55 protein-coding genes (1 of these 55 running past the window's edge) are annotated in these 55,730 nt (G+C 65.8%); 34 read left to right on the top strand and 21 right to left on the bottom strand.

All coding sequences use genetic code 11. From position 1 onward, the window contains the following. Both B2Y21_RS00275 and B2Y21_RS00270 read right to left on the bottom strand, forming a co-directional pair. A protein-coding gene (locus tag B2Y21_RS00275; RefSeq protein ID WP_292055820.1) for a DUF4139 domain-containing protein crosses the window boundary here: on the bottom strand, nt 1-1,498 show its 5' portion. It extends 38 nt beyond the left edge of the window; the window shows 1,498 of its 1,536 coding nt (coding positions 1-1,498); its start codon is at nt 1,496-1,498; the stop codon falls past the left edge of the window. Between the two features lie 76 nt (nt 1,499-1,574). Further along, nucleotides 1,575-2,984 carry a DUF4139 domain-containing protein gene (locus tag B2Y21_RS00270; protein ID WP_292055817.1) on the bottom strand — a complete coding sequence of 470 codons (1,410 nt, stop codon included), beginning with the start codon at nt 2,982-2,984 and terminating at the stop codon, nt 1,575-1,577. Between the two features lie 128 nt (nt 2,985-3,112). Between B2Y21_RS00270 and B2Y21_RS00265 the strand changes: the two genes are divergently transcribed. The 5 genes from B2Y21_RS00265 (at nt 3,113) to B2Y21_RS00245 (ending at nt 8,226) form a co-directional block, all read left to right on the top strand. Further along, entirely contained in the window at nt 3,113-3,499 is a 387-nt protein-coding gene (locus B2Y21_RS00265; protein ID WP_292055815.1) for a DUF2946 family protein, read from the top strand. Nucleotides 3,500-3,572: 73 nt separating this feature from the next. Further along, nucleotides 3,573-5,642, top strand: coding sequence for a TonB-dependent receptor family protein (locus B2Y21_RS00260; RefSeq protein ID WP_292055813.1), 2,070 nt, complete (start codon nt 3,573-3,575; stop codon nt 5,640-5,642). Further along, entirely contained in the window at nt 5,642-7,033 is a 1,392-nt protein-coding gene (locus tag B2Y21_RS00255; protein WP_292055810.1) for a PepSY-associated TM helix domain-containing protein, read from the top strand. The genes B2Y21_RS00260 and B2Y21_RS00255 overlap by 1 nt, the downstream gene beginning before the upstream one ends. A 14-nt stretch (nt 7,034-7,047) precedes the next feature. Next, nucleotides 7,048-7,542, top strand: coding sequence for a copper chaperone PCu(A)C (locus tag B2Y21_RS00250; protein WP_292055808.1), 495 nt, complete (start codon nt 7,048-7,050; stop codon nt 7,540-7,542). 180 nt (nt 7,543-7,722) lie between these two features. After that, on the top strand, nt 7,723-8,226 hold the full coding sequence (locus tag B2Y21_RS00245; protein WP_200168615.1) for a hypothetical protein: 504 nt from the start codon (nt 7,723-7,725) through the stop codon (nt 8,224-8,226). On the opposite strand, the gene B2Y21_RS00240 is transcribed toward B2Y21_RS00245, so the two are convergent. Continuing rightward, on the bottom strand, nt 8,223-9,857 hold the full coding sequence (locus B2Y21_RS00240; RefSeq protein ID WP_292055806.1) for an IS1595 family transposase: 1,635 nt from the start codon (nt 9,855-9,857) through the stop codon (nt 8,223-8,225). The genes B2Y21_RS00245 and B2Y21_RS00240 overlap by 4 nt on opposite strands. 222 nt (nt 9,858-10,079) lie before the next feature. Here B2Y21_RS00240 and B2Y21_RS00235 point away from each other — a divergent pair, with 222 nt between their 5' ends. Continuing rightward, nucleotides 10,080-10,391: a DUF6471 domain-containing protein gene (locus B2Y21_RS00235; protein WP_200168613.1), complete on the top strand. Its 312-nt coding sequence runs from the start codon at nt 10,080-10,082 to the stop codon at nt 10,389-10,391. 75 nt (nt 10,392-10,466) lie between these two features. On the opposite strand, the gene B2Y21_RS00230 is transcribed toward B2Y21_RS00235, so the two are convergent. Beyond that, nucleotides 10,467-10,802, bottom strand: coding sequence for a MerR family DNA-binding protein (locus B2Y21_RS00230; RefSeq protein ID WP_200168612.1), 336 nt, complete (start codon nt 10,800-10,802; stop codon nt 10,467-10,469). Nucleotides 10,803-10,828: 26 nt separating this feature from the next. Between B2Y21_RS00230 and B2Y21_RS00225 the strand changes: the two genes are divergently transcribed. Then, nucleotides 10,829-12,538: a restriction endonuclease gene (locus tag B2Y21_RS00225; protein ID WP_200168611.1), complete on the top strand. Its 1,710-nt coding sequence runs from the start codon at nt 10,829-10,831 to the stop codon at nt 12,536-12,538. Between the two features lie 144 nt (nt 12,539-12,682). Here the strand turns inward: B2Y21_RS00225 and B2Y21_RS00220 are convergent, their stop codons facing one another. The 3 genes from B2Y21_RS00220 to B2Y21_RS00210 form a co-directional block, all read right to left on the bottom strand. Then, complete coding sequence (locus B2Y21_RS00220; RefSeq protein ID WP_200168610.1) at nt 12,683-13,558, bottom strand: dihydrodipicolinate synthase family protein; 876 nt, start codon at nt 13,556-13,558, stop codon at nt 12,683-12,685. 88 nt (nt 13,559-13,646) lie between these two features. Beyond that, nucleotides 13,647-14,327, bottom strand: a complete 681-nt coding sequence (locus tag B2Y21_RS00215) for a B3/B4 domain-containing protein (protein ID WP_200168609.1) — start codon at nt 14,325-14,327, stop codon at nt 13,647-13,649. A 26-nt stretch (nt 14,328-14,353) separates the two neighbouring features. Beyond that, nucleotides 14,354-14,977, bottom strand: a complete 624-nt coding sequence (locus tag B2Y21_RS00210; protein WP_200168608.1) for a LysE/ArgO family amino acid transporter — start codon at nt 14,975-14,977, stop codon at nt 14,354-14,356. 68 nt (nt 14,978-15,045) lie between these two features. Here B2Y21_RS00210 and B2Y21_RS00205 point away from each other — a divergent pair, with 68 nt between their 5' ends. Further along, entirely contained in the window at nt 15,046-15,945 is a 900-nt protein-coding gene (locus B2Y21_RS00205) for a LysR family transcriptional regulator ArgP (protein WP_200168607.1), read from the top strand. Between the two features lie 36 nt (nt 15,946-15,981). Here the strand turns inward: B2Y21_RS00205 and B2Y21_RS00200 are convergent, their stop codons facing one another. Then, nucleotides 15,982-16,893: a LysR family transcriptional regulator gene (locus tag B2Y21_RS00200; RefSeq protein ID WP_292055797.1), complete on the bottom strand. Its 912-nt coding sequence runs from the start codon at nt 16,891-16,893 to the stop codon at nt 15,982-15,984. Between the two features lie 104 nt (nt 16,894-16,997). On the opposite strand from B2Y21_RS00200, the gene B2Y21_RS00195 reads away from it, so the two are divergent. The 14 genes from B2Y21_RS00195 to B2Y21_RS00130 all read left to right on the top strand — a co-directional run bounded on the left by B2Y21_RS00195 (nt 16,998) and on the right by B2Y21_RS00130 (nt 28,015). Continuing rightward, nucleotides 16,998-18,188, top strand: coding sequence for an MFS transporter (locus B2Y21_RS00195; RefSeq protein WP_292055795.1), 1,191 nt, complete (start codon nt 16,998-17,000; stop codon nt 18,186-18,188). A gap of 23 nt (nt 18,189-18,211) precedes the next feature. Then, entirely contained in the window at nt 18,212-19,315 is a 1,104-nt protein-coding gene (locus tag B2Y21_RS00190) for an alpha/beta hydrolase (protein WP_292055791.1), read from the top strand. Nucleotides 19,316-19,355: 40 nt separating this feature from the next. Continuing rightward, nucleotides 19,356-20,414 (top strand): NAD(P)-dependent alcohol dehydrogenase, encoded by a 1,059-nt coding sequence (locus B2Y21_RS00185; RefSeq protein WP_292055788.1) that lies wholly within the window; start codon nt 19,356-19,358, stop codon nt 20,412-20,414. A gap of 343 nt (nt 20,415-20,757) precedes the next feature. Next, nucleotides 20,758-21,060, top strand: coding sequence for a hypothetical protein (locus B2Y21_RS00180; RefSeq protein ID WP_292055785.1), 303 nt, complete (start codon nt 20,758-20,760; stop codon nt 21,058-21,060). 311 nt (nt 21,061-21,371) lie between these two features. Beyond that, nucleotides 21,372-21,731, top strand: a complete 360-nt coding sequence (locus tag B2Y21_RS00175) for a hypothetical protein (protein WP_292055782.1) — start codon at nt 21,372-21,374, stop codon at nt 21,729-21,731. A gap of 10 nt (nt 21,732-21,741) precedes the next feature. Next, nucleotides 21,742-22,098, top strand: a complete 357-nt coding sequence (locus B2Y21_RS00170; RefSeq protein ID WP_292055780.1) for a helix-turn-helix transcriptional regulator — start codon at nt 21,742-21,744, stop codon at nt 22,096-22,098. Then, nucleotides 22,091-23,110, top strand: coding sequence for an ImmA/IrrE family metallo-endopeptidase (locus B2Y21_RS00165; protein ID WP_292055778.1), 1,020 nt, complete (start codon nt 22,091-22,093; stop codon nt 23,108-23,110). Before B2Y21_RS00170 ends, B2Y21_RS00165 begins: the two co-directional genes overlap by 8 nt. Continuing rightward, entirely contained in the window at nt 23,107-23,736 is a 630-nt protein-coding gene (locus tag B2Y21_RS00160; protein ID WP_312203797.1) for a C1 family peptidase, read from the top strand. The genes B2Y21_RS00165 and B2Y21_RS00160 overlap by 4 nt, the downstream gene beginning before the upstream one ends. A gap of 10 nt (nt 23,737-23,746) precedes the next feature. Next, a complete protein-coding gene (locus B2Y21_RS00155; protein ID WP_292055776.1) occupies nt 23,747-24,574 on the top strand; it encodes a hypothetical protein in 828 nt (275 codons plus the stop codon). A gap of 13 nt (nt 24,575-24,587) precedes the next feature. Continuing rightward, nucleotides 24,588-25,181 carry a hypothetical protein gene (locus tag B2Y21_RS00150; RefSeq protein ID WP_292055774.1) on the top strand — a complete coding sequence of 198 codons (594 nt, stop codon included), beginning with the start codon at nt 24,588-24,590 and terminating at the stop codon, nt 25,179-25,181. Further along, a complete protein-coding gene (locus B2Y21_RS00145) occupies nt 25,182-26,006 on the top strand; it encodes a dCTP deaminase domain-containing protein (RefSeq protein WP_292055772.1) in 825 nt (274 codons plus the stop codon). It abuts the gene before it with no gap. Between the two features lie 149 nt (nt 26,007-26,155). Further along, a complete protein-coding gene (locus tag B2Y21_RS00140; protein WP_292055769.1) occupies nt 26,156-27,139 on the top strand; it encodes a nucleotide kinase domain-containing protein in 984 nt (327 codons plus the stop codon). Then, entirely contained in the window at nt 27,139-27,495 is a 357-nt protein-coding gene (locus B2Y21_RS00135) for a hypothetical protein (protein WP_292055767.1), read from the top strand. The genes B2Y21_RS00140 and B2Y21_RS00135 overlap by 1 nt, the downstream gene beginning before the upstream one ends. 4 nt (nt 27,496-27,499) lie before the next feature. Continuing rightward, nucleotides 27,500-28,015, top strand: coding sequence for a holo-ACP synthase (locus tag B2Y21_RS00130; protein ID WP_292055765.1), 516 nt, complete (start codon nt 27,500-27,502; stop codon nt 28,013-28,015). A 13-nt stretch (nt 28,016-28,028) separates the two neighbouring features. On the opposite strand, the gene B2Y21_RS00125 is transcribed toward B2Y21_RS00130, so the two are convergent. Continuing rightward, nucleotides 28,029-28,241, bottom strand: coding sequence for a helix-turn-helix domain-containing protein (locus B2Y21_RS00125; protein ID WP_200168602.1), 213 nt, complete (start codon nt 28,239-28,241; stop codon nt 28,029-28,031). A gap of 187 nt (nt 28,242-28,428) precedes the next feature. On the opposite strand from B2Y21_RS00125, the gene B2Y21_RS00120 reads away from it, so the two are divergent. Further along, entirely contained in the window at nt 28,429-29,259 is an 831-nt protein-coding gene (locus B2Y21_RS00120) for a hypothetical protein (RefSeq protein WP_200168601.1), read from the top strand. A gap of 18 nt (nt 29,260-29,277) precedes the next feature. Here the strand turns inward: B2Y21_RS00120 and B2Y21_RS00115 are convergent, their stop codons facing one another. Then, entirely contained in the window at nt 29,278-29,448 is a 171-nt protein-coding gene (locus B2Y21_RS00115) for a hypothetical protein (RefSeq protein ID WP_200168600.1), read from the bottom strand. Then, nucleotides 29,445-29,909, bottom strand: coding sequence for a hypothetical protein (locus B2Y21_RS00110; RefSeq protein ID WP_292055757.1), 465 nt, complete (start codon nt 29,907-29,909; stop codon nt 29,445-29,447). The genes B2Y21_RS00115 and B2Y21_RS00110 overlap by 4 nt, the downstream gene beginning before the upstream one ends. Before the next feature lie 411 nt (nt 29,910-30,320). On the opposite strand from B2Y21_RS00110, the gene ychF reads away from it, so the two are divergent. From ychF to B2Y21_RS00085, 5 genes are all read left to right on the top strand, one after another. Beyond that, the gene (gene ychF, locus B2Y21_RS00105; protein ID WP_292055756.1) at nt 30,321-31,418 is read left to right on the top strand and encodes a redox-regulated ATPase YchF; all 1,098 of its coding nucleotides are present in this window, start codon (nt 30,321-30,323) and stop codon (nt 31,416-31,418) included. Between the two features lie 130 nt (nt 31,419-31,548). Further along, nucleotides 31,549-32,835: an O-acetylhomoserine aminocarboxypropyltransferase/cysteine synthase family protein gene (locus tag B2Y21_RS00100; RefSeq protein WP_292055752.1), complete on the top strand. Its 1,287-nt coding sequence runs from the start codon at nt 31,549-31,551 to the stop codon at nt 32,833-32,835. Between the two features lie 109 nt (nt 32,836-32,944). Next, nucleotides 32,945-34,609 carry a M28 family metallopeptidase gene (locus tag B2Y21_RS00095; RefSeq protein ID WP_292055751.1) on the top strand — a complete coding sequence of 555 codons (1,665 nt, stop codon included), beginning with the start codon at nt 32,945-32,947 and terminating at the stop codon, nt 34,607-34,609. A 105-nt stretch (nt 34,610-34,714) separates the two neighbouring features. Further along, nucleotides 34,715-36,319, top strand: coding sequence for a M28 family peptidase (locus B2Y21_RS00090; protein ID WP_292055748.1), 1,605 nt, complete (start codon nt 34,715-34,717; stop codon nt 36,317-36,319). Nucleotides 36,320-36,533: 214 nt separating this feature from the next. Then, nucleotides 36,534-36,851: a hypothetical protein gene (locus B2Y21_RS00085; protein ID WP_292055745.1), complete on the top strand. Its 318-nt coding sequence runs from the start codon at nt 36,534-36,536 to the stop codon at nt 36,849-36,851. Nucleotides 36,852-36,927: 76 nt separating this feature from the next. Here the strand turns inward: B2Y21_RS00085 and B2Y21_RS00080 are convergent, their stop codons facing one another. The 3 genes from B2Y21_RS00080 to petA are packed head-to-tail and all read right to left on the bottom strand — an operon-like array spanning nt 36,928 to nt 39,679. Further along, nucleotides 36,928-37,803, bottom strand: a complete 876-nt coding sequence (locus B2Y21_RS00080; RefSeq protein WP_292055742.1) for a cytochrome c1 — start codon at nt 37,801-37,803, stop codon at nt 36,928-36,930. A 5-nt stretch (nt 37,804-37,808) separates the two neighbouring features. Beyond that, complete coding sequence (locus tag B2Y21_RS00075) at nt 37,809-39,107, bottom strand: cytochrome b (RefSeq protein ID WP_087140205.1); 1,299 nt, start codon at nt 39,105-39,107, stop codon at nt 37,809-37,811. Nucleotides 39,108-39,124: 17 nt separating this feature from the next. Continuing rightward, nucleotides 39,125-39,679 carry a ubiquinol-cytochrome c reductase iron-sulfur subunit gene (gene petA / locus B2Y21_RS00070; RefSeq protein ID WP_125899690.1) on the bottom strand — a complete coding sequence of 185 codons (555 nt, stop codon included), beginning with the start codon at nt 39,677-39,679 and terminating at the stop codon, nt 39,125-39,127. 196 nt (nt 39,680-39,875) lie between these two features. Between petA and B2Y21_RS00065 the strand changes: the two genes are divergently transcribed. Further along, nucleotides 39,876-40,331 (top strand): tRNA (cytidine(34)-2'-O)-methyltransferase, encoded by a 456-nt coding sequence (locus B2Y21_RS00065; RefSeq protein WP_292055737.1) that lies wholly within the window; start codon nt 39,876-39,878, stop codon nt 40,329-40,331. 160 nt (nt 40,332-40,491) lie between these two features. Here the strand turns inward: B2Y21_RS00065 and B2Y21_RS00060 are convergent, their stop codons facing one another. Next, nucleotides 40,492-41,769 (bottom strand): dipeptidase, encoded by a 1,278-nt coding sequence (locus tag B2Y21_RS00060; RefSeq protein WP_292055735.1) that lies wholly within the window; start codon nt 41,767-41,769, stop codon nt 40,492-40,494. A 248-nt stretch (nt 41,770-42,017) separates the two neighbouring features. Here B2Y21_RS00060 and hemF point away from each other — a divergent pair, with 248 nt between their 5' ends. Next, nucleotides 42,018-42,872, top strand: coding sequence for an oxygen-dependent coproporphyrinogen oxidase (gene hemF, locus B2Y21_RS00055; RefSeq protein ID WP_409410758.1), 855 nt, complete (start codon nt 42,018-42,020; stop codon nt 42,870-42,872). A 10-nt stretch (nt 42,873-42,882) separates the two neighbouring features. Here hemF and B2Y21_RS00050 read toward each other — a convergent pair whose 3' ends face one another. Both B2Y21_RS00050 and B2Y21_RS00045 read right to left on the bottom strand, forming a co-directional pair. Then, nucleotides 42,883-45,402, bottom strand: a complete 2,520-nt coding sequence (locus tag B2Y21_RS00050) for a hybrid sensor histidine kinase/response regulator (protein WP_292055855.1) — start codon at nt 45,400-45,402, stop codon at nt 42,883-42,885. A gap of 77 nt (nt 45,403-45,479) precedes the next feature. Then, nucleotides 45,480-46,178 carry a type 1 glutamine amidotransferase gene (locus B2Y21_RS00045; protein WP_292055731.1) on the bottom strand — a complete coding sequence of 233 codons (699 nt, stop codon included), beginning with the start codon at nt 46,176-46,178 and terminating at the stop codon, nt 45,480-45,482. A gap of 87 nt (nt 46,179-46,265) precedes the next feature. On the opposite strand from B2Y21_RS00045, the gene B2Y21_RS00040 reads away from it, so the two are divergent. Beyond that, the gene (locus tag B2Y21_RS00040; RefSeq protein WP_292055729.1) at nt 46,266-46,601 is read left to right on the top strand and encodes an antibiotic biosynthesis monooxygenase family protein; all 336 of its coding nucleotides are present in this window, start codon (nt 46,266-46,268) and stop codon (nt 46,599-46,601) included. On the opposite strand, the gene rlmJ is transcribed toward B2Y21_RS00040, so the two are convergent. Further along, nucleotides 46,598-47,431: a 23S rRNA (adenine(2030)-N(6))-methyltransferase RlmJ gene (rlmJ, locus tag B2Y21_RS00035; RefSeq protein WP_292055726.1), complete on the bottom strand. Its 834-nt coding sequence runs from the start codon at nt 47,429-47,431 to the stop codon at nt 46,598-46,600. The genes B2Y21_RS00040 and rlmJ overlap by 4 nt on opposite strands. Before the next feature lie 75 nt (nt 47,432-47,506). Between rlmJ and B2Y21_RS00030 the strand changes: the two genes are divergently transcribed. Further along, nucleotides 47,507-47,854, top strand: coding sequence for a hypothetical protein (locus B2Y21_RS00030; protein ID WP_292055724.1), 348 nt, complete (start codon nt 47,507-47,509; stop codon nt 47,852-47,854). A gap of 7 nt (nt 47,855-47,861) precedes the next feature. Here B2Y21_RS00030 and tdh read toward each other — a convergent pair whose 3' ends face one another. The 3 genes from tdh to B2Y21_RS00015 form a co-directional block, all read right to left on the bottom strand. Next, nucleotides 47,862-48,896 (bottom strand): L-threonine 3-dehydrogenase, encoded by a 1,035-nt coding sequence (tdh, locus tag B2Y21_RS00025; protein WP_200165808.1) that lies wholly within the window; start codon nt 48,894-48,896, stop codon nt 47,862-47,864. 82 nt (nt 48,897-48,978) lie between these two features. After that, nucleotides 48,979-50,184 (bottom strand): glycine C-acetyltransferase, encoded by a 1,206-nt coding sequence (locus B2Y21_RS00020; protein ID WP_292055720.1) that lies wholly within the window; start codon nt 50,182-50,184, stop codon nt 48,979-48,981. Between the two features lie 39 nt (nt 50,185-50,223). After that, the gene (locus B2Y21_RS00015; protein ID WP_292055718.1) at nt 50,224-51,102 is read right to left on the bottom strand and encodes a DUF4232 domain-containing protein; all 879 of its coding nucleotides are present in this window, start codon (nt 51,100-51,102) and stop codon (nt 50,224-50,226) included. Nucleotides 51,103-51,245: 143 nt separating this feature from the next. Between B2Y21_RS00015 and B2Y21_RS00010 the strand changes: the two genes are divergently transcribed. Next, nucleotides 51,246-53,372: a TonB-dependent receptor domain-containing protein gene (locus B2Y21_RS00010; protein WP_292055717.1), complete on the top strand. Its 2,127-nt coding sequence runs from the start codon at nt 51,246-51,248 to the stop codon at nt 53,370-53,372. Between the two features lie 236 nt (nt 53,373-53,608). Further along, nucleotides 53,609-55,730, top strand: a 2,122-nt coding sequence (locus tag B2Y21_RS00005; RefSeq protein ID WP_292055715.1) for a TonB-dependent receptor, incomplete at its 3' end; no start/stop codon positions are given.

The raw sequence follows: 55,730 nt of genomic DNA, 5'->3' as shown, positions 1-55,730 counted from the left end.
CACCGTTCGCCGGCACGCTCATCGTCCAGACCGGATAGCCGGTGTCGTCCACCCGACTGCGCACCGACTGGCTGCGGATACGGAAACCGCGCTGTCCGGCCGCATCGGCGACCAGTTCAACCGTCACCGGCTCGGAGCGGGCGTTGGTGACTGTGGTCTCGACCTCGGTGCGCTCTGTCGTGACGGCGCCGCGCGTCGAGCTGCCGGACTTCACCAGCCGCGTCTGCACCCGCACGTCCGGCGATTCGCCGAAGGTCAGCCGCAGCGGCAGGCCTACGCCCTTGTCCTCGAACCGATCCTGACCGGCCAGCAGCACGCCGCCCGCTCCGTCCGGCTGCATCACCGCCACTGAGCCGCCCGGCAGGGCCACGCCCAGCCCGGCGCCCTCCTCGTTGCGCAGCTTCATGACGATGGCCGTGGGCTGCGTCTCCTCGTCCGGGTTCAGCACCCCGGCGCGATAGACCCGCTCATAGGCCACGGCCTCGCGCTCCAGAAAGCGCACCTGCTTGGTCTGCCGCGCCGCCACCGTGGTCGGCTCAGGCAAGGTGTAGATCTTGTAGTCGCCCAGTTCGCCCTGTTCAGCCAGCTTCGGAGCGCGCGCCATGCGGCTGCCGGTGATGACGACATCCGCCACCTCCATCGCCATTGGCCTCGGCGGTGCGGGCGGCGGCGGAGGAGGCGGCGCGCCGCCATAGCCCGCGAATTGCCCTGAACCGAACGTCGTCGTTCCCTGCGGCCAGCACTGGTTCTGCTGATAGCGGACCAACGGCTCGACCGGCACGGTGCCTGCGTCCTTCCTCAGCGTGCCCGCCACCACCTGCACCGGGGCGTCAGGGAATCCCGTGCCGCCGAAGTTGGCCAGCGTCACCCAGCCGGTCAGGCCCAGCGTCCCGTCCGTCGGGTTAAGCCGCGCCACATAGTCGGCCGACCACTGCAGCCCCGTGGTCAGATAGGCCAACGTCACCGTGTGCCGTCCCGCCCGCTCGGCCCGCGTGCGCACCGACAGCGTCGGCTGGTCGCCCAGCCCCTCTGGCACGCGATCGAACACGACCCGCTCGGTCTGGCCCGAACAGTCCAGCGCCTCGAACCGGCCGTCGATCTCCAGCACCGTGCCCTGGGCGCCCGCGCGTATCACGGCGGCCTTCTCGACCTGTTCGCCGGTTGCGGGATTGGTGCGGACGACGCGCACCACCTCGCCGACGGATTTCTCCAACAGGCTGGCGGGCGACAGCAGGTCGAAGTCGGCGTTGCGCTCGACCACATGGGCGGGCAGCCCCTCCAGCACCGCGCTCTGCGGCACGACGCCGGTGGCCAGTCCCCGAAAACGGATAATCCCCTCGCCCGCCGGTAGATCGACCGTGCGCGTCTCGACGATCAGGGCCAGCCCCTGACGGTCCAGCCGGCTCCACGGCTGGCGCGACTGTTCCATCAGGGCGACCGTATCGACCGGCCGGTCGCGATAGATCACCACCGTCGCCCCGTCAGGACGCGCGGACACGCTCTCCGTCTGGGCCCAGGCCGTGGGCCCCAAAAGGCTCAGCGCAGTGGTGATCGCCAGAAGGCGGCGCATGAGATCAACCGCCCGTGGTGATGGTCGCGGTCAGCTTGGTCTCGCCGTTGGCGGGCACGGGCACGCGCCAGACGACGGTGCGCGCGTCGCGCATCTCGCCCGTGATGCTCTGATCCGTCAGTTCGGTGTCGCGGCCCAGACCGCGCTGGCGCACCTCGACCGTTACCGGCTCGGGCCGAGCGTTGCGGACGGTGTATTCCATCGCATAGCGGGTGCGGAAATAGTCGACCAGGCGCTTCGACACCCGCTCGGACGACACCAGACGCGGCTGCACCGTCACATCAAAGGCGTCGCCCGTCGTCACCACGATCTCGGACCCTGCGGACGAGTGGTCGACCTGGCTTTCGCCGATGAAGCGCGGCTCGCCCGCCTCATCCTTCACATAGACGCGGATCACCCCCGCCGGCAGGGCGCGCGCGGCGTTCCCCGATCCATTGGCGAAGATGACGCCGACTTCCGCCGCGATCGGCTCCTCGGCGCTGTAGAAGCCGTCGACCACCCGCAGATAGCGCTTGGTCGCGGGAACGCCCGCCGCGTCGATCAGGCCGACCTGCTTGGTCTGGTTGTTGGCGACCGTGACGGCCTCGGGCAGCGGATAGACATAGACGTCGGCCAGCGCGCCCTCACCGCCCGACTGGGTTCCGTTGCCGCGCACGCCGCCGCCGCGAACCGGCTGGCGCGGATAGCCGCCCTGATTGATCAGATTGACGTCGCCCGCCACCACTCGCGTCTGGGCGTTGCTGAAGGTCGCGCCCGAGTTGTTGGTCAGCGTCACCCAGCCGGTCAGATCCAGCTTGCCCGCCTTCTCGTCGAAACGGGCGACATAGTCCGCCTTCCACGTCAGGCCGCTGGTCAGATAGGACAGGGTCGTCTCGCGGCGGCCTGCTCCCTCGGCGTCCAGCGTCACGCTGAGCGTCGGGCGCGGGCGCAGGTTCTGCGGCACCCGGTCGAAGATGACGCGCGTCGGCACGCCGTCGTCGCGCAGCACCTCGATGCGATCGCCGATCTGCAGCACCACGCCCTGATTCGCCGCCAGCACCCGCGCGCGCTCGGTCGATTGCGCGCCCGATCCGGGGTTGGTGCGGACGATGCCGATCTCATTGCCGACGGCGCTTTCCATCAGCTTGCCCGGGGTCAGCAGATCATAGTCGAAGTTCTGCTCGACCACCGACAGGCCGCGCCCCGACAGGCCCACCGTCTCGGGCCGGATGCTGGCCGAAACGCCCGGAAACTCCTGACGCGAGCGCCCGGCGGGCACGTTCAGGTTCCGCACGTCCTCCACCAGGGCGATGTTCTGATTATAGACCGTCAGGGAGACGCGATCGGGACCGCCCGGCCCCTCCTCCACCTGTTGCGCGGCCGCAGGCGCGGCAAGAAGCAGGGCGAGAGCGAAGGGTCCGATGGCGCGGATCATGCGTGTCCTCGATGACTGTCCAAGCGTCACGCTGCACTGCGAAGGCGATCTTGTCGAGGCCGCGCGCGACGCCGCGTCGCCCCTCGCCGGTCTAGCTTCCCCGTCTGGGAAGGTTTAAGCCCTGCCTCGTGACCCGCTCTCAGGCAGAAAACTGGTCGACTTGGCGCTCGCTGGCCTTCCTGGCCGCGACGTTCGCCATCGTGATCGGCAGCCTGATGCCGTTCGCGGCGCTGGCGGCCTCCACGCCCGGCTACCCCATCGTCATCTGCTCGGCCGACGGTCCCCAGACCATCCAGTCCGGCGGCGTCGACGGCCCGGTCAAGGAGCATATGGGGGCCAAGTGCGCCGCCTGCGTCATGCCGCTGCTGGCGGCCCTGCCTGCGCCCGCCGCGCCGGAACCGGCGCCGGTCGTGCGCCTGACGCAGGCCGTCGTCTACGCTCCCTTCATCGTCAGCCCCCCGCCCCCGGCGCGCGCTCCGCCGCGCCCGCCGTCGCGCGCCCCGCCTCACGCCTGAAACCAGACCCATCGACGCCGCGCGCCTGCTGAAGGCCTGCGCGGCCGCACATCTGTTTCAGGATACAAATTCCATGTCTCTCAAGACCGCTGCGGCGCCGTGCGCCCTGCTGATCGGCGCCTGCCTGGCGCCGTCCCTCGCCCATGCCTACGACCTGCCGGAGGCTGACAGCCCCACCGTCGTCGACAGCATCATCGTCACCGGCCGCCGCAACGCCGAAGACCCGACCGTCGTGGCCGAGGCCCGCGACCGTCTCAGCCGCACCCCCGGCGCCGTCGCCGTGGTGTCGGCCGAAAGCTATTCCGACCGCTTCGTGCAGGGGTTCGCAGACACCCTGCGCAACGTCCCCGGCGTGCTGGCGCAAAAACGGTTCGGCGAAGAAAGCCGCCTCTCCATCCGCGGCTCGGGCATCGCCCAGGGCTTCCACCAGCGCGGCGTCCTGTTCGCCCAGGACGGCGTGCCCTTCGCCGATGCCGACGGCTTCTCCGACTTCCAGAGCGTGGCTTCCCTCAGCGCCCGCTATGTCGAGGTGTGGAAGGGCGCCAACACCCTGCGCTTCGGCGGGGCCCAGTTGGGCGGGGCGATCAACCTCGTCACCCCGACCGGCCGCACAGCCCGCCAGCGCGCCCTGATGCAGGTCGAGGGCGGCAGCTACGGCTTCGTGCGCGCTCACGGCGCCGTCGCCGAGACCTATGGCGACTGGGATATCTACGCCGCCGCCACAGCCATGCAGGGCGACGGCTGGCGCGACCACAGCCAGCAGTCGCAAGGCCGTCTGACCGTCAATGCGGGCCGCTCCTTCGGCGAGGATCGCGAGGTGCGCCTGATCGCCCAGGCCGCCGACATCAAGCAGGACATGCCCGGCTCTCTGACATTGGAAGAGGCGCTGAACACCCCGCGCAAGGCCGCCGCCAGCGCCCTGTCCGGCGATCAGGCCCGCGACCTGACCGTCAAGCGGCTGACGCTGCAGACCCGCTGGCGCTTCAATGAATCCACCCTGTTCGAGGGCGCCGTCTGGGGCTGGGAGAAGTCGCTGTATCACCCGATCTTCCAGGTGATGGATCAGGACAGCGCCACGCGCGGCGCCTTCGCCCGCATCGACTGGACGGGCGACATCGGCGGCCTGCGCGCCGACGCCTTCTACGGCTTTTCATGGCGCGAGGGAGAGGTCGAGGCCCTGCGTTATGTGAACTTGGCGGGCCAACGCGGCGCCAAGACCGCCGATGCGCGTCAGGACGCCTCCGGTTTGGACGTCTTCGCCGAGGGGCGGCTATTCGTCACCGACCAGTTGGCCCTGGTCGCAGGCGGCTCATGGGGACGCGCCACGCGCGACTATCTGGACCGCATGACCTCGGCCAATGACGCCAGCCGGAACTATGAGTGGTTCTCGCCGCGTCTGGGCCTGTTGTGGGAAGCCAAAAACGGCGCCCAGGTCTTCGCCAACCTGACCCGCTCGGTCGAGCCGCCGACCTATGGCGCCCTGGTGCAGGCGCCGCTGACCGGCTTCACCCCGGTCGAGGTTCAGGACGCCTGGACCGGCGAGATCGGCACGCGCGGCCGTCATGGCCCTCTGGCCTGGGATCTGGTCGCCTATCGCAGCCGGATCGAGGGCGAGATGCTGAACTTCATCACCAGCCCCGACATTCCCGCCGCCACCTTCAACGCCAAGAAGACGATCCATCAGGGAATCGAGGCCGGGCTGGACTGGACCCTGCCGGTCGAACTGGCGGACGGGTCGCTGATGCTGCGTCAAGTCTATAACTGGAGCGACTTCCGCTTCGACGGCGACGCGCGCTGGGGCGACAACCGCCTGCCGGTCGTGCCGCAGCATCAGTACCGCGCCGAGCTGACTTGGCGTCATCCGACGGGCGTCTTCGTCACCCCCTCGGTCGAGTGGCGGATGTCCAGCCCCTATGTCGACTACGCCAACACCATGAAGGCGCCGGACTACGCCGTGCTGGGCCTGACCGGCGGTTTCAACATCAACGCCAACACCTCGGTCTACATCGACGCGCGCAACCTCACCGACAAACGCTACGTCGGCGAGTTCTCAGCTGTAACCGACGCCCGCACGACACAGACCGCTGTCTTCTTCCCCGGCGAGGGCCGTTCGGTCTTCGTCGGCCTGCGGCTGGCCTACTGATGACCGCCTCTCACAAGACCAAGGCGCCGGACGTGATGTCCGGCGCCTATCGGGCCGTCTGGCGCTGGCACTTCTACGCAGGGGTGCTGGTGATGCCGTTCCTGATGCTGCTGACGCTGACGGGCGGCCTCTATCTGTTCAAGGACGAGATCGACCACGCCGTCTATCGCTCCATGATCGAGGTTCCTGCCAGCGCCCAGCAGGCCGATCCCGATCAGTGGCTGGACGCCGCCGCCCACGCGGGCGAAGGCCGGGCGGCGAATGTGCTGTTCCCCGACCGCGCGGATCAGGCCGTGCGCGTTCAGGTCAACCGGCCCGACGGCGCCCAGCGCACCGTCTTCGTCGATCCGCATACGGCCGCCGTCACCGGCGTCACCGCCTATGGCGGCGTGACCGAGACGATCAAGAAGCTGCACTCCCTGACCCTGTTCGGCGGGCCGATCGGCACGGCGCTGAACATTCTGGTCGAGATCGTCGCGGGCTGGGCCGTCATCCTGTGTGCGACCGGCCTCTACCTGTGGTGGCCGCGCCGCCGCACCGGCGCCGTGCTGAGGCCGCGTGAGACGGACGCCGGACGCCGCCCCTTCTGGCGCGACGTCCACGCCCTGACCGGCTTCTATGTCGGCGGAGTGATCCTCTTCCTTGCGGTCACGGGGATGCCGTGGTCGGCCGTCTGGGGCGATCGGTTCATGGGCGTCATGCGCGACACGGGGCTGGGCCGCCCGCCCGCCCCCGCCGCCGCCAGCCCCTGGAGCCACGCCAAGCCTCATGACGCCCCCGCGGGCGTGGGCTGGACGCTGGAGAACGCCGCCCTGCCCGCCGATGACCATGCGGCGCATGGGCACGATCACGCGGCCCCCAGCCTGAACCGCGTGCTTCAGACGGCGCGCGAACAGGGTCTGCCCCGCCCCTTCACCGTCAGTATTCCCCAATCCTCCGACCTGGCCTGGACGGTCGCCCGCCAGACCCGCAAGGCCGAGGACGCCCGCAGTCTCTATGTCGACGGCGCCAGCGGAGCGGTGAAGGCCGACCTTCGCTGGCATCAGTTCGGCGTCATGGCCAAGGGCTTTGAATGGGGCATCGCCGTCCACCAGGGGATGCAGTACGGCTGGATCAACCGCATCGTCATGCTGATCGGCTGCATCGCCGTGTGGCTGCTGGCGATCAGCGGTCTGGTCACATGGTGGAAGCGCCGACCGCCCAGCCTGTCGCGCCGCCGCACCGGCGCCCCGCCCGCTCCGCCCGGCCCTCGCGCGAGAATCGCCGTGCTGTGCATCGTCATCCCCCTGTCCATCCTCTATCCCTTGACGGGACTGAGCCTCGTGGCCGCCCTGCTGCTCGACCGGGCGGTGCGTGCGTTCACCGGGTCCAAGCCCGTCGCAGCCTCTTGATAAGGAGCTTCAACATGAAACGTCTGTTCGCCCTGACCGCCCTGTCGGCCGCCGCCGTAACCCTCGCCGCCTGCGGCCAACCTGCCGAAAAGTCAGCCGAGGCCGCCAAGGACGCAACCGTAGCCCCCGGCACAGTGCAGGTCGCCGACGCCTGGTGCCGCCCCACGCCCAACGGCGCCAAGGTCGGAGGCTGCTACCTGACCCTGACGGCAGGCTCCGACGACCGTCTGGTCAGCGTCTCCACCGCCCTGGCCCAGTCGGCCGAGGTGCATGAGATGAAGATGGAGAACGGGGTCATGAGCATGGCTCACCTAGCCGACGGCCTGCCCCTGCCCGCCGGAACCCCGGTCGAGCTAAAGCCCGGCGGCAACCACATCATGCTGATGGGCCTGCGCGATCCGCTGGTCGACGGCGGCGTCGCCTCCTTCACCTTGACCTTCGCGAAGGCCGGTCCCATCGGCGTCCACGCGGCCATCAAGCAGCCGCCGGTGGTCGATTCGGAGGAATAAACCCTCTCCCAATGGGAGAGGGCTTGAGCCTCCAAGAGCGGCATTGGGTAGCAAACACACCTAAAGCCCAAAACAGATAAGGGCACCGTCTTGGAGGTCGCATCTATGGGGCGGTCTGAAGTTTTGACACAGCCATTTTCAGCTTGAGCGGACCCTTCATCGGGCCTAGCGACGAGCACCATGAAGGAACAATGGCTGAAGAAAGCGCTGATCAGCGAGTACGCGAAGCTGCTGGGTGAACTGCAGCGTATTGAGAAGCCACCGAAGTATGAAACGCGCCTCAAGCCGGATAGGGACCGGTTTCTAGCCGAGGCGCCTCAGAGAGAGGCTAGGCGGCAACAAATCCACGAAGGCTTGCCTCACATCGCCTACGTGATCCGCATGTTCGAGCCGGAGTGGGATGACACGACGGTGAAGCCGATTAGGCCGCGTGCAGCCAACACCGGCTTGCCGCCTGAGGGTATCGGCGGCGCGGCGATGGATATCTTAAGAGAGGCATCTGAACCGCTTACCATCGCCGAAATTGTGGACCTGATAGCGGACAAGAACGGTTTCGTTCTCGATACCGTCGAGCTCCGTCAAAAGTATCACACGGCCGTCAACAACCAGATCAAGAAGACATACCAGCCCTTCGTCCGTCGGATTCCCGGCAAACCGGATCAGTTCATCGCGCACATAGATTAGTGGCGCACTCGCTTCAACGAACGCGTCGGCAGAGGCTCCCAGCGCGCGATCACCTCGTTCCGAAGTCGTTCACGCAACGCCTTCAGTGCGGTAGCCGAGGGAGTGGCGACGCGCCGCGCGATATTCAACGGACTGGCGGTCCAACTGAGAATGTCAGCCTCATAGTCGCGCACGTAGGCGCTTTGTTTATAGCCGATCACGATCTCGCGCTTCAGCCACTCAGAAAGGCTATCCTCGGTCCGCCCACGATCGTCAGTCACAACAAAGTCCGCGCTGCCCCAGGCCCTGGCGAAGTGCAATGCGAGCAGCGATTGTCGCAAACTGGCGCCTTCTGAGCTGCCGGTCATGTGCTCGGTCAGACGAGTTCGAAGGCCGTAGGTCTCACCCGTATAAACATGTTGGCAGCCGCCGTGCGTCCAAAGAGGGTGCCCAGGGCTCTCTATGAAGCCAATTTGGCTGAGCATCCGTTCTGTGTCCTTCAACAGGACCACGTACACTCCGGGGCGATCCGGAACGGTCGCAGGCGTCTCGATAAAAGTGGCTGCATCGATGAAGTTGAAGCCGTCTTGCCAGTTCTTGCTATTGCGAGACGAGCGCAGAGGCCCGCTGTGAACCTGCTTTCCATTTGCCAGCCTGGCGTTGTCCCGCTCCTCGCGCGTAGGAGGGCGCCATCCTGCAATGTCACCTTCTTTGGTGACATAGGAGCACAGTCGCTTTCGTCCCTGAAAGTAGCCAGCCAACTCTGACCGCCCAGGTCGGCTCATAGCCGACATCAGACTGCCCGCACGCTGTTTCTTCTTCCCCTTCGCCCGGCCAAACTCGACGCGCCATCCGGCCTCGGCCGTGTAAAAGTCGAAGTAGTTCTGGGTGATATGACGGTAATTGTTCTCGGCGGACCGGATCGTTCGGATCAGGCTTTCAGCGCCATTCGTGCAGGCCTCCGGTGTCGCGTAGGAGACGGAATGGTTCACTTGGAACAGCTTCCATTTCCCGCGAAATCGATTCCAGCTGGCTGCCTTGTCAGTGAACAAGACGGCGTCGTTCGCAAGCACTTTTTCGATTTGGGTGCGCGGATGGCTTTCGTGTTTTGCCACCCAAGTCAGGATAGGGCCGTCACGGGACTTACAGACAACGGCGTGCATCGTTCTATCAGCAGCCCGGTAGGGAAATTTCCGATGGTCTTCCCGTTCCTTTTTCAGGTTCTTCGGACGGATGAAGCCACCGAATTCTCCACCGTCGATCTCGACCTCGCCCGTCAGGATACGTGACTGGGCAAACTTAGAAATCGCATCACGGAACTTGTGAAACCATGTGAAAACTGTCTTGTAATGTACTCCCATGCAGTCGGCCATACTTGTCGCGCTGAGACCGTCTGCCTCTTCACAAAAGCGCGCAATCATGAAGATGATTTTATCATACGGAAGTTTTCTGTACGCCCAGAACGTTCCAGACGTCGGTGAGAACTGGTGAGTGCACCTCTTGCACTTATAGAGATCGCGGGTCTTGAACGTATATACTGCATCGCAGCTGCATTTGGGGCACGCGGGACGGCCATTCGTATCGGAAAAGCGCATCCGCACGAACAGTTCTCGCGCCGCCACGGGGTCGCGCGGCGCGTTGAACGGCGTCAAGGCATTCGCCTGGCCAATCTCCGACACCGCCTGAGACAATCACCTTCCCGCTACAAAAGTCGCATATGTGCGATTTTGTAGCTTCTCGATGATGGTGTCGGTCAAGACTTTTATCGCATATATGCGATATCAACCTCTGGCCTGTGGCGCAAAAGTCGCATTTTCGATGCGTTTAGAGGTGGTTTGTCTTGTCAGATGATGAGGATTGACTAGGCTACCGACATGCCGGTTCAGACGCTGACGCCCTCGTCCAACACTCCATTGACCGACGCTCAATGGCGCGATCTCGCCAAGGGCATGTTGAAAGCGGAATTGAAGCGACAGAATTTGACGTACGCAGAACTGTCCGATCGCCTAGCCGCTCTGGGTGTAGATGAGAGCGAAGCCAGCATCCGAAACAAGATCAGTCGCGGGTCCTTCTCTTTTGTTTTTGCGCTTCAGGCCACCAAAGCCATAGGCCTCGATCTAATCGCGTTCCGGCCTGACGTCAGCTATGTGGTTCAGCCGCCCTCTGAGCTGTTTCATCAAAGATAAAGCCGTAGCGCTTGATCGTCTCACGATGGAGGACCTTTCCGGTCCGGCTTCGCAGCTTCTCCTGAAAGCCAACATCTATTCGGCCTGCGCTGGCCCCAGGGCCTCGATGATCAGACAGGTCGAGATTGTGCCCTGCCAGCATCGCGACAGCAGGTTGTAGGTTCCACGACGCGGGCCCTCTAGGTCGGCGATCTTGCGCTCGACCTCGGTCAGATGCGCGCGCGTCAGTTCGTCCACTGTGGCGCACGACTGATCGCGGCGGTCCGCCAAGGCCAGCAGATCGCGCACCTGTTCGATGGCGAAGTGCAGATCGCGGACGCGGCACCCTGCGTACGCGCCCCTCCTGACGTGGAATATCCAGGGTTGCGCCTGAGTAGGCGAGGGGTACATGTCCCAACGCACGGCTTTCATTGATTCGCGTTCTTCCAGGGGGATTTGTGGCGGACCTCGTTCTTAGATCATCCAACCTCGATAATCTCGTCGCCGGTCCTCTCACCGCGCGCTGGAACGCCGCCGGCACGCGGATCCTTCGCTACTACATCGACCTGCGCCATTCGAAGATGAACCTGCATCGGGAGCTCAGCGCGCCGGAGAGGTTCATTCTCCAGAGCAAGGTCGACGCCCTCCTCGCCGCCTGGGACGAGAAGTGGGAGCAGCATCAGATCAAGGCCCTGCTGCAGTCCGGCAAGGAGTCGGCGGACGAGATGACGGCGGACGCCCTTCAGCGGCTCGACAGCCTGGGCCTCATCCTGGCCCACACTCTCTCGGTCAATGACGCTGTCGACTGGGAGGCGCTGAAGGACCGTAGCGCCTATCCCATGCCTCTGCGCTTCCCGCAGGCCAAGCCCGTCTTCACCCCTTTCCCCGCCCCCACCTTCACGGCGCCGACCATCTCTTTCTGGAGCCGTTTGATCGGCAAGGCAGAGCGCATCCGCGAAGAGGCAGCCGGCAAGCATCGCGAAGCTGTGGCCGCCTGGGAGGCCCAGGAAGCGCTCGGCCGCGCCCGCCACGCCGCCGAGGTCGGTCACTGGCAGAAGGCCGAGAAGGACTTCTGGGACGAGCACGAGGTCGCCAACAACGCCTTCCTCGCCGAACAGGCCGAAGCCAACGCCAAGGTCGACGCCCTGCGCATGTCGGTGTCGGCGGGCGACCCCGAAGCGGTGGTCGAACATGCCAGCCTCGTTCTGGAGGCCTCCGACTACGACGGTCTTTTCGAGAAGTCCTACGAAGTCCAGTACCGGCCTGAGGATCGCCTGCTGCTCGTCAGCTACGATCTGCCCGCGCCGGACGCCTTGCCGGGCGTGAAAAACGTGCGGTTCGTCAAGGCCACCGGAGAAATGAAGGAGACCCTGATCTCCGAACGCGATCGCAAGGGCAATTTCGAAAGCGTCGCCTATCAGATCTGCCTGCGCACGCTGCACGAGCTGTTCGAAGCAGACGTCGACCACAATATCGGTCGCATCCTCTTCAATGGCCAGGTCGAATACGTCGATCCCCGCACCGGTCAGGAAGCCCGCGTCTGCCTGCTGTCGGTCCTGGTGGACCGCGCCAGCCTTGAGGCGATCGATCTCGCCCGCGTCGACCCTAAGGCCTGTTTCAAGAGCCTCAAGGGCGTGTCCGCCGCCAGCCTGGCCTCGCTGACCGCCGTGCCGCCTGTCATGGAGATGGACCGCGAAGACCGTCGCTTCATCGAGGGCCGGGACGTCGCGCAGACCCTTGATGAAGGCACGAACCTCGCCAGCATGTCGTGGGAAGACTTCGAGCATCTGGTCCGCGAACTCTTCGAGGAGGAATTCCGCTCGCGCGGCGGCGAGGTCAAGGTCACGCGCTCCAGCAGCGACGGCGGTGTGGACGCCGTCGCCTTCGATCCCGACCCCATCAGCGGCGGCAAGATCGTCATCCAGGCCAAACGCTATACCCGCACGGTCGGCGTCGCCGCAGTGCGCGACCTCTACGGCACAGTCATGAACGAAGGCGCCTCCAAGGGGATTCTGGTCACGACTGCGGACTATGGGCCCGACGCCTATCAGTTCGCCAACGGCAAGCCCCTGACCCTGCTCAACGGTGCCAACCTTCTCCACCTGATGGACAAGCACGGCCGCCGCGCCCGAATCGACATTCGCGAAGCCAGACAGGCAGCGTCCTGAGGCGCGGCAACACCCTGCTAAGCAGCCGCCCCTGTTGATGACAACTGGAAGGACGAAAAGGCCTGATCGAATTGGTGCGATTTGATTGAACGCCGAACGGATAGAGCCCTGGCCGAAGGCGGATATTGGATGCTCCCTGTAGTCCTAGCGCGGCAACGCCTTCAGGAGACTGGCCTTCAGCATCGCATCGGGCCCCAAAAGCGGCTTCGGCGGCTGGGTCTCGGTCAGCCCCAGCATGTTCGCTACCGCGTATATCAGTCGAAGACTGCCGTGGGCGCGGAACAGGTTCCACATGCCGGCGAAGGCGGCGTCGCATCGGTCCGCTTCCTCGCGATCGCCTCTGACAGCCGCCGCCGCGAGCGCGGCGGCTTGTTCAGGAAACAGCCCGCCAGCCACGCTGTACCAGCAGTCGGCGCCCGCCAGCAGCGCTGCCTTGCAGCCCCAGTCGCCGCTGTAGCCGACGGACAGGCCCGGCGCCGCCTGCCGGAAGGCCGCCAGATCGGCTGCGATGTCGCCGGACGCCGGCAGCGGCAGCTTGATCGCCGCCACGGTCGGGATCGCCGCCAGACGCGCGACCAGTTCCGGCCTGAAGGTGAAGTTGGTCGTGCCGGGATTGCTGTAGATGCATAGCGGCAGGTCCGTGGCGGAAGCGACGGCGAGGAAGTGCTGAAAGACCTCCTCCTCCGTCAACGGCGTATAGCTGACCGGTGCCAGGAGCAGGCCGGACGCGCCCTCTGCCGCCGCATCCCGCGCCAGGGCCTGGGCCTCGTCGGTCCGCATGGCGCCGACGCCAACGATGATCGGGATTGAGGCGACGGCTTCAACAGCCGCCGCCACGGCGCGTCGCCGTTGGTCGCGGCTCAGGAACATATAGGTCCCGGTGCTGCCGAGCAGACCTATGGAATCGGCGCCGCCCGCCTCGATGCGCCGGGCCAACCGCTGCAGGTCAGGCGCAATGACCTCGCCTTCGGGCGTCATCGGGGTGATGGGAAAGGCTGAAAGGCCCGAAAACAGCGCCATGCTTCTGCTCCAGAATATCGCCCCAGTGAGGCCCGACGCAGCGGTCGGCTCAAATCAGGCTTGGCTTCAGTCTGTGACGGACGGTCGGTCAGTCTGCGCGTTGAAGGAGAAGACTGCTCGCCTGCAGCGACGGACTGAGACGCTTCAACCCAGCGATCAGGTCGTCGCCCGCCTGCAGCAGGGCGGGTATCGGCATGGGGTCCAGGCGCTCAAGGATGAACCACATGGCGGTGCTGTCGTCGGTGATCCGCGTCCGTACTCCCTGCCGCCAGTTCCATCGCCGGCAGGTCGCACCGTGATCATCGCGCCAGATGACCTCGCCGGGATCAATCATCTCGGTCTTCGGTTCGCCGTTCTGCGCCGTGTCGAAGGCCTCGCCGCCCTGGGCGACGACCAGCCTGGGCGTCCCGGCGTAGGCGTCCGCATCCTCGCCGCCGCTCGGAAGGGCGTAACGAAGGCTGATCGCATTGTAGAGATCGACGACGGCGTTCACCGGCGGCAAGGCCCCATCCCGCTGCGCCCGCTTACGCAAGGCCTCGACGGAGCATGGCGTCCGCTGCGGCTTGGCGCCGAAGGCGCGGTAGGCGCCCCGCCAGGCGTCCAGATGCGCCTCAGCCCACTCAGGCTCGTGCGCCTCACACGCTAGACGCAACTGTTCGGCGTAATAAGAATCGCTCGGCCCATTGCGCGCGCCAGCGACCAGGATGCTGAGCGCGGCGAAATCCGGACGCAGGGCGTAGATTTCCGGGGTGATGACGGGCGGGTTCATGAGGACCTCGATGTTCTGAAATGGCGTCAGGCGAAGACGCCGCGCACCAGGATGATGGCGATGACGGTCATCATCAGGCCCGTGACGACATCCAGCACGCGCCAGGCGAGCGGGCGTGCGAAGAGCGGCGCCAGAAAGCGTGCGCCAAACCCGATGGCCGCGAACCAGACAGCGGCGAAGGTCGAGGCTCCGATGATGAAAAACAGGCGCTGGCTCTCGGGCAAGCTGGATCCGACGGCCCCCATCAACATGACGGTGTCGATATAGACATGCGGGTTCAGCAGGGTGAAGGCGGCGGTGGCCGCCAGCGCCGCCCCGAGCGACAGACCTGCGCCGTCCTCAATGACCAGAGCCTCCGAGCGCATTGCCCGCCGAAAGGCCCCTACGGCGTACCAGGTCAGGAAGGCGGCGCCGCCGAGGCTCAACGCCGCCGATAGACCGGGAACCGCCGCCAGCAACCGGCCTAGACCATTCACGCCGGCGATGACGAGAACGGAATCCGCCACGGCGCAGAACAGGACGACCGGCAGGACATGCTCGCGCCGCAGCCCCTGCCGCAGCACGAACATGTTCTGGGCGCCGATGGAGACGATCAGGCTGGCCGACAGGGCGAAACCCTTCGCCAGGGCCGGAAGAATGGAAACGATCATGAGATGCTGATCGCATGGCGCAGGGCCGTAGCCGAACTAATCCTGCTTAGGCTAGATTAGCTGTCCTAATGTTAGACTATCCCGCCCTCGCGGCCCTTGCCGCCGTCATCCGCACCGGCTCCTTCGATGCGGCCGCCGAAGCCCTGTCGGTCACGCCCTCGGCCGTGTCCCAGCGCGTGAAAGGATTGGAGGAGCGGTTAGGTCTGCCCTTGGTCATTCGCGCGACGCCGTGCCGACCGACCGAGGCAGGGGCGCGGCTGGCGGCCCACTTCGATCAGGTGGCTCTTCTGGAGCACGACATGATGGCGGGCGATCCCGTCTGGGCCGCCGCGTTCGGCGGCGCGCGCCCGACCTTGAAGATCGCCCTCAACGCCGACAGCCTCGGCACCTGGTTCCCTGGCGCGGCCGCCCGCTTCGCCGCCGCCCAGCCGAACACCCTGTCCCTGGTGCTCGACGACGAGGCCGACACCGCAGAGCGCCTGCGCGCAGGCGAGGTGATCGCCGCCGTGACCACAGCGGGAAAGGCCGTCGCAGGATGCCGCACCCTGCCGCTGGGGTCGCTTCGCTACTTGGCCGCCGCGACGCCGGACTATCGCGATCGCTATTTCCCGAGCGGCGTGACGACGGCGCGGCTGACGGAGGCGCCGGTGCTCCGCTTCAGCCCCCGTGATCGGCTGCAACTCAAGTGGACTGAAAAGGTCGTTGGAAGTCCGGTCGAAGGGTCGACCCACTGGGTGCCGTCCACCCAGGGGTTTCTGGATTTCACTCTGGCTGGCGTCGCCTGGTCCCTGACGCCGGAACGCCTTGCCGCTCCGTTGATCGCGTCAGGCCGTCTGGTCGATCTTGCCCCCGGCATCATCGTCGACGTACCACTTTTCTGGCAGCACCTACGCATCACCACACGCCTGATCGAAGACCTGACCAAGGCGGTTCGCGCTGGGGCGGCCGACTGGCTGCAAACCGCCTGACGGCAATGCGCCAAAAGCGGTCATTGCCATTGCGCCCTAGAGTAGACGTTCACTCCCCCGGCGGTGACGCAGAGCATCCACGACGATCTGGAAGGCCAAGAGGTTCTGGCGACGGCTGGGGTAGTAGAGGAAGTAGCCGTCGAAGGGCGGAGACCAGTCGCTCAGGACCACCTCCAGCGCCCCCGAAGCTATGGCCGCCTCCACCATGCTCTCCGGTACATAGGCGATGCCGAAGCCGCTGACCGCCGCGTCGACCATGGCGTAGGAGTTGTTGAACGTCAGTTGGCCATCCACCCTGACCCTCAGCTCCTTGCCATCCTTCTCGAACTCCCAGGCGTAGAGGCCGCCGGCGCTTTCCTGACGCGTGTTGATGCAGCGGTGGCGGACCAGGTCCTGCGGGTGCCGGGGCCGTCCGTGCGCATCCAGATAATCCGGCGAGGCCACGGCCACGAGGCGCCAATCCGGCCCGATGCGGACGGCGATCATGTCCTTTTCGACGCTTTCGCCCAGGCGGACGCCGGCGTCGTACCCCTCCTCGACAATGTTGCGAAAGCTGCTGTCCAGCAGCAGCTCGACGCTGATGTCGGGGTATTCCGCCAGCACGGGCTTCAGCTTGGGCCAGACCACGGTCTGCAAGGCATGATCCGACAGGGTCAGCCGGATCGAGCCTGACGGCTTGTCGCGAAACGCCGTCAGGGCCGCGATCTCGGCCTCGATCTCGGTCATGCGCGGGGCGATGGTCTGCAGCAGCCGCTCGCCCGCGACGGTCGTGGCCACGTTGCGCGTGGTTCGCGTCAGCAGACGGATGCCCATCCGCGCCTCAAGCTGCTTGATCGCATGGCTGAGCGTTGATTGCGCCACGCCCAGGCGCGCCGCCGCCTTGGTGAAGCTGCGTTCCTCGGCCACGGCCTGGAACCAGGTCAGCTGATTGAAATCGGTCCGCTCCATGGGGCTCTCCCATCGTGAAGCGATAGATTATTCGATCCCGTCGATTAGTTCATGCAAATTGAGCCGACTAATCGCTTTGTCTCGCCGCCGCTAGAACGCCGGCCATGACGCAAACCACACTCTCCGCCGACACGAATGTCGAACCCGTCGCCGCCTGGGGCGCCGTCTTTTCGATGGCCCTGTGCGTGGCCCTGCTGATCGCCTCCGAGTTCATGCCGGTCAGCCTGCTGACACCGATGGCGCACGGCCTGGGCGCAAGCGAGGGCCAGACCGGTCAGGCCATCTCTATCAGCGGTCTGTTCGCCATCGGGGCCAGTATGCTGGTCACCACCACGGCGGGACGGCTGAACCGCAAATGGGTCCTGGTCGCCATTACCGCCCTGATGTTGCTGTCCCTGATCCTGGTCGCGGCGGCGCCGAGCTTCGCCGTGCTGATGATCGGCCGCGCCCTGCTGGGCGTCTGCATTGGCGGCTTCTGGGCCCTGGCGACCGCCGTCCTCATGCGCCTGGTCCCCAAGGACGAGGTGCCGCGCGCCCTGGCCCTAATGTATGGCGGCCAGGCCATCGCGGCGGCCTTCGCCGCCCCCGTCGGCAGCTATCTGGGCGCCCTGCTGGGCTGGCGCGACGTCTTCTGGGCGCTGACGCCCATCGTCGCCGTTAATCTGATCTGGCACGTCGCAGCCCTGCCTTCCCTGCCCGCCCGGCAACAGCAGGCCTTCGGCGCCATGTTCAGTCTGCTGAAGCGCCCCTATTTCCTGACTGGTCTGATCGCCTCCATGCTGTCCTGGGGATCGGCCTTCACCATGTTCACCTACCTGCGCCCCTTCCTGGAGCGGGTGACGGGCGTGGACGTGACCCTGCTGTCCGTCCTGCTGCTGGCCCTTGGCTGCGCCGGCTTCGTCGGCACCTGGGCCTCGGGCCGTTTCGTCAGGGGCGATGTGGCGCGACTGCTGCGACTGCCGGCCCTGGTGATGGGAGGCTGCACCCTGGGCCTGCTGTTTCTCGGCGGCTCCCCGATCGCGGCCGGCCTCTTGCTGACGCTGTGGGGCGCAATGAACACCGCCATGTCGGTGATCTGGATGACCTGGATGTCCCAGAACGTCGATGACGCGCCGGAGGCCGCCGGCAGTCTGATGGTGGCGGCGATCCAGGCCTCCATCCTGCTGGGCGCAGTCGTCGGCGGCTGGCTGCTGGACGGCTTTTCGATCCAGGCCACCTTCATCGGCAGCGTGGTTCTGGCGGGCACCGCCATCGTCCTGGTCGGCAACGGCCAGAAACTTCTGAAGCCCCAATGATCGACACGAACGAGGAGATGACCATGAGCCGCTCTGACACGAACGTCGCGCCGTCCAATCGACTGGCCCGTCGCGACCTGATGAAGCTGACCGGCGTCGGCGCCGCCGCGCTGGCGGCCAGTTCGCTCTTCAACCCTTCCGACGCAAAGGCCTCGACGATGGAGACACAGACCACAAGCGGCTGGGACAAGGTCTTCCCCCAGAGCGACAAGGTGGACCACCAGAAGGTCATGTTCAAAAACCGCTACGGCATCACCCTGGCGGGCGATCTCTACCTGCCGAAGGTGCGCACGGACCATCCCCTGGCCGCGCTCGTCGTCAGCGGGCCGTTTGGCGCGGTGAAGGAGCAGTCCTCGGGCCTCTACGCCCAGACCATGGCCGAGCGCGGCTTTGCGACCCTGGCCTTCGACCCCTCCTTCACCGGTGAAAGCGGCGGCGCCCCGCGCAACGTCGCCTCACCGGACATCAACACCGAGGACTTCAGCGCAGCAGTCGACTTCCTCGGCCTGCATCCGTCCGTCGACCGCGAGCGGATCGGCGTCATCGGCATCTGTGGTTGGGGCGGCATGGCCCTGAACGCCGTCGCCGTGGACAAGCGCGTCAAGGCCGTCGTGGCCGTGACCATGTATGACATGACCCGTGTCATGTCGAAGGGCTACAACGACAGCGTGACGCGGGAACAGCGCACCCAGACGCTGGAGCAACTGAGCCGCCAGCGCTGGGAAGACGCGGCGGCTGGAACCCCGGCCTACCAGCCGCCCTATAACGTGCTGCAAGGCGGCGAACCGCAGTTCATGGTGGACTACGCCGACTACTACATGACGCCGCGCGGCTACCATCCTCGCGCCGTCAACTCCGGCAATGCGTGGACGCAGACCACGCCGCTGTCCTTCATGAACATGCCGCTGCTGGCCTATATCCAGGAGATCGCGCCGCGTCCGGTGCTGCTGATCCACGGCGAGAAGGCCCACTCGCGCTACTTCAGCGAGACCGCCTATGCGGCGGCGGCCGAGCCCAAGGAACTGATGATCATTCCCGGCGCCAGCCACGTCGATCTCTACGACCGCCTGGACGTGATCCCCTTCGACAGACTGGTCGAATTCTTCGGTCGCGCATTGTCGCAATGAAGACCAGCGCCACCGCCTCCCCGCAACAATGAGACCCACCATGACCGTCAAAGCCTACGGCGCCCATGCCGCGGACAAGCCGCTCGAAGCGCTCGACATCCTACGCCGCTCGCCCGGCGCTCATGATGTCCAGATCGAGATCGCCTATTGCGGCGTCTGCCACTCCGACCTGCACACGGTGCGCGGCGAATGGGCCGGCACCCTCTACCCCTGCGTACCCGGTCATGAGATCGTCGGCCGGGTCTCGGCCGTCGGCGCCCACGTCAGCTGCTTCAAGGAAGGCGATCTGGTCGGGGTCGGCTGCATGATCGACAGCTGCCAGGCCTGCGCCGCCTGCGACGAGGGGCTTGAGCAATACTGCGAAGGCACCGGCATGGTCGGCACCTATAACGGGGCCACGCCGGACGCCCCCGGCCACACCCTGGGCGGGTATTCCCAACGCATCGTCGTCAACGACAAGTTCGTGGTGAAGGTCAGCCACCCCGAGGATCAACTGGCCGCCGTCGCCCCCCTGCTGTGCGCCGGCATCACCACCTGGTCGCCGCTGCGCCACTGGAACGCCGGCCCCGGCAAGAAGGTCGGCGTCGTCGGCATCGGCGGCCTGGGTCACATGGGGGTCAAGCTGGCCCGCGCCCTGGGCGCCGAAGTCGTGGCCTTCACGACCTCTGAAAACAAGCGTGAAGACGCCAAGGCCTTGGGCGCTCATCAGGTGGTGGTTTCGCGCAACGCCGACGAGATGAAGGCGCATCGCGGCAGCTTCGACCTGATCATCAACACGGTCGCCGCCAGCCATGATCTGGACGCCTACACCAGTCTGCTGCGTCGTGACGGCGCCCTGGTTCTGGTCGGCGTGCCGGAGCACAACCACCCGTCGCCCCAGTTCGCCTCGCTGATCTTCCGGCGCAAGTCCATCGCCGGCTCGATGATCGGCGGCATCGCCGAAACCCAGGAGATGCTCGACTTCTGCGCCGACCACGGCATCGTCGCCGACATCGAGATGATCCCGATCCAGCAGATCGAGGACGCCTACGCCCGCATGACCAAGAGCGACGTGAAATACCGCTTCGTCATAGACAGCGCGAGCCTGGCGACGACCTGAGCAAAGGCCCGACAAGTCCGCATACCACCCGCCGCTGTCCCTGGCCTGCCCTCGAAGCGACAGCGGCGGCTTGATGATCCTGGCACCGGCTCGAGCAGTTCTGCGAAGCGCCAGGAGCGGACGTTGGCTTGCTGCCTGAAAGTGGTCCTTCCCATATAAGCGAGATCACTTAGCTAAGGCTGACCACAATCGGTCGGCCAGCTCAGCGTAGCCAATGATGGAATAGGTCGTTCAGTTCGATACTGCAGATCGCGAACTGGTCTGCAGCCCGCTCCAATTCCTCGACCGTCCAAAGCTCGCCTCGTCTTTGAAGCCGCTCCTCTCCGGTCGGAGCATGACAGGGTTGCGCGTGCATGATGTCGTTGCGGACGACTACCAAGCGGCGAAAGTCGGCGGCGGCGGCCATAAGGCGATCGGCCACTCGTCCCGGGCCAACGTTCGCGGCCCCCTCTACGAATTCGGTGGTTATCGCCCCGGCGGTCTTACGATCGACGGTATCGATGTATCCTGGCCGGAGGCGTTCGCAGCACCAAACCACATTCCACTCGAGGCCAGAAAACACAAAGAGCGTTCGCCCGAGAGCAAGCAAGTATGGGTCATCCACGATGATCCTCAGTCGCTCATCTGCCATGTGCCCTCCCACTGACCGGCGCGAGCTTAATGGTCGCCGCGCTAGGTGTCTGGCTCCGGCCGCCGTGGTTTCACAGCGACGGTTCAGTACCATTGCTAACATTAGCTGGCTGCCGGGAAGCGCACATCCGCTTGAGACCTTACCAACATCGGGACCGCATCTGCTTAGAGTCGGCAGATGGGAGCGCTGACAAGCTCGCGGCCGGATCAAACTGGTTTCGGACTTCGGCAGCTTCCAGCAGCCGCGGGCGAAGCGTGTTGACTTTCCGCGCACACCTCCCATATCGTGTTCGATAATCGAACACGATATGTCGGATGGACATGGGTATGGACGAGTTGAAATCCGCGTTCGCTGCAAAAGCGCAGGTGCTAATCGCGAAGCTGGAAACGTGGTTCGAGGACGAGGTCGCCGCGATCGATGGCGAAATCGCTGCTGAGGCTCCGTCTGGTTCAGGCGGATCGATTATGGGAATGAGGCCCGCGATCGACTCCAAGCGCGTGCTCGACGCCACCGTGATCACCAAGGAAGTTCTGAACATGGAGCTTCCCCCTGAGATCATCAAACCCGGTGGCTATGGCAGTTGCGATGAGATGATTGCGGACCTCGTGCCGAAGCTGGAGCAAGTCTTCATCGGCGCTCTCAAAGTGAAAAAGCCGAAGCCGGCCAAGGAGCTCGAACCAGTATGAGTGCAACGCGATGAGCGACGAATCCGACGAGTGGCGGAAGATCGGCGAGCGACTTCGACAAGCTCGCGAGTATCTTGAGCTCAAGCAGGAGGAGGCCGCAGAAGCGGTCGGCCTTTCGCGCTCCGCCCTGTCACTTGCCGAGAATGGACGGCGCAGGGTGGACGCGGTCGAGCTTGCGCGCTTTGCGTCGGTCTATGGGCAATCGATCGAAGCCTTAACCGGGGTGGCGCAGACGCAGCCGTTGCCGGAGAGCGTTCAAGCGTTGGCTCGGGCCGCAACAGAGCTCTCGGCCGATGATCGCGCCGAGTTGTTGCGTTTCGCTGAGTTCTTGCAACTCAAAAACCCTAAGGACGCGAGCGGTGGCTAGGTCTCCCGTCGAAGCCACCCGACTCGAAGCCGTTGCAGCGGCCAAGCGCGTGCACCGGGAGCTCGATCTGGAAAAGCGCGTCACGGAACGTGGCGGCGCCATCGACGTGTTCGACGCCATTGGCGAGTTGAGCATCCCTCTCGTGTTCAAACCGCTGACTTCGGCTTTGGGGCTCTGCCTGCCGGCGCCGCTTCGGGGGATCATGGTCACGACGCGCAGAGGGGCGCACATCCAACGCTTCACCGCGGCGCATGAACTGGGTCACGTCATTCTGGACCATGCAGGCAGTGTGGATCGCGAGATCGTTGAACGCGGCCCGCTTGCCCCGACCACAGGCCGCGATCCCCAGGAGATCGCCGCGGACGCCTTCGCGGCCGAATTTCTGTTGCCGCGCTGGCTCTACAAACACCATATCCGCGCGCAAGGCTGGACCGTCGCACGCGACCTGCGCAACCCCGGAGTGGTCTACCAGCTCTCCCTCCGTATGGGTGCCAGCTACGAAGCCACCTGCTGGGGTCTGCTCAGCCACCAAGTCTTGCCGCGAAACGAGGTGTCCACGCTTCGCAAGGCCCAAGTCGCCAAACTCAAGAACACGCTTAGCGACGAGTTTCGACCGGCAAACTCATGGGCTGACGTGTGGCGTCTGACGCAGAAGGACCATCGCGCCCAGCTTGTCGGAAATCCTGATGATCTCGTCCGCATCGATCTCGAAGAGGCCGCCGGTAGCGGTCACCAATGGCAGATCGATGCGCTGCGCGAGGCTGGATACGATCTGCTCGTTGATCAGTCGGCCTTCTCTTGCGATCCCCTGCACTATGGGGGGACGACGCAACGCACGCTGATCGCCCGCCCGCCGGCCGATGGCCAAGGTGCGATGGTCCTGCGGGAACGCCAACCCTGGGTCGCCCCCTCATCCGAAGACGCGGAGTTCTCCGTGTCGCTTCGCTTCGATGGAGCAGAGGCCGGAGGGCTCTCTAGGGCCGGGCGTCGCCGATTGGGACTGTCGTCTTGATCAGCCCGACCGTAGATTTGCGTTCCCAGCTGTTGCCCGTCCGTGAGCAAGGACGGCGGCAAGCCTGTTTGCCGTTCGCCAGCAGTTGCGCACACGAACATCAGCGCATGGCGGACGCCCATCTATCGGTCGAGTACCTGTTCTTCCATGCTATCGCCCGCGCCTCGGGCAATCCGTTGATCGGCACTACCATGACGGCGACGGCGGTGGCCTTGGCGCAAGACGGCCAGCCCCTTGAAGCCGAGTGGCCGTACGCCCTCGTCCAACCGGATCCTTGGTCGCCGCCAGCGCTCAAGAGCGAAGCGTGGAAGGCGACGCTCGTCCCCAATCAATTGTCCTTCAGCGACCTCGTCTCGCATCTCGACAAGGGAGCGCCGATCGTCCTCGGCCTCGTTATCACGGACGCCTTCTTCGACCCTGATGATGACGGCGTCGTGCCGGATCTCACGCCCGATATCGAACGCGCCGGCCACGCCGTACTCGCTGTCGGGCATGGAATGCATGAGGGTGAGCCCGCAATCCTCGTGCGCAACAGCTGGGGCGAAGCTTGGGGCCTTCAGGGCCACGCCTGGCTCACCCGCACCTACATCGACCGACAACTCCGTGAAACCGCAACGCTGACCTGAGGACCCAGACATGGAACTGATCCGTGGAAACACAGCGCCAACCGTTTGGCTCGCCGCTGCCGAGCATGTGCTCGCGCAGAAAAAAGGGGTCGACTTCGATGTCATCCTGCACATCGCGGAGCCGACCGTCCTGACCAACGAAGACAAGCTGGTCTACCAAGCCGTCGACGAGTTTCTCACGTCGCACGGGGCGTTCAGCGTCCACACGGTCGCCGAAACGATCTTTCCACTCGATGAGTATCTGCGCCATGGCGCGGAGGGTGTCTTCAAGGACTATCCCGGCAAAGTTCGGACGATCCAGAAGGGGCGCAAGGATGGGAACTGGGGCTCGTACGCCTACCGGATTCTGCGCCAGAAGGACGCCGACGGGACGGTGTTCAATCCGCTGAAGGAGATGGTCCAGAAGATCAAGAATCACGGCAAATACTGCGCATCCTTCGAGCAAAACCCGGGCTACCTCATCGACGAGGACGAGCCGTTCGAAGACGAAATCCGCATCTACAACGCCGCGACAGACCGCAAACGTCTGTATGGCGGGCCCTGCCTCAGCCACTTGAGCATAAAGGTGCACGACGGCTACCTGCGTTTCAACGCGACCTACAGGTCGCACTATTACGTTCGGCGACTACTCGGCAATCTCGTCGGCTTGGGGCGCCTTCAATACTTCCTCGCCCGCGAAACTGGGCTGAAGGTCGGAGGCCTGACGATCAACTCGACGTTTGCGCGGTTTGATTCAGGCTCCGGCGAAGGATCAGGCGGCCGTTGGACGAAGGACGAAGCGCGCGCACTGCTGAAGACCTGCCGTGTCATCTACACCACCACCTTGGCAGCCGCTTAGAAGAGGAACGATCATGAGTGTTCGAGCTCAACTGTTGGCGCTTCAATGGGCGCAACTGAAGCACGACGAGGCGTACCACAAAGACATCGTGGTGATGCCGCTGGCGCAACGCATGAAGCACATGGCGCTGCACAATGCGAAATACACCGCCTACTTCCTCGAGGCCGCGCAGAGGCAGGACGGGGAGCGCCGCCGGCGCGTCCTGATCGACGCCTTCATCATCGTGCTCGTCGTCGCCAACGTCTTGAACCAGGATCTGGGCACCGAGGTCGAAAGCGGAGAGGCCGCGCCGTCGTTGCAAGCGCTTGGCGGAACGTTGGCGGACAGCCTGCCGCGTGAGCCGAACGATCCGTTCTGGATCGTGCATCAATACATCCAGCACAACGGACGCCTCGCAAAGCTCTGCGAGTCCTGGGACCATCTTGAAGCCGTCCCCTTCCGTGAAGGCATGAAGGACGCCAACCTGGCGCTATTCCGCGCGGTGCTTGCTGAAGCCGCCGCGCAGGATATTGATGTGGAAGACAGCTATCGCATCAGGCTGCGCGCGGTCGAAGCGCGCTCCATCTTCGACAGCTATTTCCGAGACGGCACCGGCGGAGAGTCATAGATGTTCTGGGGCAAAGAGCGGCTACGGACCGAGTTCGAGACACTCTACACTCCCGAGGAGTGGGACGAGGAACGGATCGACGGCTCAGCCTATACGCTCAGGGTCGGGGCCGAGGTCTATGTGTCCCCCACCGGCGAGCCGAACGATCCCCGCAACAAGCCGAAAACCCGGCTGGCGGATGACCAAGACTTTCCGATCCCCGCAGGACAATTCGGTTTCATCCTGACCGAAGACATCGTTCGCGTGCCGAAGGACGCGATCGCCTTCATTTCCATGCGCGCGCGCTACAAGTTCAAGGGCCTCGTCAATGTTTCGGGCTTCCACGTCGATCCGGGCTATGAAGGTCGCCTTCTCTTCTCGGTCTTCAACGCCAGCCCGGGCACGGTTCACCTCCAGCGCGGCGAATGCTGCTTTCTGATCTGGTATGCGGACTTGGACACGCGGACCGAATTTCCCGCGAAGGCTTTCTCCGGAGAGGCCGAGCCCTATCCAAAGAAGGGCTTCAAGACCATTCCGACCGAGCTCATCGGTCCCCTCGCCGATGGCATTCAGTCGTTCGCCAGCCTGCAATCCAAGATCACCGAGAACGACAAGAAGGTCACTGATCGGCTCAACGGCGTCGAGCGTGAGCAAGCCGTCATGAAATGGGGGGTGGCGCTTTTGGTCGGGGCCCTGATCACCTTCAGTCTGCGCGAATGTGCGCCACAGCGCGCCGACGAAAAGGCGCAGACGCCAGCGTCAGAGGCGGCGCAACCGTTGTCGCCACCGCCGGCGGCACCCCAAGCTACGCCATCACCGCCGGCCCCCGCGACGCCGCAAACGTGACCGAACATTGATCTTCCAACTCCAGCTTGGCCGTTCACGCGAACGCCGAGTTTGACTTGAGCGCGCGAGTCATAGATCGCCGTCCCACGCCTGACCCGCAGGCCAACCGCGCGCCAAGCGGAGCGCCCAACTCAAGTCAGCAGGAGGCCATGGAAACCACGGTCGTATACGACACGTATTGGCGTTTCGCCGCTAAGCGCCAGGCGCTCTATATGCGCCGACTGGACGATCCCGTCGGCCCGTGGACTGACGATCCGATCCTCGCCGCCCATCGCTTCACCAACGCTTATCGCGCGAGCGATCGCGTCAGCCAGTTTTTGATCCGTGACGTCCAGTATCGCGAAGATCGGGCGCAAACCCCTCGCGAGTTATTCTTCCGCACGCTCCTGTTCAAGATTTTCAACCGCATCGAAACGTGGCGCGCCCTCGAGAGCCGCCTCGGCCCATTGAGCTATGAGAACACCGACCTGAATGCGGTCGCCAAGATCATGACGGATCTCATGGCGCGTGGAAGTCGCCTCTACTCAGCCGCCTACATCATGCCCTCGCCAGCGATGGGCCGGACGCGCAAGCATGAGAACCATCTGCTGTTGCTCACACAGATGATGGACGACCGCCTACCCGAGCGCGTTCATCAGGCTCCCGATCTGCGCAGCGTCTTCGAACTCCTTCTCCGCTATCGCGGCCTCGGCCCGTTCCTGGCCTTCCAGTACGCCATCGATCTCAACTACTCCGCGATGTTGGGGCACGACGAAGCCGACTTCGTTGTGGCTGGCCCCGGCGCGTTGGATGGCATCTCGAAATGCTTCGCCGATGTCGGCGGCCGATCTGCGGAGGAGGTCATCCATCTCATGTGCGAGCGGCAAGAAAGCGCGTTTGCGGACGCCGGGCTGGAATTCGCCTCGCTCTTCGGGCGGCGGCTGCAGCCGATCGACTGCCAGAACCTCTTCTGCGAAATTTCGAAATACGCCCGCATCGCACACCCGGACATCCCGGGGCTTTCGGGGCGCACCCGCATCAAGCAGATCTATCGCAATACAAACGCCCCCCTGCCTCAGCCAATGTTTCCGCCACGCTGGGGCCTGAATGTGCCAACATCCGCGGTGAGCGAACGCCAAGGAGGCCTATTCTAATGACCAAAACGCCGCCGGCCGATATCCCCGCGACCAAGCCCGGCGGCTGGACACGCGCAGCCTATGTCGCGACAGCAGCGCTAGCGCTCTGTGGCTCCGCGCATGTTGCACGACACGGCTTGACGCAAGTCACCAAACTCGATGCGCACCTTTATCTCCAAGCGCATGGGCTCGCGCTCTTTGGCCTGCCGGTCATTGCCTTCTTCACCACCGGCTTGGTGTGCCTCATGCGTGCGCTAGACCCAACATTCCGCATTGATCTGATCGGTGTGAAAGCCGATGGCGTTGCGGCCGCCCTCATCTGCTGGGTGCTGGTCTTTGGTGCTTTGACGGTTGCGCTGCGAGGGCTCTGGTAGCCCCATGATCCTCGGCATCGGCATCGACCTTTGCAGAATTTCCCGCATTCGGCGTTCAGTCGATCGCTTCGGAAAGGCTTGGCTTGATGAAATTTCCGATGAAGCAGAGCAGCAAGGCTTTACCGCCCATACCGACCTAGCGCTAACGGCAGCGATTGCCGTTGCGGTGAAGGAAGCTGGTGCAAAGACTCTTGGCGTCGGCATGACGGACGGTGTGCGATGGCGCGATATTGTCGTGACACGAAGCATCGACGGGATCGGCGTGCAACTGCGGGGGGGCGCGGCTCAGCAAGCGCAGGCACTAGCGTCAGGCACCAATTACAGCATCCGCGCCGACGCCATGGTGACCCCGACTTGGGTCGTTGCATCTGCGGCCCTCATATCCGGCAAAGCCACCGCAATAAAGCTCCGTGCGATTACGACAGCACTGGCCTCTAGTCTTCCAACCATGCCTGCGATCTCCGCAATTCAGATCACGGCTGATCGCCCCCAAAGCGGACCTAGTCGAGGTCCGCTATGAGTCAGGAGCGGCCCTATTGGCCGACGGCATAAAAATCCGTCGGAAGGACGCCCAACACTTCAGCCAACTTGCCCAAAATCGCCACCGTCGGATTACCCTCGCCGCGTTCAATGCGCCCCAGATGACGCATCGCCAATCCCGCTTCCCCTGCCAACGCCTCCTGGCTTAGGCCGCGTTCCTTGCGGAGGCGCCTGATATTTGCGCCGACGATCTGCTCCCATTCCATCGGCGCGATGGTGTTAGCGGAGCGGTAACCTCTCTAGGACATCTATGTCCTATTCTTCACGAGGGGCGATTATGGGGTGTCTGGCGGGTCTGATGTTCGGCGCGGTCGGCTTTTTCGTTGCAGGACCGATAGGCGCGATCATCGGTCTGCTCATCGGCATCCTGGGCGTCGTAGGAGCGAAACGCCGATGAAAAGGCTGCTTATCCTGGCAAGCGCCGGCGCCCTGCTGACCGGCTGCGCTGCCACCACGCCGCCGGCGGAGGTGCGGATGATCCCCACCGCCGATCACGGCGTGGGCGTGCGCTTCTCGCGCGGCAACGCCCTGATGGTGTCAAACGGGCCGTCAGGGGCGATCATGCTGCTGCCGGTCCGTTACAACGACACCCAGAAATTCTACTTCTCGATCGCCGCCTTCAACACCTCCGGCTATCCCATCAACATCGGCTCAGAGGACGTGCGCCTCTATCTGGATGGGCAGCCCTACAGCGTTCAGGACTTCGACTATCTGCGCCACACCGCCCGTATGTCCGCCCAACGGGAGATGAACCTCGCCTGGGCCGACGCGGCGGTGGAGTATTTCCTCACTCTCCAGGAGATGGAGGATCACCCGCGCCGCCACGACATCGCCTACCGCAGCGCCTCAGGGCAGTTACAGGCGTCGCACGACCACATCCAACGACGCCTTCGCCAGACCATCTCCACCCTGGGCCGAACCATGCTGGAGACGACGACTATCGACCCCGGCACAGCCCACGGCGGCGCCATCCTGGCGGAACAGATCGTCATCCCCGAGGGCATGGTCCGCGACATGGTGATCGAAGTGCGCTTCGGCGGCTTCCCTCATCGGTTCCGACTGAACCTGGCGCCGTCGGGGACCTACGCCCCCACGCCGGTCGACATCCCGGCCGTCCCCGCCCAGGTCACGCAGGAGCTGATGCGCACCCGCGAGACCTGGCACTGGACCGACGGGCCACCTCCGTCGCCCGCGATCTTCAAGGGCATGCCCGTGATCGAATAAGCCGCGTTGCCGTTGAGATCAGTTGCAACCGATCAACGCACGCAACACGAGCGCCGTTTCGCTGCCGCGAACGACAGGGCGACCATTATGGAGCCCGACGAAGCTGGCGCTATCGGCAGGGTCCCGTGTGATTTCCAGATGATTGTCTCCTTTGGTCAGAACCATGGGGTAGGGGTACGGATAGGTCATTGAACAATATCCCATAGTTGGACGAGCCCATCCTTTCCGACGGGATGGAGCACGCCTTGAATTCTTTGTTTCCTCAGGCTGGCGCGGACGCGTTTCAGCGTGGCGTCAAATTGCACCGCGTCTTCGGTGCATATTCCGCGCCGTCTCATGATGCGTGTGGTGATCGTCCTAGGCGGCAGCGGCTCATCTGCCTCCCGAAGCACATCCAACAGGATGCTGGTTACCCCGCCCTTCTGCGAGCGTCTGGATGCCGCACGATTGAGTCGGATCGCGCTGATGTCGACAGAAGAGTCGAGAAGTCGAATAGCCCCTTCGATGTGGGTCAGGTCACTCGTCAATCTCTGTAGAGCCGATCGGACTTGATCGGCCTGGGTTGCGATCTCTGCGTATTTGCGAATGAGCGCATGAAGCGCGAGCGGGTTGGCGGCGCCTAGAGGCACCAGGTCTTGGTTTGTCGGCATATCTCCTGTCCTACGGCACGCTCCCGGATCAGATGCGTGGCGGCTTGACGCTTCCTGATAGGCGTCACCTGCAGAACAGAATGTACAGAAAGTCGTTTTGATTCAGAAATTTATTTAGGTGAGTTTGCTACCCAATGCCGTCCAAGAGCCGGAGGCGATTGGCTAAGGCGACCCGAAGGGCGGCGCGTAGCAGCCAAAGGGTGAGGGTTCGCGGCATGCGTCGGCCAAAGGCCGTCGCGACACGGCTTTCGCCGACTGAAAGGACAAGCCCCTCACCCTTTCGCGCCAGAACGACGGCTCCGCCGCCGTGCGCTCAAGCCCTCTCCCGCCGGGAGAGGGTTCCCCTGTCTGTCGCCCACACCTGACAAACCGGCCCGAACCGGCTAAAGGCTCGCGCTCACGAGGAATACCATGGCTCTTAAAGTCGCGATCGTCGGCCTGCCCAACGTCGGCAAGTCCACCCTGTTCAACGCCCTGACCAAGACGGCGGCGGCCCAGGCGGCCAACTATCCGTTCTGCACCATCGAGCCGAACACCGGCGACGTGGCCGTGCCGGAACCGCGCCTGAACACCCTGGCGAGCATCGCCGGGTCCAAGGAGATCATCCCCTCGCGGATCACCTTCGTGGACATCGCCGGTCTGGTGCGCGGTGCCTCCAAGGGCGAAGGCCTGGGCAACCAGTTCCTGGCCAACATCCGCGACTGCGACGCCATCGCCTTCGTCGCCCGCTGCTTCGTCGACGACGACATCACCCACGTCGAGAACCGCATCGACCCCATCTCGGACCTCGAGATCATCGAGACCGAGCTGATGCTGGCTGACCTCGAGAGCCTAGAGCGCCGCCGCGTCCAGATCGAGAAGCGCGCCAAGGGCGGCGACAAGGAATCCCAGCTGAACCTGAAGCTGATCGACGCCGCGCTCGAAAAGCTGCGCGACGGCAAGCCCGCGCGTCTGGCCGAGGTGTCCAAGGAGGACAAGAAGGCCTGGGACATGCTGCAGCTGCTGACCGCCCTGCCCGCCCTCTACGTCGCCAACGTCGAAGAAGGCTCGGCCGACAAGGGCAATGAGCTGTCCGACCTGGTCGCCAAACGCGCCGCCGAAGACAACGCCAACTCGGTGGTCATCTCGGCCCAGATCGAGTCGGAAATCGCCGTCCTGGACGACGAGGAGCAAAAGGAGTTCCTCGAGACCCTGGGTCTGGAAGAGCCCGGCCTGAACCGCCTGATCCGCGAGGCCTACAAGCTGCTGGGCCTGCAGACCTATTTCACCGTCGGCCCGAAGGAAGCCCGCGCCTGGACCATCCCCGTCGGCGCCACCGCGCCGCAGGCGGCGGGCGTGATCCACACCGACTTTGAAAAGGGCTTCATCCGCGGCGAAACCATTGCTTTCGACGATTACGTCGCGCTGAAGGGCGAAGCGGGCGCCAAGGAAGCGGGCAAGATGCGCGCCGAAGGCAAGGCCTACATCGTCAAGGACGGGGATGTGATGCATTTCCTGTTCAACAACTAGGGCGCTTTCTCAGGGCGGTTAGAAAATCTGACCGCCCTGATAGAATTACTGAAATTCCATACCCTTGCAGGTACCGCCAAAGCCCTGGATGAATCAGCCGGACTGACGCTGAAAATTCTCCAGGGACGCCATGAAGTTCGATACCCTCGCCGTGCATGCGGGCTATTCGCCTGATCCGACCACCAAATCGGTCGCCGTGCCCATCTATCAGACCACCAGCTACGCCTTCGACGACACCCAGCACGGGGCGGACCTGTTCGACCTGAAGGTGGCGGGCAACATCTACACCCGCATCATGAACCCGACCTCCGACGTGCTGGAACAGCGCATCGCGGCGCTGGAGGGCGGCATTGCGGCGCTGACCGTGGCCTCGGGTCAGGCGGCGATCACCTATGCGATCCTGACCATCGCCGAAGCGGGCGACAACATCATCGCCACCTCGACCCTGTATGGCGGCACCTATAATCTGTTCGCCCACACCCTGCCCCAGTACGGCATCACGGTGCGCTTCATCGACGCCGCCGACCCGGCCGCCATCGCCGCCAACACGGATGAGCGCACCAAGGCGGTCTTCTGCGAGTCCATCGGCAATCCGCTGGGCAATGTCGTCGACTTCGGCGCCCTGGCCGACGCGGCGCACGCGCAAGGCCTGCCGCTGATCGTCGACAACACTGTGCCGACCCCCTACCTGACCCGCCCGATCGAGCATGGGGCGGACATCGTCATCCACTCCCTGACCAAATACATCGGCGGCCACGGCACCTCGATCGGCGGCGCCATCGTGGACAGCGGAAACTTCCCCTGGGCCGAGCACAAGGCGCGCTTCCGCCGCCTGAACGAGCCGGAAGTGAGCTACCACGGCGTCGTCTACACCGAGGCGCTTGGCCCGGCGGCCTTCATCGGCCGGGTGCGCACCGTCCTGCTGCGCAACACCGGCGCGGCCATCTCGCCGTTCAACAGCTTCCTGATCCTGCAGGGGCTTGAGACGCTGGCCCTGCGCATGGACCGTCACGTCGAGAACGCGACCGCCGTCGCCCAATGGCTGAAGGCCCACCCCAAGGTGGAATGGGTCAACTACGCCGGACTGGAAGACCATCCGTCCAACCCGCTGATTAAGAAGTACTTCGGCGGCAAGGCGTCCGGTCTGCTGACCTTTGGCGTCAGATCCGTTGAAGAGGGGGGCGGCCGCGAGGCGGGCGCCCGCTTCCAGGACGCGGTGAAGATCTTCACCCGTCTGGTCAACATCGGCGACGCCAAGTCTCTGGTCTGCCACCCGGCCTCGACCACCCACCGCCAGCTGTCGCCTGACGAACTGAAGAAGGCGGGCGTGACCGAGGACACGGTGCGCCTGTCCGTCGGCATCGAGCACATCGACGACTTGATCGCCGATCTGGAGCAGGCGCTGGCCGCCGTCTGATCTTTCGACCTGTCCCAGCCAGGCGCCGCCGACGCGGCGCTTGGCTGTCGACTCCGCCGATCCGGCTCACTACGGTCCCGCCATCGAATTCTCCGAGGGGTGAGACTGTATGCGTATTTCATCTTCCGTCGCCGTCCTGGCGTTCGCCGCGGCCCTGGCCGGCGGCGCCGCCGCTCAGGCCCAGACCGCTCAGGCCCAGACCGCGCCCGCCTTCGACGCCGCGCGCATTTCCGAGGACATCCGCGTCCTGTCGGACGACAGCTTCGAGGGGCGCGGCATCGCCACCCCGGCCGAGCAGAAGGTCATCGACTACCTGAGCCGTCAGTATGCGGCCGCCGGCTTCGCGCCGGGCGGCGAGAACGGCGGCTGGACCCAGGCGGTCGGCCTGAACCGCTTCACCGTCTCCAACGTCTCGGGCCAGCTGAAGCTGGGCGACTGGAGCCAGTCGCTGACGCAGGGCCAGGAAGTCACCATGACGACCCGCCTGCCCAGCAACGGCGTCGACCTGAAGGACGCGCCGCTGGTCTTCGTCGGCTACGGCATCAGCGCGCCCGAGCGTCAGTGGAACGACTTCAAGACCGACGTGCGCGGCAAGGTCATCGTCGTCCTGGTCAATGACGCCGACTTCGAAGACCCGTCGCTGAACACCTTCGGCGGCGAGGCCATGACCTACTACGGCCGCTGGACCTACAAGTTCGAGGAAGCCGCCCGTCAGGGCGCGGCGGGCGTGCTGATCGTCCACGAGACTAAGCCCGCCTCCTACGGCTGGACCACGGTCGCCAACTCCTGGGGCGTGCCGCAGTTCGACATCGTGCGCGCCGATCCGTCGGCCGAGCGCGTGGCGATGGAAGGCTGGATCCAGCGCGATCTGGCCGTCGACCTGTTCCGCCGCGCGGGCCTCGATTTCGAGCAGGAGAAGATCAAGGCGCGCAGCCGCGACTTCCAGCCCGTCGAACTGAAGGGCGCGACCCTCGACGCCCGCATGGACGTGAAGTCCGAACGCATCGTCACCCATAACGTCGTGGCCAAGCTGGAAGGCTCGACCCATCCGGACGAGACCATCCTCTACACCGGCCACTGGGACCACATCGGCATGGGCGAGCCGGACGCCAACGGCGACCGCATCTTCAACGGCGCCATCGACAACGCCTCGGGCACGGCGGCCCTGCTGGAGATGTCGCGCCAATGGTCGGCCGGACCGCGGCCTGAGCGCACCATCGTCATGATCAGCTTCACCGGCGAAGAAAGCGGCCTGCTGGGTTCGGAATTTTACGCCGCCAACCCGCTGTACCCGCTGGAGAAGACCGTCGGCGGCTTCAACATCGACTCGGCCGCCGTCTTCGGTCGGATGAACAAGCTGGGCGTGACCGGCTACGGCCATTCGGAACTGGACGAGCCGGTGATCGCGGCGGCGGCGGCGCAGGGGCGCGGCTTCGTCGGCGACGCCGGCGCCGCGGCGGGCATCTACTTCCGCTCCGACCACTTCCCGCTCGCCAAGAAGGGCGTGCCGATGGCCTATCTGTCCTCGACGGGCGAGTTCGTCGACGCGCCGATCGAGCCGCGCCTGGCGCGCGCCGCCGACTATCGCGCCAACCGCTATCACCAGGCGGCGGACGAATGGGAGGCCGATTGGGACTACTCGGGCATGCTTCAGGATCTGGATGTCATGTTCAAGGTCGGTCAGGATCTGGCCAACAGCCGCACCTGGCCGGAATGGAAGTCCGGTTCGGAGTTCGGCCCGGAACGCGCCAAGAGCGCCGCTCAGCGCCGCTGATCCGGCCCTTCGGTCGAACATGACGAAAATGTAAGGGGCGGCCTCGCAAGGGGCCGCCCTAAGACTATGGGAAACGGCCTCGTGGGGAAGGTCGAAGGAAACGCCATGCACCATCGCTTCATTCGCGGCGTCGCCGCCGCCGCGCTGATCCTCGTCGCGGGCGCCGCCTCGGCGCAGGACTTCTCGGCCCAGCGCCTATCCGACGAAATCCGCGTCATCAGCGCCGACGACTTCCAGGGCCGCTATCCCGGCACGGACGGCGAGAAGAAGACGCTGGACTGGCTGCAGGCCCAGTACGAGGCCATGGGGCTGCAGCCCGGCGGCCCGAACGGCCAATGGCTGCAGGTCATCGACCTGAAGCGCCTGACGCCCAGGGGCGAGCCCGCCCTGGCCTGGAGCAGCGCCGCGTCCGGCGGCCGCGCCCTGATCGCCGGGACCGACTTCACTCTGCGGGCGATGAACGATGCGGCCGTGGGTCAGGTGATCGACGCCCCCGTGGTCTTCGCGGGCTACGGCATCCATGCGCCCGAGCGGGGCTGGGACGACTACGGCGATCTGGACGTGACCGGGGCGGTCGTCCTGGTCGTGGCGGGCGAGCCGGACGGCGAACTGTTCAACGGCCCCTACGCCACCACCTACCAGTCCGCCGCCTATAAGGCCGACGAGGCCAAGCGGCGCGGCGCCGTGGCGGTTCTGACCGTCGTCGACGGCGACGCGGGGACGAGCGCCTGGCGACGCGAGACATCGGGGGCGAACCACACCCGCACCCTGACGCCCGGCTCGGCCGAACTGACCCTCAGCGGCGCCGTCAACCGCGACGTCGCCGCCGAAATGGGCGTGGACCTGGCGTCGCTGAAGCCCCGCCTCGAGACCGGCGACTTCCGCGCCTTCGCGCTGGAGACGCGGATCACCGCCTCGGCCGAGGAATCGGTCGAAATCCTGCGCACTCACAATCTGCTGGCGCGCATCACCGGCGCCGAGCGCCCTAACGAGGTCGTCATCTATTCCGCCCACTGGGACCATGTCGGCGTCAAGGACGACGCGGCGGGCGACGACAAGGTGTTCAACGGCGCCTGGGACAACGCCTCGGGCACCATCGGCGTGGTCGAGATGGCCCGCCAGCTGAAGGCCGCCCCGACGCCGAAGCGCACCTTCGTCTTCGCCCATATGGCGGCTGAGGAGATGGGCCTGCTGGGCGCCTACGCCTATGTCGCCGATCCGGTCTATCCGCTGGAGACGACGGTGGCCGACATCAACATCGACATGCTGCCCCTCAGCGGCCCGACCCGCGACGTGCCCATCTTCGGCAAGGGCCAGAACAGCCTCGAGGACGACCTTCAGGCCCTGGCCGAACAGGAAGGCCGCTACGTCTCCGACGACGGCCAGCCGGAACAGAATTTCTACTACCGCTCCGACCACTTCCCCTTCGCGCGCGCGGGCGTGCCGGCCCTGATGCCCTGGCACGGGGTGGATTGGGTCGAGGGCGGCCGCGAGGCGGGCCTGGCGGCGTGGAAAGCCAAGTTCGGCGCTGACTATCATCGCCCCAGCGACGAGTGGTCGGCCGACTGGGATCTGCGCTCGGCGGTCGAGAACCTGACCCTGCTCTATCGCCTGGGCCTGGACCTGGCCAACGGCGACGAATGGCCGACCTGGAAGCCGACCTCCGAGTTCGGACAGGTCCGCGACCGCAGCGCGGCGGCCCGACGCTGACGCATCAAAAGGCAAGGGCGGCAACGCCCTCGCCCGCCCGCACGTTGTGGCGAGGATGAAGCCCTCTTCACCTCATTTGTTCGTCGTGCTGGCGATCCTGCTCGCGGCCTGCGATCCGCCGGGGCAGGTCAACCCTCCGACCGAACCGGCTCAACCCATCCAGGGTCCAGGCACCTCGGCGCCCCCTCCCCAGCGCCCGCCGGGAATGGAGCCGATGCTTCGCGGCGCCGGCGCGACCAGCTTTATCGGCCGCTGGGCCGCCACAGCCGACTCCTGCGCTCAAGTAGGCGATCAGGCCGCGCTGGAGATCACCACCACAGATCTGCATGGGCGCGGCCTGCGTTGCGCTCTGCAAACCATCAATGAGCGGGGCCAGGGCTACGACGCCCTTCTCAACTGCGAGACAACTGCGGGCCCGACCGAGCGGCACGCCCGCTTCGAGGCCACGGACGACACCCTGCGTCTGATCTGGCTGGATCAGCCGAATGAGCAGCCGATGCGCCTGATCCGCTGCAGCACCCTGGCGCGCTGACGCCACAGGATTCCGCCCACGAAAAAACCCGCCGGATCGCTCCGGCGGGTCGTTTCGTCTGCGAGGACAGGACGCCTTAGTGGGCGACGCCCTTCCAGATGCGGCGATAGCTGGCGTAGGTCACGCCCGCGAAGGCCAGCAGGAAGATGATGACGCCGAAGCCCATCTGCTTGCGCTCGACCATCTTCGGCTCGGAGGTCCAGGCGATGAAGGCGGCGACGTCCTTGGACATCTGATCCACGGTCGCCTCGGTGCCGTCGTCATAGGTGACCTGACCGGCGGTCAGCGGCGCCGGCATGGCGATGAAGCCGCCTTCCGGCACATGGCCCTTGCCTTCCCAGAACGGGGTCATGTCGCCCGCCATATAGGGGTTGTAGTGCTGGCCCGGCGCCATCTTCAGGCCCGCCGGCGGGGTCGAATAGCCCGACAGCAGCGAATAGATGTAGTTGGCGCCGTCGTGACGGGCCTTGGCCATGACCGACAGGTCCGGCGGCATGGCGCCGCCGTTGGCCGCAGCGGCCGCCGTCGGGTTCGGATAGGGGTTGGGGAAGCGGTCCGCCGTGGTGGCGTCGCGACGCAGGTCTTCACCCGTTTCCGAGTCGATGTCGGCGACCTGAATTTCCTTGGCCAGAGCCTTCACGACCGGGTTGTCGTTCGGGTTCGGATACTTCGGATTCCAGAACGGCCCGTGCTTGTCGCCCAGGTTGCGGAAGTGCACCAGATCCATGCCGTGGCAGGAGGCGCAGACCTCACGATAGACCTTGTAGCCGCGCTGCAGCTGGCCCTGATCGAAGGTGCCGAACGGACCGGCGAAGCTGAAGCCGCCGTCGCGCGGATGCTTGGCGCCCCCGGCGGCCATCGCCGGAGCGGCGATGGCGACCAGGCCGACAGCGGCCGTCACGGAGACGAGGATCTTGCGGAAGGACACGGTCTTTTTCTCGTTGCTCATCATCGCGCTCAGGCCTTCTCGGCTGCGGTCGACGGGAGCACGGGCTCCGAGATCGTCGCCGGGATCGGCAGCGGCTTCTCACGCAGGCCGATGACCGGCATCAGCACCAGGAAGAAGACGAAGTAGTACGCCGTCAGCAGTCGCGTCAGCCACAGGTAGGAGTTCAGCTGGCCGTCGATCAGGTTGAAGCTGGGCATGCCCGGAACAACCGGCGCGTCCGGCAGCTGAGCGCCGCACCAGCCGAGGCCGAAGCAGACGAACAGGAAGATGATGAAGAAGGTCTTCATCGTCGGACGGTAGCGCATGGAGCGCACCTTGGACGTATCCAGCCACGGCAGGACGAACAGCACGCCGATCGCCGCGAACATGGCCACCACGCCGCCGAACTTGTCGGGGATGGCGCGCAGGATCGCGTAGAAGGGCAGCATGTACCACTCAGGCACGATGTGCGCCGGGGTCTGCAGCGGGTTGGCCGGGATGTAGTTGTCGGCGTGGCCCAGGGCGCCCGGGTTGTAGAAGACGAACACCGCGAACAGGATCAGGAACAGGATGATCGCAAAGCCGTCCTTGACCGTGAAGTATGGGTGGAAGGGCAGCATGTCCTTCTTGGCGCGGTCCTTCGGGATCAGGATGCCGACCGGGTTGTTCTGACCGGCGGCGTGCAGGGCCCACAGGTGCAGCACCACGCAGCCGGCGATGACGAACGGCAGCAGATAGTGCAGCGAGAAGAAGCGGTTCAGCGTCGCGTTGTCGATCGCCGGGCCGCCGCGCAGCCAGACCAGGATCGGCTCGCCGACGACCGGAATGGCGCCGATCAGGTTGGTGATGACCTCAGCGCCCCAGAAGGACATCTGGCCCCACGGCAGGACGTAGCCCAGGAAGGCCGTGGCGATCATCAGGAAGAAGATGACGCAGCCGACGATCCAGATCATCTCGCGCGGCGCTTTATAGGAGCCGTAGTAGAGGCCCCGCAGCATGTGCAGATAGACGGCGATGAAGAACATCGACGCGCCGTTGGCGTGCACGTAGCGGATCAGCCAGCCGCCGTTCACGTCGCGCATGATGCGCTCGACCGAGGCGAAGGCCATGTCGACGTGCGGGGTATAGTGCATGGCCAGGACGATGCCGGTGATGATCTGAGTCATCAGGCAGATCGCCAGGATGCCGCCGAAGGTCCACCAGTAGTTCAGGTTCTTCGGGGTCGGCAGGTTCGCATAGTCCATGCCGAAACGGATGATCGGCAGGCGCGTGTCCATCCACCGCTCAACGGCGGTTTTCGGGACGTAAGTGGATTCGTGATCGCTCATGGTTCCTCTGTCCGTCCTCAGCCGATCTTCACGCGGGTGTCGGACATGTATTCGTAGTTCGGCACGATCAGGTTCAGCGGCGCCGGGCCCTTACGAATACGACCCGAGGCGTCGTAGTGCGAACCGTGGCACGGGCAGAACCAACCGCCGTACTCGCCGGCGTTGAAGGTCGGCACGCAGCCCAGGTGGGTGCACGAGCCGATGACGACGAGATATTTCTCGTGGCCTTCCTTGGTGCGCTCGGCGTCGGTCTGCGGCGGGCTGCCCACGGCGCCCTCGTCGATGACCTTGGTCAGCTCGGCCGGGGTGCGATAGCGCACGAAGACCGGCTTGCCCTGCCACTTGATGACGACCTGCTGGCCTTCCTGGACCTTCGTCAGATCGAATTCGATCGACGCCAGAGCCAGGGTGTCGGCCGCCGGGTTCATCTGATTGATGAGCGGCCAGGCCACCATCACGCCGGCGCCGGCAGCAGCCGCGCCCGCAGCAATGTGGATGAAGTCGCGGCGAGTGGCCTCGCCACCCCCGTGTTGGCCGTCAGGCCCGTCAGCATTCACGACCGATTCGGCCACGCGTTTCACCTCTGCATCGCCGGTCGCCCGCCCCGAGATGGGACGTCAACCGAATGGAACCCTATCATGCGATGGCAAATCCCTGACCGCCCGGCCTTGGTTTCAACGGTTCCTGACAAGTCGCGGAAGCGATTTGCGAAACAGTCGCAACAAAAGCCGCGACAAGGCCCCGCCCCGCGCGTATGAGGGCCTTAGAATGCGTCTCGCCCTTTTTCAACCTGACATCCCCCATAATGTCGGCGCCTGCATCCGACTGAGCGCCTGTTTCGGCGTGGAATTGCACGTCATCGAGCCTACGAGCTTCAATTTCGACGATCGCGCGATGAAGCGGGCGGCCCTGGATTACGGGCCTTTGTCCCATATGACGCGCCATTCCGACTGGGAGACCTTCCAGCGCGACCGCGCGCCGGGTCGTCTGGTGCTGTTCACCACGCGCGCGGCCGAACCTCTGACGGATTTCGTTTTCCGGCCCGATGACGTTCTGTTGTTCGGCAAGGAGAGCGCCGGTTCCCCCGACTACGTCCATGCGGCGGCGGATGCGCGAATCTACATCCCCATCCGCCCCGAAGCCCGGTCGCTGAACCTGTCGGTCAGCGCCGGAATCGGCCTGCATGAGGCGTTGCGGCAGATGAACGAGCTGCCTCAACGCTGATCCCTTCTCCCCTTGTGGGAGAAGGTGGACGGCGGAGCCGGACGGATGAGGGGTGCGAAGACACGCGCTCTCAGCCCTCATATTCGGACCGCCCGCCGTCACCCCTCATCCGGCCCTCACGGGCCACCTTCTCCCACAAGGGGAGAAGGATTCCCTCAGATCATTCCGGCGCGCCGTCGTTCGGCAGCTTGGCCAGGCTCGGCCGCTCGGCGCTCTTCGAGGCCGCCACGCGCTCGACCGCGCGCATGACGCGCAGCAGGTTCTCGCCCGAGATCTTGCGGATGTCGGCCTCGCTCCAGCCGCGGCGCATCAGTTCGGCCAGCAAGCGCGGATAGCCGTCCACGCCTTCCAGGCCGACCGGCAGGCTGTCCACGCCATCATAGTCGCCGCCCAGGCCCACGTGGTCGATGCCCGCCACGTCGCGAACGTGCTGGATGTGGGCGATGACGTCCTCCATCGTCGCCTTGGGCGCCGGATTGGCGGCGTTCCAGGCGTCCATGCCCGCCTTGACCGCAGCGGGATCGCCGGGGTTGAGGGCCGTCAACCGGGTCATCTCCGCGCCGCGCGCCGCGCCCGAAGCCCGCACGGCCTCGCTGACGAAGCCCGGCACGAAGGTCACCATGACGATGCCGCCGTTGCCCGCTATCTGGCGCAGCACCGCGTCAGGCACATTGCGCGGATGGGCCGTCACCGCCCGCGCCGAGGAGTGGGAGAAGATCACCGGCGCCTCGGACACGCGAATGGCGTCGACCATGGTGTCCTCGGACACGTGGCTCAGGTCGACCATCATGCCCAGACGGTTCATCTCGCGGACCACGTCTTCGCCGAAGGCGTTCAGCCCGTTCCACTTGGGCGCGTCGGTGCCGCTGTCGGCCCAGGTCGTGCTCTTGGAATGGGTCAGCGTCATGTAGCGCGCGCCCGAATCGTAGAACTCGCGCAGCAGGCCCAGGGAGTCGTCGATCGAATAGCCGCCCTCCATGCCGATCAGGCTGGCGATCTTGCCCGCGCGGTGGATGCGAACCAGGTCGTCGGCCGTGGTGGCGATCTCGAAGGTCTCGGGATGGGCGGCGACGATGCGCTTGACCGTGTCGATCTGCTCGAAGGTGGCCTTGGCGGCGTCGACCGGCGCCATGCTGGCCGGGACATAGACCGACCAGAACTGACCGCCCACACCCCCGGCGCGCAGACGCGGAATATCCGTATGCAGGCGCGTCGAGGTCGACAGATTCGCATTCAGATCAACGCCGTGCGGATCATTGCCGAAGCCCTGACGCAAGGCCCACGGCAAATCGTTGTGCCCGTCGATCAGGGGCGTGCGCTTCAGAATCTGCATCACGCGCGCCTCTTGAGGCTGAGACGTTTGAGCCAGAACCGGTCCGGCCAGAACGGCGACGGAAGCGGCGGCCAGCAAGCTGGCGCGCAAGGCGATGCGGATCATGATTTCCCCTCTGAACTACAGACCCGCCCGGTCGCCCCACGGCGCCGCTTTGCGGGAGCCGCACGCTGGCACAAGCGCGACGCCGTGGGAACCGTCCGTAGGCATCGTTTGCGCCGCGCCTTGTGATCTGGATCAAGGCCCCCTCGGCCGCGCTACGGCATCAGGCTCGCATCCGCGCACCCCGCCGGACTGTTCAGAAAGGCCGCGTCATGGTTGAAGCCCTCATGATCCAAGCTGACCCCGCCCTGATGATTGAGCGCCGCGAGCGCGCCCGCGTCTGGTTCGAGACCCTGCGCGACAAGATCCACGCCGGTTTCGAGGCGCTGGAAGACGCCGCCCCCGCCGAACTGTTCGCCGGCGAATCCGGCCGCTTCGTCCGCACGCCCTGGGATCGCAAGGAAGGCGGCGGCGGCGTCATGGGCATGATGAGCGGCCGCCTGTTCGAAAAGGTCGGCGTCCACTGCTCGACCGTCCACGGAACCTTCCCCGCCGACTACGCCAAGAACGTACCGGGCGCCGAGGAAGACCCGCGCTTCTACGCCACCGGCATCAGCCTGATCTGCCACCCTGTCAGCCCGCGCGTGCCTGCCGTGCACATGAACACCCGCCTGATCTCGACGACCAAGACCTGGTTCGGCGGCGGCGGCGACCTGACGCCCGTGCTGGTTGCGGACCGCCGCGACGACCACCCCGACACCGTCGACTTCCACGCCGCCATGAAGGGCGCCTGCGACGCCTTCGACCCGACCTGGCACGCCAAATACAAGCAATGGTGTGACGAGTATTTCTTCCTGCCCCACCGCAATGAACCGCGCGGCACCGGCGGCATCTTCTACGATCACCACGACAGCGGCGACTGGGAGCGGGACTTCGCCTTCACCCAGGCGGTCGGCGAGGCCTTCCTCAAGGTCTATTGCGACATCGTCGCCCGCCGGATGCACGAGCCCTGGACCGAGGCCGAGCGCGAGGAGCAACTGATCCGTCGCGGCCGCTACGTCGAGTTCAACCTGCTCTACGACCGCGGCACCATGTTCGGGCTGAAGACCGGCGGCAACGTCGAGTCGATCCTCAGCTCCATGCCGCCCGTGGTGAAATGGCCCTAAAGGCCGAGGTTCAGGCCGAGACCTGATCCTTCGTCCGGTCCAGAGCCTCTGCGACAGCCCTGGTCAGGACCGCCACGCTGAGCGGCTTGGTCAGGTGGCCGTCGGCGCCCGCACGATGGCTGGCCTCGACGTGTTCGCTCATGGCGTTGGCGGTCAGCATCAGGATCGGCGTCGGTTCGGCGCCGATGCGGCGCTCATAGGCGCGCATCTCGGCCGTCGCGGTCAGCCCGTCCATGACCGGCATCTGCATATCCATCAGCACCAGGTCGAAGCCCCCCTCGCGGAAGGCGGCCAGGGCCTGAGCCCCGTCCTCCACCGTCGTCAGCTCAACGCCCAGCGGTTCGAGCATGACCTCGACCACCTTGCGGTTGGCCGGATGGTCGTCCGCCAGCAGCACGCGCGGCGCGCCTGACCGCGCCACAGGCGGCAGAGCAGCGGGGGCGACGACCGGCTCGTCAATCGTATCCTCGTCGACTTCGACCGTCGGCAACGACAGGTCGAACCAGAAGCGCGCGCCCTCGCCGGGCGGAGAGTCGCAGTCCAGTTCGCCGCCCATCAGCCGCACCAGATCATCCGAAATGGCCAACCCCAGCCCGCTGCCGCCGAACCGGCGGGTGATGGAGCCGTCCTCCTGCTGGAAACGATGGAAGATGCGCGACTTGAACTCGGCGTCGAAGCCGATGCCCGTGTCGACCACGGCGAACCGGACGCGGTCCTGCGCCAGCAGATCGACTTCCAGGGCCACCGACCCCGCCTGGGTGAACTTCAACGCATTGCTGATGAGATTGGTCAGCACCTGGCGCAGCCGCACCCCATCGCCGACAACCCGACGGGGCAAGGTCGGATCATAGTCCAGCCGCAGCTCGACGCCCTTGTCCAGGGCCAGCGGCGCCCACAGGGCGACCACGTCGCGCGCCGCCTGCTCCAGGTCGAAGGGCGCCGGCTCGATCGCCACCTGCCCCGACTCGATGCGCGCGACATCGAGAATGTCCGACAGCAGCCGCTCCAGAGTGACCCCCGACGACCGGATGATGTTGACCAGTTCGCGATCCTGCTCCGGCAGATCGCGCGTCGTCAGAACCTCGGCCATGGCCACCACGCCGTTCAGGGGCGTGCGGATTTCATGGCTCATATTGGCCAGGAACTCGCTCTTGGCGCGGTTCGCCGCCTCGGCGTGAAGCTGGGCCTTCTTCAGACGCCGCGACTGCCGCCTCTGCCACAGCAGCACCAGCAGCACCGACAGGACGAAGACCAGGCTGATGGCCAAAATCCAGTTCTGCCCCCGGATCACCGCCTGCTGCAGCTGGGTATTGGCGCGCGCGGTTTCGAGCTGACGGCGACGCTCGGCCAGCTGTTGCTGCATATCGCCCGTCACCTGATGGATGCCCGCGCTGAAGCGGCGGGACAGGTGCAGGTCGCGTTCGCGCTGGTATTCGCGCAAGACCTCGAACGCCTCGCGCGACCGGCCGGAGCCAAAGAGCAGTTCAGCCTCAAGCAGGCGCCCTGTGGGATCAACCGCGCCTTCCGGCGCCAGTTCGCGCAGCCGCTCCAGATCACGTTGCGCGCCCGCCAGATCGCCCAGACGCGCCCGCGCCACCCCGCGAACAGGCAGGATATCCAACGCCAGGAAGGCCTTGCCGTCGATCAGGGCTTCATGAGGGGCCAGACACTCCAACACCCCGCGCGCATCCCGACGCGCATCGGCCACGAAGGCGCACAGGGCGGCGTCATAGGCGCTGAGGCTGTCTAGATTGGCGCGTTGGCTCAGGCGGTGGTGGGCCGCGTAGTAGAGCTCGGCGTTCGGCAGATCCCCGACCTGGATCGCCATGCGCGCCAGATTGTAGAGGCTGTCGAAATCCGGACGCGGATACGCAGGATTGGAATCGTCGATCTCGAAGCGGCGAAAGGCGTCGGCGGCTCCCGCCACGTCGCTCAGCTTCATCAGACCCATGCCGGTCATTTCCCACACCCCCGCGCGCGCGGTGGCGGCGTATGGGTCATGAACCGGAATCTCGCCTTCGACCGAGGTCAGCAGACGCAAGCCTTCGCCTATGCGGTCCTGATCCATCAGCGCCAAGGCGCTCAGGCGGGCCGCATGGGCCATGACGAACCAGTCGCGCGTGGTGCGAGCGGTGCGGGCCATCTCCGCCTCGACCGACAGGTCGCCCTTGTCATAGCGGATGGTCAGGGCGTTCAGCCGCGCAATGGCCAGGTAGCGCTGATCGTTCTGAGCGCGCGCCTGCGCCTCCAGACGATTGTTCCACACGGTCGCCCGTTCGAAATCCCCCTGGTTCAGAACCGTCCAGGCGACGTGGTACAGTCGGTTCAGCCCCTCGCGGTCATGGCGTTTCATCGCATCGAGACCAAAGGTTTCCAGGGCGGCGAAATCGGTTGCCGAGGCTCTCTGTTCGACCGCGCGCGCCAGCTCCGCGCTCTGCACCGCCTTCGCCACGGCGGGCGCGGCGGCCGCCAGCACGACGACCGCGATCAAGGGCGCGCGAAGGAAGGTCTTGAGGCGTACGGAAGACATCCTCACGACCCTAGTCCTGTGGAAGTTGCCTAAGGCTTAGCGCCGTTCGACGAAGCGCGCCACGCCAAGAGCGTCCTTCAAGCCGAAACGCCCAGATAGGCGCGTATCCAGTCGGCCAGAACCGCCCGGTCGTTCGGCTCGGCCAGGGTGGCGTGGGCCTGGTCCACCAGGGCGTCGTCGATGCGCCCTCTCCGACCCTCGGTCAGGCGTGCGGCGAAAGCCGGATCAAACTCGGGGTGGCACTGGAAGCTGATGGCGTCCTGCCCCCAGGCCAGCCCGGCATAGGGCGTGAACTCGCTGGCGATCAGCACCCGCGCATCGGCGGGCGCGGCCACGACCTGATCCTGGTGCGAGACCGGAATGGCGATGGTCGCCGCCGCCGGGGTCATCCAGGCCTCGTCGCTCAGCACGTCATAGCGGTGCAGGCCGACGCCCCAGCCCTTGTCGGACTTCTCGACCCGACCGCCAAAAGCATGGGCCAGAATCTGGTGGCCGAAGCATACGCCCACCAGCCGCGTCTTGCCGCGCGCGTCGCGAAGCCAGGCAGACAACGGCTCGATCCACGGCAGGTCTTCATACACGCCCGCCGCCGATCCGGTGACGATCGTCCCGGCGAAGGCCGACGGGTCTTCGGGCAGCTCGCCCGCCTGAACGTCGAAGCGATGGGTGGTCACGCCCTCGCCCAGCATGGCGCGGAACTGGGCGGTGTAGTCGCCGAACGCCTCGGCCAGATGGGCAGGCGGGCGACCGGTTTCGAGGATGGCGATGGCGGTCATGAAATCCACTTGATCGACGGCGGTGAAGGAAGCGTCAGCGGCTGGATTGCGGTAGAAGAAGGGGCAAAGCAATGAGACGAACCGCCCATGCCTTCTTCCGCCGACGCCCCGGCCGATGCGCCGCCTGAAGACCTGGTCGTCCTGATCAATGTCTTCAAGTGCAACGCGCCCCATCTGGACGAACTGATGGAGCGTCTGGGGGATCTGGTGCGTGTTCAGACCGCCCTGCCCGGCTTCGTCTCGGCCACCCTGCATCGCGGATTGAACGGTCGCGTCGCCGCCAACCACGCCGTCTGGGCCGACGCCGACGCCTGGAAGGCCATGACCCGCCATCCGCAAATCGTCGCGGCCATGGGGCCGATCCTGGCCATCGCTACGTTTGAACCCCACCTCTATGAGCCGGGCGAGGTCATCCAACCCTAGCCCGCGCGCCAGACCTCGGCCCGACCGCCCGCGTCGCCTAGCGCCTGAACCGTCCAGCCGCAGATTTCAGCCGCCGCCGCCTCGGCGCCCGAGGGGGCGTTGACCACCGTCATGGCGCAGCCGTTCATCTTCATCGGATTGTTCAGCGGGCGCAGGCGCGCCTCGGCCACCAGCACCCGCGACAGTCCCGCCTGCTCCAGCCGCCGGATGAAGCCGTCAAAGGTCTCCAGATCCTTTAGCGGCGTCCAGATCGCCACGCAGGCCGTCGGGTCGGCGCCCAGCACGGCGGCGGCCGTCTCGGCCGAGCGAACATAGTCGTCGGGCCGCTCGAACGGCGGATCGATCAGCACCAGCGGCGCCTTCAGCCCGCGCGCCGCGCGCGCCGCCCCTTCATAGCCGTCGCCCGCCTGCCCCACAGCGTTGGGCCAGGCCGCCAGCGCCTCGCGCAACAGGGCCTCGACCGGCGGGTTCAGCTCGAAACCGCGATAGGAATCCTCAGCCCGCAAGGCCCGCGCCGTCAGCACCGGCGAGCCGGGATAGAAGCGCACCCCGCCCTGCGGGTTCAGCGCCGCGACCTCGACCGCCAGCGCCTCGATCAGCGGCGGCCGCGCCTCGGCGGTCATCAGCCGCGCCACCCCGGCCTCGGCCTCGCGCGAGCGCACCGCATCGCCCGACAGGTCATACAGGCCCGCCCCCGCGTGGGTGTCCAGCACAGCGACGGGGCCCAAGGCGCCGGTTCGCGCCTGACGCTCCTTCAGCAGCCACAGCACCAGGGCGTGCTTGACCAGGTCGGCGAAGTTTCCGGCGTGAAAGCTGTGGCGATAATTCATGGCCGCTCGTCTCCCGCCCACGTCATCAGGTCAAGTCGTATAAGAGGGGTCGACGCCCCGGCTTCAGGATACGCCATGCTGATCGACCACCCCACCCTCTCCGACGAGGACCGCACTCCGTCCGCCGCCATCGCCGAGACGGCTGAGGACGGCCTGACCCTGCGCGAACAGCACGGACGCGGCGGCACCGAAGTCGGCGTGCGCCGCGCCGAACAGCTGATGGCGCGCACGCCCCTCAGCGATCGGGACATCAAGTCGATGTACAGCTACTTCGCCCGTCACGCGGTGGACAAGCACGGCCGCTATTGGGCCGATCCCATCAAGCCCTCGGCGGGCTATATCGCCTGGCGCCTGTGGGGCGGGGACGAGGCGCGCGACTGGATCAACAGCCTGCGCGCCCGCCTTCGTGAAGTCGGAATTTAAAACCCGCTCAGTCGGCCCAGTTCAGGACGACCTTGCCCGACTTGCCGGACTTCATGGCCTCAAAGCCCGCCTCAAAGTCCTGATAGGACATCTGGTGGGTGATCAGCGGCGTCAGGTCCAGACCGGCCTTCAGCAGGCCCAGCATCTTGCGCCAGGTAGTGAACATCTCGCGGCCATAGACGCCCTTGATGGTCAGGGCCTTCAGGATGATCGCGCCCCAGTCCGTCTCCATCGGCTTGGACGGAATGCCCAGCAGGGCCATGCCGCCGCCCATGATCAGGGTGTCGACGCACTGTTTGAAGGCGACGGGCGAACCCGACATCTCCAGCGCCACGTCGAAGCCGACCTTCAGGCCCAGCTCATGCATGACGTCGCGCAGGTCTTCCTTGGTGGTGTTCACCGTGCGCACGCCCGGCGCAACTTTCTGCGCAAGTTCCAGGCGGAAGTCGTTGATATCGGTCAGGACCACGGTGCGAGCGCCCGCGTGGCGCGCCACGGCGGCGGCCATCATGCCGATGGGACCGGCGCCGGTGACCAGCACGTCCTCGCCCAGCAGGTCGAACTGCTGCGCCGTGTGCACGGCGTTGCCGAACGGGTCCAGGATCGAGCCGATCTCATAGGGCACGTCGTCGGGCAGCTCGATGACGTTGAAGGCCGGCGCCACCACATATTCGGCGAAGGCGCCCTGGCGGTTCACGCCGATGCCGCGCGTGTCCGGGTCCAGGTGGAAGTGACCGGCGCGGGCCGCTTCGGAGTTCAGGTCGATGACGTGGCCCTCGGCCGAGACGCGCTGGCCGACCTTGAGGCGGCGATCCACGTCCTTACCGATGGCAACGATCTCCCCCGCGAACTCGTGGCCGGTGATCATCGGCACGGGCACGTTCTTCTGGGACCACTCGTCCCAGTTCCAGATGTGGATGTCGGTGCCGCAGACGGCGGTGCGGTGCACCTTGATCAGCACGTCCTCATCGCCCGCGACGGGAATGGGGGCGTCGATCAGCTCCAGCCCTTCGGCCGGTTTCGTCTTGGCCAGGGCCTTCATCATGTCAGCCATGTCGTTTCCTCAAACGCTTATTTAATTCCGGCACGGCCGGTCGCCCGGCCATGACGATACAGGCGAACGCCTATTTGATGACGCCCAGTTCCTTGCCCGCCTGGGTGAAGGCGGCGACGGCGGCGTCGATCTGCTCGAAGGTGTGGGCCGCCGACATCTGTGTGCGGATGCGGGCCTGTCCGCGCGGCACCACCGGGAAGCTGAACCCGATGACGTAGACGCCCAGCTCCAGCAGACGCGCCGCCATGTCCTGCGCCAACTTGGCGTCGCCCAGCATGACCGGAATGATCGGATGCTCGCCCGGCAGCAGGTCGAAGCCCGCCTCCGCCATGGCCGAGCGGAACCGCGCCGCGTTGGCGAACAGCTGGGTGCGCAGCTTGTCGCCCTCATCCCCCGCGGCGATGCGGATGGCCTCCAGCGACGAGCCGCAGACGGCGGGCGCCAGGGCGTTGGAGAACAGATAGGGCCGCGCCCGCTGCTTCAGCAGCTCCACCACGTTCGACCGGGCGCAGATGAAGCCGCCCATGGCCCCGCCCAGCGCCTTGCCGAAGGTGCCGGTGACGAAGTCGACCTCGACCCCGCAGTGCGCAAACGAGCCCTTGCCCTTGTCGCCCAGGAAGCCGGTCGCGTGGCAGTCGTCGACCATGATCAGGGCCTGATACTGGTCAGCCAGGGCGCGGATCTGGTCGATCTTGCCGATGTAGCCGTCCATCGAGAAGGCGCCGTCGGTGGCGATGATGATGTTGCGGGCGCCGGCGGCGCGCGCCTCCTTCAGCTTGGCCTCAAGATCGGCCATGTCCGAGTTGGCGAAGCGGTAACGCTGGGCCTTCGACAGACGCACGCCGTCGATGATGGAGGCGTGGTTCAGGCTGTCCGAGACGATGGCGTCCTCGGCCCCGAACAGCGGCTCGAAGATGCCGCCGTTGGCGTCGAAGGCGGCGGCGAACAGGATGGCGTCCTCAAAGCCGAGGTAGTCGGCGATGGCGCGCTCCAGCTCCTTGTGGATCTCCAGCGTGCCGCAGATGAAGCGGACCGAGGCCGTGCCCGCGCCCCATTTTTCCTGCGCCTTGATCCCGGCCTGGGTGACGCGCTCGTCGCCCGCCAGCCCCAGATAGTTGTTGGCGCAGAAGTTCAACACGTCGCGGCCGTTGACCGAGATCACCGGCCCCTGACGCGAGGCGATGACGCGCTCGGGCTTGGTCAGCCCCTGGGCGTGGATGTCAGCCAGTTCGGCGGAGACGCGGTCGTAGAAGGCCAGGTTCGTATCTTGGGTCATGCGTGTTCCGCTACGCTGAATTCGGGCGGGTTTGAACCCCTAGTTTGCGGGCGCCGAAGCCGGCTGAGTCGAGGCCTCGGCGACAGGCCGCAAGGGACTGACCTCAACCTGCCCGCCGCAAGGCGTAAAGGCCAGCGGCAGGGCGATCGCCGTCGCCGCGCCCGGCGCCGTCACGCGCACAGTCTTGGCCGAGGGGCAGGTCGTCTCGCCCTTGTCTTCATGCGGAATGACGGTCCAGGCTAGGTCGAACCAGGCAGCCTGTTGCGGGCGGATTTCCACCGGCGCCGGCGCGCGACCCTCGGCGAGATAGCTTCTCGGCGCCTGAACCGCGCGAACGCCGGTCATCAGCTTGCCCTCGCCGTCCAGCAGGCTGACGGACGGATAGCCGGTCACGGTGCAGGCGTCAGGCCCGGTGTTCCGCAACGCCAGGGTGGTGAGACGATGGCCCATGCCCGCGTCGCCGCCTTCGACCGTCAGGCGGAGGTTTTCAGCGGCGCACGGCGCGCCCGACGGCGGCGGCGCCACGGCGGCGACCGGACGGCTGCAACGCTCGATGACGACGCCGCCGGCCTGATCGCCCTGACCCGCGCGGCTGAGCATGCCGCTCTCCAGTTCGCCCCGGCTGGCCGTATGCCATTCCAGCCCCTGCCCCGCATATCGAGCGCCGCTGGCCGAGACGACGTTGGTCAGGACATAATCCTTGCCTTCATAGGACACGCGGGCGGTCTGGGCGTCGGGATAGGCGACGGCGATCGTCTTGCCGCTTTCGCAGGCATAGCCGACGGCGGCGACGCTCTGAGCCGCCGGTGCCTCGATCGGCGAGGTCGGCTCAGCCGGCTTTTCCCGAGAACACCCGGCGGCCAGCACCCCGAACGCAGCGGTCACGGCGATGGTCTGGAACGTAGCGGATCTGGTCATGGCGGCCCCCTTGCTGCTGCGACCCTGCTGCAACGTCGAGGGCTTGTGAAGGCTCCGCTTGGACGAAATCGTCAGGGGAGCGGTTGCGTAATGATATACTATAACATATCAAGTCTCCCATCATTGTAACGGGGATGCGTGACATGCGATTTCGGACCTTCCTGCTGACCGCCGCGGGGGCGGCGGCGCTGACCAGCCTGGGCGTCGCGGCGCCTGCTTTCGCCGAAGACGTCGTCCAGCGTCAGTCCCAGGGCGACCCGCACGATCACACGCCCCGCGCCGCCGAGGCCTATGAGGTGGACGAAGTCGTGGTGCGCGCCCTGCCCCTGGGCCGCGCAGGCGACGACGTCGGCTCGCACGTCGCCCTGCTCAGCGGCGACGACCTGGTCCATCGGCGCCAGTCGACCCTGGGCGACACCCTGAACAGCATCCCCGGCGTCAACTCCGACACCTTCGGCGGCGGCGCCAGCCGCCCGGTGGTGCGCGGCCAGACGTCGCCGCGCGTCAAGGTGCTGAGCGAGGGCGCAGGCCTGATGGACGCCTCCGAGGTCTCGCCCGACCACGCGGTCAGCGGCGAGCCCCTGCTGTTGGAAGGCGTCGAGATCCTGCGCGGCCCGGCGGCCCTGCTCTACGGAGGCGGCGCCATCGGCGGCGCGGTCAACCTGCTGGACAAGAAGATCCCGACCCGCATCCCGGCGAACGGCGGCGAGGGCGTGGCCGAATACCGTCGCGGCTCGGTCGATGACGAGGAAGCCGGCGTGGTCGGCCTGACGGTCGGCGCCGGCAACTTCGCCTTCCGCGTCGAGGCGGCGGCGCGCAAGTCGGACGACTACAAGGTTCCCGGCTGGGACGAGCCGCGCCTGGACGGTTCCTACAACGAGACCTCGACGGCGACGCTCGGCGCCTCATGGATCGGGTCGCGCGGCTATCTGGGCGCGGCCTATACGGAACAGACCAGCCGCTATGGCCTGGCCGGTCACAGCCATGAATATGAGGGCTGCCACCCGCACGGCGACCACCTGCACTGCGGCGGCGGCCACGACCACGGTCACGACGACGATCATGGCCACGGCGACGACGATCACGGGCACGAGCATGAAGGCGATCACGATCACGCCGCCCCCGAGGTCCGCCTGAAGAGCCGCCGCGTCGATCTGCGCGGCGAACTGCGCGACCCGCTGCCGGGCATCGAGAACGTGCGTCTGCGCGCCGGCTACACCGACTATGAGCACAGCGAGCTTGAGGAAGGCGTCGTCTCGACCACCTTCACCAACAAGGGCTATGACGGCCGCATCGAGGCCCAGCACCGCGAGATCGCCGGCTTCAAGGGCGTGGTCGGCCTGCAACTGAGCAAGAGCGACTTCGCCGCCGTCGGCGAGGAAAGCTTCCTGGCCCCCAGCACGACCAAGAACACCGGCCTGTTCGTGATGGAGGAATACGAGATCGGCCTGTGGCACCTGGAAGGCGCCCTGCGTCAGGAATGGCAGGAAGCCTCGGCCATCGGCCTGCCCGATGTCGAGCACAAGCCCTTCTCCATCTCGGGCGCGGCGGTGTGGCACTTCACCCCCGGCTGGTCCGGCGCCGTGTCGCTGTCCCGTTCGCAACGCGCGCCCTCGGCCCAGGAGCTCTATGCCGACGGCGTCCACCTGGCGACCAACACCTATGAGATCGGCGACTCCAGCCTGGACGTCGAGACGGCCAACTCGATCGAGTTGACCCTGCGCAAGACCGAAGGCGCCCTGACCGGCTCGGTCAGCGCCTACCACTACATCTATGACGACTACATCTTCGCCCGGACGCTGGATCAATACGAAGACTTCCGCCTGATCCGTTACAGCCAGGCCGACGCCACCTTTACCGGCATCGAAGGGGAACTGACGCAACAGTTCACCCCGTGGCTGTCGGGCACGGTGTTCGGCGATTACGTCCAGGGCGAGTTGAAGGGCGACGGCGGGAACCTGCCGCGCATCCCGGCGGCGCGGGCGGGCGTGCGCCTGGCCGCCTTCCAGGGACCGTGGTCCGGCGACGTCGAATACAGCCGCACCTTCAAGCAGACCGACATCGCCGCCTTCGAGCACGAGACGCCGGGCTACGACATGGTCAACGCCACCGTGGCCTATGACGTCGACCTGGGGCCGGTGCGCTCGCAGATCTTCCTGCGCGGGACCAATCTGCTGGACGAGACGGCGTTCAACCACGCCTCCTTCCTGGCCGAGACGGCGCCCCTGCGCGGGCGCAACTTGACGGTGGGCGTGCGCGCCCGCTTCTAGGGTTTCTTCGCCGTTGCAAAAAAACGAGGGGCGGGATCCGACGGATTCCGCCCCTTCGTCCGTGGGAGTCTTGTCGGTTCGGACAGGACTAAGCCCCGCATTACAGGAGTTTAATCCAGGAGAGCGATCGCGCCCCCTTTCGGCGCACATCGTTCTTTAATCGAGTCGATGCGATCGACGAGACAGGGCGTCGGTCGCGAGCATGCCTGTTTTCCCGGTTGCCTTTAGGACTCGACATGTCGCCAGTCGCCTTGCTGTTCGCCCTCGCCTCCCTGTCCCCTGCCGACACGGCGGCGCCCGCCGCCCCGCCGCAGTCCACACCCGCCCAGACGGCGACCCCGGTCCCGCAGGAAGAGCTGGACGACGGCGCCTATGACCTGGGCACGCTCGCGGCCGTCACCACCGCCCGGCGCGGTGCGGCCCTGGGCGACTATGAGCCCGAGCTGACCCTCGACGAGGAGCAGATCAAGGCCTACGGCGCCAGCAGCATCGAGGAGCTGATGACCCTCCTGGAGCCGGTGACGCGGAGTTCGCGCGGCGGCTCGCCGGTCTTCCTGGTCAACGGACGGCGCATCTCGGGCTTCCGCGAGATTCGCGGCATCCCGCCCGAGGCTATCGAGCGCACCGAGATCCTGCCCGAGGAAACCGCCCTCTCCTATGGCTACAGCGCCGACCAGCGGGTCGTGAACTTCGTGCTGAAGGCCGACTTCCGCTCCGTGACCATGCAGGCCACTGCGCGCCGTCCCGACCAGGGCGGCCGCACCATGACCGACCTGGAGAGCAACATCCTGCGCATCTCGGGCAAGCAACGCTGGACGCTGGACCTGGAATACGAACGCGACACGCCCCTGTTCGAGACCGAGCGCAACATCACCCGCGACGGGACGCCCTATGATCTGATGGGCAATGTCACCGCACCGGGCGGCGGCGAGATCGACCCCGCCCTGTCGGCCCTGCTGGGCCAGAGCGTCACGACCGCCTCGGTCGGCGCGGGCGCGGCGGGCGGCGCCGCCCTGTCCGACTTCGGCGTCGGGCCGCGCACCGACGACCTGACCGCCTATCGCACCTTGTCGCCCAAGCGTGAGAACAGCTCCATCTCCGGCTCCTTGGTGCGCGATCTGAACCAGACCATGTCGCTGACGCTCAGCGGCGAACTGGAGGATACGTCCAGCTTCTCCTACCTGGGCCTGCCGGGCCTCAGCCTGGCCCTGCCCTCGGCCAGCCCCTATTCACCCTTCGCCGGCGACGTGCTGCTGCACCGCTATGTCGATGCGCCCGGCGCGCTGGGACGGCAGACCGACACCATGTCAGGCCAGCTGGGCTTCCTGGTCGACGGCTATCTGGGCGACTGGCGCTGGACGGTGAACGGCGGCTACGACCGCACCGAGACCAAGACCCGCACCGGCCGCGGCCTCAACGACGACGCCCTTCAGGCGGGCGTAACGGCGGGAACGATCGATCCGTTCGGCGACCTGGGCCAGCTGCCGACCAATCCGTTCGACACGGCGCGCTCCATCTCCAGCAAGACCAGCGTCGAGGGCGTCATCAACGGCACGGCCTGGGAAGGCCCGGCCGGATCGCTGACTTCGACCTTCAAGGTCGGCTTCGACAGCCAGTCGCTGGACTCCGAGAACCTGCGCTTCTCCGAGGAACAGCAGGCCAGCGTCTTCTCCGAACGCTCCTTGTCGCGCGATCGCACCAGCGCCTCGGGCAACTTCAACCTGCCCATCGCCAGCCGCGACCGCGAGGTTCTGGGCGCGCTCGGCGACCTGTCGGCCAACCTGAACCTGGCCTACGAAGACCTGTCCGACTTCGGCGGCCTGTCGGCCTATACGGTCGGGCTGAACTGGTCGCCGTGGGAGCCGGTCAACTTCACCGCCAGCTGGGCCGACGAGCAGAAGGCCCCGTCGATGTCGCAACTGAACGACCCGACGATCTCGACCCCGAACGTGCCCGTCTACGACTTCGCCACCGGCCAGTCGGTCAACATCGTCCGCATCGAGGGCGGCAACCCCAACCTGTCCGAAGAGACCAAGCGCGTCCTGAAGTTCGGCGTCAACCTGACCCCGCTGAAGGACAAGGATCTGCGCTTCACGGCCAACTACACACGGACCGAGACGGAAGGCTCCATCGCCTCCTTCCCGACCATCACGCCCGAACTGGAAGCCGCCCTGCCCGAGCGGTTCACGCGCGACCTGGACGGCAATCTGCTGTCGATCGACGCCCGGCCGCTGAACTTCCAGAAGGCCGAGCAGCAGGAAATCCGCTGGGGCCTGAACTTCTCGACCGCCTTCGGCAAGCCGGACCCCGCCGCCATGGAGCGCATGAACGCGCGCAGCGGCGGCGGCCAGCGCGGGC

Origin of the sequence: Brevundimonas sp. UBA5936 (assembly GCA_002430835.1) — a bacterium.
Lineage (GTDB): Bacteria > Pseudomonadota > Alphaproteobacteria > Caulobacterales > Caulobacteraceae > Brevundimonas.
This window is presented reverse-complemented; position numbering and strand designations above follow the sequence as displayed.

Coding starts and splice junctions, on each gene's coding strand:
- B2Y21_RS00270 (WP_292055817.1), bottom strand. CDS start 2,984: ATGATCCGCGCCATCGGACCCTTCGCTCTCGCCCTGCTTCTTGCCGCG.
- B2Y21_RS00260 (WP_292055813.1), top strand. CDS start 3,573: ATGTCTCTCAAGACCGCTGCGGCGCCGTGCGCCCTGCTGATCGGCGCC.
- B2Y21_RS00255 (WP_292055810.1), top strand. CDS start 5,642: ATGACCGCCTCTCACAAGACCAAGGCGCCGGACGTGATGTCCGGCGCC.
- B2Y21_RS00250 (WP_292055808.1), top strand. CDS start 7,048: ATGAAACGTCTGTTCGCCCTGACCGCCCTGTCGGCCGCCGCCGTAACC.
- B2Y21_RS00245 (WP_200168615.1), top strand. CDS start 7,723: ATGAAGGAACAATGGCTGAAGAAAGCGCTGATCAGCGAGTACGCGAAG.
- B2Y21_RS00235 (WP_200168613.1), top strand. CDS start 10,080: ATGCCGGTTCAGACGCTGACGCCCTCGTCCAACACTCCATTGACCGAC.
- B2Y21_RS00230 (WP_200168612.1), bottom strand. CDS start 10,802: ATGAAAGCCGTGCGTTGGGACATGTACCCCTCGCCTACTCAGGCGCAA.
- B2Y21_RS00220 (WP_200168610.1), bottom strand. CDS start 13,558: ATGGCGCTGTTTTCGGGCCTTTCAGCCTTTCCCATCACCCCGATGACG.
- B2Y21_RS00215 (WP_200168609.1), bottom strand. CDS start 14,327: ATGAACCCGCCCGTCATCACCCCGGAAATCTACGCCCTGCGTCCGGAT.
- B2Y21_RS00210 (WP_200168608.1), bottom strand. CDS start 14,977: ATGATCGTTTCCATTCTTCCGGCCCTGGCGAAGGGTTTCGCCCTGTCG.
- B2Y21_RS00205 (WP_200168607.1), top strand. CDS start 15,046: ATGTTAGACTATCCCGCCCTCGCGGCCCTTGCCGCCGTCATCCGCACC.
- B2Y21_RS00200 (WP_292055797.1), bottom strand. CDS start 16,893: ATGGAGCGGACCGATTTCAATCAGCTGACCTGGTTCCAGGCCGTGGCC.
- B2Y21_RS00195 (WP_292055795.1), top strand. CDS start 16,998: ATGACGCAAACCACACTCTCCGCCGACACGAATGTCGAACCCGTCGCC.
- B2Y21_RS00190 (WP_292055791.1), top strand. CDS start 18,212: ATGAGCCGCTCTGACACGAACGTCGCGCCGTCCAATCGACTGGCCCGT.
- B2Y21_RS00185 (WP_292055788.1), top strand. CDS start 19,356: ATGACCGTCAAAGCCTACGGCGCCCATGCCGCGGACAAGCCGCTCGAA.
- B2Y21_RS00175 (WP_292055782.1), top strand. CDS start 21,372: ATGGACGAGTTGAAATCCGCGTTCGCTGCAAAAGCGCAGGTGCTAATC.
- B2Y21_RS00170 (WP_292055780.1), top strand. CDS start 21,742: ATGAGCGACGAATCCGACGAGTGGCGGAAGATCGGCGAGCGACTTCGA.
- B2Y21_RS00155 (WP_292055776.1), top strand. CDS start 23,747: ATGGAACTGATCCGTGGAAACACAGCGCCAACCGTTTGGCTCGCCGCT.
- B2Y21_RS00150 (WP_292055774.1), top strand. CDS start 24,588: ATGAGTGTTCGAGCTCAACTGTTGGCGCTTCAATGGGCGCAACTGAAG.
- B2Y21_RS00145 (WP_292055772.1), top strand. CDS start 25,182: ATGTTCTGGGGCAAAGAGCGGCTACGGACCGAGTTCGAGACACTCTAC.
- B2Y21_RS00140 (WP_292055769.1), top strand. CDS start 26,156: ATGGAAACCACGGTCGTATACGACACGTATTGGCGTTTCGCCGCTAAG.
- B2Y21_RS00135 (WP_292055767.1), top strand. CDS start 27,139: ATGACCAAAACGCCGCCGGCCGATATCCCCGCGACCAAGCCCGGCGGC.
- B2Y21_RS00130 (WP_292055765.1), top strand. CDS start 27,500: ATGATCCTCGGCATCGGCATCGACCTTTGCAGAATTTCCCGCATTCGG.
- B2Y21_RS00125 (WP_200168602.1), bottom strand. CDS start 28,241: ATGGAATGGGAGCAGATCGTCGGCGCAAATATCAGGCGCCTCCGCAAG.
- B2Y21_RS00120 (WP_200168601.1), top strand. CDS start 28,429: ATGAAAAGGCTGCTTATCCTGGCAAGCGCCGGCGCCCTGCTGACCGGC.
- B2Y21_RS00115 (WP_200168600.1), bottom strand. CDS start 29,448: ATGACCTATCCGTACCCCTACCCCATGGTTCTGACCAAAGGAGACAAT.
- B2Y21_RS00110 (WP_292055757.1), bottom strand. CDS start 29,909: ATGCCGACAAACCAAGACCTGGTGCCTCTAGGCGCCGCCAACCCGCTC.
- ychF (WP_292055756.1), top strand. CDS start 30,321: ATGGCTCTTAAAGTCGCGATCGTCGGCCTGCCCAACGTCGGCAAGTCC.
- B2Y21_RS00100 (WP_292055752.1), top strand. CDS start 31,549: ATGAAGTTCGATACCCTCGCCGTGCATGCGGGCTATTCGCCTGATCCG.
- B2Y21_RS00095 (WP_292055751.1), top strand. CDS start 32,945: ATGCGTATTTCATCTTCCGTCGCCGTCCTGGCGTTCGCCGCGGCCCTG.
- B2Y21_RS00090 (WP_292055748.1), top strand. CDS start 34,715: ATGCACCATCGCTTCATTCGCGGCGTCGCCGCCGCCGCGCTGATCCTC.
- B2Y21_RS00085 (WP_292055745.1), top strand. CDS start 36,534: ATGCTTCGCGGCGCCGGCGCGACCAGCTTTATCGGCCGCTGGGCCGCC.
- B2Y21_RS00080 (WP_292055742.1), bottom strand. CDS start 37,803: ATGATGAGCAACGAGAAAAAGACCGTGTCCTTCCGCAAGATCCTCGTC.
- B2Y21_RS00075 (WP_087140205.1), bottom strand. CDS start 39,107: ATGAGCGATCACGAATCCACTTACGTCCCGAAAACCGCCGTTGAGCGG.
- B2Y21_RS00065 (WP_292055737.1), top strand. CDS start 39,876: ATGCGTCTCGCCCTTTTTCAACCTGACATCCCCCATAATGTCGGCGCC.
- B2Y21_RS00060 (WP_292055735.1), bottom strand. CDS start 41,769: ATGATCCGCATCGCCTTGCGCGCCAGCTTGCTGGCCGCCGCTTCCGTC.
- hemF (WP_409410758.1), top strand. CDS start 42,018: ATGATTGAGCGCCGCGAGCGCGCCCGCGTCTGGTTCGAGACCCTGCGC.
- B2Y21_RS00050 (WP_292055855.1), bottom strand. CDS start 45,402: ATGTCTTCCGTACGCCTCAAGACCTTCCTTCGCGCGCCCTTGATCGCG.
- B2Y21_RS00045 (WP_292055731.1), bottom strand. CDS start 46,178: ATGACCGCCATCGCCATCCTCGAAACCGGTCGCCCGCCTGCCCATCTG.
- B2Y21_RS00040 (WP_292055729.1), top strand. CDS start 46,266: ATGCCTTCTTCCGCCGACGCCCCGGCCGATGCGCCGCCTGAAGACCTG.
- rlmJ (WP_292055726.1), bottom strand. CDS start 47,431: ATGAATTATCGCCACAGCTTTCACGCCGGAAACTTCGCCGACCTGGTC.
- B2Y21_RS00030 (WP_292055724.1), top strand. CDS start 47,507: ATGCTGATCGACCACCCCACCCTCTCCGACGAGGACCGCACTCCGTCC.
- tdh (WP_200165808.1), bottom strand. CDS start 48,896: ATGAAGGCCCTGGCCAAGACGAAACCGGCCGAAGGGCTGGAGCTGATC.
- B2Y21_RS00020 (WP_292055720.1), bottom strand. CDS start 50,184: ATGACCCAAGATACGAACCTGGCCTTCTACGACCGCGTCTCCGCCGAA.
- B2Y21_RS00015 (WP_292055718.1), bottom strand. CDS start 51,102: ATGACCAGATCCGCTACGTTCCAGACCATCGCCGTGACCGCTGCGTTC.
- B2Y21_RS00010 (WP_292055717.1), top strand. CDS start 51,246: ATGCGATTTCGGACCTTCCTGCTGACCGCCGCGGGGGCGGCGGCGCTG.